The following is a 57,671-nucleotide window of genomic DNA, read 5'->3' on the forward strand; positions in this document are numbered from 1 at the left end:
CTGTCAAAATTCGTTGACGATATAAATTACTGTTCGTTATGATAAATATCAGACGGGTAGATTTATTATTATGTTCTCAAAAGAAGTAAGACAACTAACTTCTTTAAGAATCTGATTGTGTGAAGGGATACACACCTAACATTCTACTTTGTCGCAGGGGATTATTTTATAAGGGGGATTTTTTTGTGAAAAAATCAACAAAAACGTTGGCTGGTGCTGTGCTTGCATTAGGAGTTATTGCTCCGCAAATATGGCCTATACATGTACATGCAGAGGAAGAGGGAAGTACTGTAAAACTAAGAATATTAGAAACATCTGATATTCATGTGAACTTAATGAATTATGATTATTATCAAACAAAAACAGATAATAAAGTAGGATTAGTTCAAACAGCGACTCTTGTTAATCAAGCGAGGGAAGAGTCAAAAAACTCTGTTTTATTTGATGATGGAGACGCGCTGCAAGGAACACCGCTTGGCGATTATGTAGCAAAAGTAAAAGGATTAGAAGGAGATTATGTACATCCATTGTATCGTTTAATGAATATGATGAAATATGACGTCATTTCTCTTGGAAACCATGAATTTAACTACGGTTTAGATTATTTAAAACAAGCGACTAGCAAAACACAGTTTCCTGTAATTAACTCGAATGTATATGATGCAAAAAGTGGTGAAAATTATTTCAAACCGTACCATGTGTTTGAAAAAGAAGTAGAAGATGAAGCTGGTCAAAAACATAAAGTAAAGATTGGCGTAATGGGCTTTGTTCCACCACAAATTATGAGCTGGGATAAAGCGAATTTAGAAGGAAAAGTAATAGCGAAAGATATTGTAGAAACAGCGAAAGAAATGATTCCAAAAATGAAAGCAGAAGGTGCAGATGTTATTGTTGCGTTAGCACACTCTGGCATCGATAAGAATGGATACAATATTGGAATGGAGAATGCTTCTTATTATTTAACGGATATTCCTGGTGTTGATGCGGTATTAACAGGACATTCCCATGCGGTTGTAACCGATACATTTAATGGTGTTCCGGTTGTAATGCCTGGTGCTTTTGGGAGTAACTTAGGAATTATTGATATGGAATTGAAGCAAGTCAATGGAAAATGGGAAGTACAAAAAGATAAATCTGAACCTTCTGTTCGCCCAATTGCAGATAGTAAAGGAAATGCAAAAGTAGAATCAGATCCATCTTTAGTAGCAGCAATAAAGGATGATCATGAAGCGACAATTAAATATGTAAACACACCAGTTGGTGAAACAACAGCACCAATTAATAGTTATTTTGCGCTTGTACAAGATGATCCATCTGTTCAACTTGTAACAAATGCACAAAAGTGGTATACAGAGCAGAAGATGAAGGGCACAAAATTTGAAGGTTTGCCAATTTTATCAGCAGGTGCACCGTTTAAAGCGGGTGGACGTAACGGATCTACATATTATACAGATATTCCAGCTGGAACGCTTGCAATTAAAAACGTTGCGGACTTATACGTATATCCAAATACATTATATGCAGTGAAAATAAATGGCGCTCAGTTGAAAGATTGGTTAGAGATGTCTGCTGGTCAATTTAACCAAATTGATTCAAGTAAAACAGATGAGCAAAAATTAGTGAATATAAATTACCCAACATATAACTTCGATGTGTTAGATGGCGTTAAATATGAAATTGATGTAACACAGCCAGCTAAGTTTGACAAAGATGGAAAAGTTGTAAATGAAGCTGCAAATCGTATTGTGAACTTAATGTATGATGGAAAACCGGTAACTGACAATCAAGAGTTTGTTGTAGCAACGAATAATTACCGTGGTAGCAGTCAAACATTCCCAGGTGTAAGTAAAGGAGATGTGATTTTGCAATCTCCTGATGAAACGCGTCAAATTATTGTAGAATATATGAAACAAATGAAAACAATTAACCCGACAGCAGATAAAAACTGGACGTTTAAACCAATTGCTGGTGAGAAATTGAATATAACATTTGATTCTTCACAGAACGCCCAAAAATATATAGAAAAAGACGGGAATATTTCTTATGTTAGTCCATCAGAAAATGAATTTGCGAAATATGCGATTGATTTAACGAAAAAGAATGAATCAACTGGTGGAGATAACGAGACTAATCAACCAACGACGCCACCGGATAATAATAACGGTGAAGATCAACCGAAAACACCAGAAGATAATAATAACGGGGAAGAGACGCCGACAACTGCAGATTCAGTTCAAGATCAACCGCAAACAGATAATAGCTTGCCGAAAACAGGGGCGAATGTGTTTACGACATTAGCAGCAGGACTTGCATGTATTGGTGCAGGTGCGCTAGTGCTATTTAGAAGAAAGAAATTAAATAAATAATAAAGAAAAGTCCACTGCTATGCAGCGGACTTTTCTTTATGTTCTTTATCCCATGAAAGGCCAAAGCCTGTGAATCCCACGAGTAAAGTGATAATTGGGCAAAGTAAGCAGAAAACTGTGTATGGAAGGTAGCTCACCGTGGGTACGTTTAGGACACTTGTGAGAAACACACCACTAACTCCCCATGGTACAAGTGGATTAATAACTGTACCTGCATCTTCTAATACACGTGATAGATTGCGGCGTTTTAATCCCATCTCATCGTATTTTTCTGCAAATGCTTGACCTGGTAAGATGATTGATAAGTATTGTTCGCCAAGTAAAAAGTTAACACCGATTGCAGTAATTGCTGTAGAGAAGATTAAACGTCCGCTCGTTTTGACAAAGCTTGAAATTGCTGCCATAAGTTGCTTAATAATTCCCATTTCTTGTAGCAATCCTCCCATGCCAAGAGAAAGGAAAATAAGGGCAACAGACATTAACATACTTTGTAATCCGCCGCGTGTTAATAAACTATCAATATCTTTTACACCTGTATGCGATACATATCCGTTTTGCATAATATTAATTAAATTTGTAAGAGATGTATTTGGAGTAAAAATAAATAGAATGATAATACCTGAGATAATACCAGCAAGTAAAGTTGGAACTGCTGGAACTTTTTTATAGCTAATACAAATAGCACAAGAACTGGAAGTAAGGTAATTACGGAAATCGTTGCATGTTCTTGTAATGTTTCTGTGAAAGATCCAAACTGAAGTTTTCCAGAAGCGTCTTTCCCAAGAATGAAGAAAATAATGAGTGAAATAATAAATGCTGGTACAGTCGTCCAAAGCATATTTCGAATATGGTCAAACATGTCTACTTTTGAGACAGCTGGTGCTAAGTTTGTTGTATCAGAAAGAGGTGACATTTTGTCTCCAAAGAAGGATCCGGAAATAACAGCACCAGCAACTAAAGCAGCATCGTAACCAAGGGCACTTCCCATCCCCATGAAAGCAATTCCAACTGTTGCAGCTGTTGTAAAGGCACTGCCAATACTAGTGCCGATAATAGAACATACGATAAAGACCGTTGGTAAGAAAATTTTCGGTGAAACAATTTGAAAACCGTACACCATTAATGTTGGAATTGTCCCTGCAGCAATCCAAACGCTAATTAATACACCGACAAGTAAAAAGATAAAAATAGATGGCAGACCAGCTGAAATTCCATTTCTCATTCCTGTTTCCATAACAGACCATGGAATTTTTTTGCGAATCCAAACGCTAATAATATGACAATCCCAAATAAAATAGGAATATGAGGCATAACTTGTAATTGAATGACGCTAAAGCCGATACAGAAAAAGATAAGAGCTGTTAGTATAATAGATGCTCGTTTTGAAATCATGATAATAAATCCTCCCTAGATGTTATGTTTTACTATGATTTGAAAAAATACGCCAATATCGAATAATTCCCCCGGCCGTTGAAAATCGCATACTACTTCTCTCCTTTTTTAAAAATAAAAAACGCCCCTGCAATATATGCAGGGACGAAAATAATCGCGGTACCACCCTAGCTTGTGAAATGTACGTATGACAATTAAAGGTATACACCGATCGATCAAAATAAAAAACGCCCCTGCAGTATATGCAGGGACGAAAACATCGCGGTACCACCCTAAATTGTGAAACAAAAAACATTTCACCACTTTGCAGAAATAACGGTCTGTAACCGTCTTTCACTACTCCAACTGTTTCGTAAAAGAAGCTTAAGGGGTAATTCATACTCCGTTCTGTACTGATTCGCACCAACCATCAGCTCTCTGAAAGCATGAAACGAAATACTACTAAATCCTATCATTGCCGATTCATATCGTGTTAGTAAATTTTTATCATAAATAAGAGAAGCATGTCAATAGTTATTTTTGAATTCATACGATAGAAATAATATAAAGAAAATTAACGCAAGTCATATTATTGTTCGTTATAATGAATATGAAAGGAGGAGAAAACATGAAGATGAAAATTATAATTGTTTCTATGGTGTTCACAGTCGTCGGCGGTGCTGGAATTTATACAGCGTTTGCGGCATCTCCTAATTTAATAAAGACAAGTGCTGAAAAACCACAAGAAACGGTACAACAAAGTAAAGAAGAAAAGAACGTAGGTGAAGAAGAGAAAATACAGAAAACAGCCAATAAATTAGGAGTTTTTACAGAAGGGAAAACAAAAGAACAGATCCAAAAAGAAATAGATGTAGTGCGTTATGAAAAGCGACAAGAGCTTCTTCGAGAGCATGCAAAAGAGCTCGGAATTGAAATAGAAGGCAAAACAGATGAACAATTGATTCAGGAGATTGGTAAAATTCAGCACGGTAAATAGGACGACTTATCATAGGATAAGTCGTTCTTTTTTAAGAATAATATAGCATTGAAAAAGAATTGACAGTGTTTGTTCTATAATGTTAACCTTAAATAAAAATAAGTTAACATTAGAGGTGACAATCGTGACTGTAAGAAGTATTGATCAAACTTTTACATATGAGGAACTAGCTCAAAAAAATAAAGACTATGTGTGGCATCCATTTACCCAAATGAAAGATTTCTTGGAGGATGATCCAGTCATTATTGAAAGAGGAGAAGGAAGAAAATTATACGATGTGAATGGAAAAGGATATTGGGACGGTGTATCATCCATTTGGCTTAATGTTCACGGCCACCATGTACAAGAGCTGGATGATGCTATTCGTGAGCAACTAAATAAAATAGCGCACTCTACATTGCTAGGTATTGCGAATGTGCCAAGTATTTTGTTAGCCGAAAAAATTATTGAAATTGTACCAAATGGACTGAAGAAAGTTTTTATTCTGACTCTGGTGCCACATCGGTTGAGATTGCAATTAAAATGGCATTTCAATATTGGCAGCATAAAGGAAAACCTGAAAAGAAAAAGTTTATTACGATGAAAGAAGCGTATCATGGTGACACAATTGGAGCGGTATCTGTTGGAGCTATTGATATGTTTCACCAAGTGTATAGTACGCTTCTATTTGATACGTTAAAAGTACCATATCCGTATACATATCGTTCTCCTTATGGGGAAAATCACCAAGTTATTGTGAAAAAACATTTAGAAGAAATGGAAGAGATGTTGCGACAAAATCACGAAGAAGTAGCAGCTGTTATTGTAGAGCCTCTTGTACAAGGAGCGAGCGGCATTATTACAATGCCAGAGGGCTATTTAAAAGGATTGCGAGAACTTTGTACAGCTTATAATGTTCTTCTTATTACAGATGAAGTAGCCACAGGATTTGGCAGAACGGGTAAAATGTTTGCATGTGAACATGAGGGCGTTACTCCGGATATTTTAACGGCTGGAAAAGGGTTAACAGGAGGATATTTACCAGTTGCAATTACAGTAACAACCGATGAAATTTATAATGCTTTTTTAGGTGACTATGAGGAGCAAAAAACATTTTTCCATGGTCATAGTTATACAGGGAATCCATTAGGTTGTGCAGTAGCACTTGCGAATTTGAAATTATTTGAAACTACAAACCTTATAGAAGCTGTTGCTCATAAAGCGGAATATATTGCAAAACGGTTAGAAGTTTTTCATGAATTTAAACATGTGGGAGATATTCGTCAGCGTGGTTTTATGATTGGTCTTGAGCTCGTAGAAAACAAAGAAACGAAAGAAGGGTATTCTTGGCGGGAACAAATGGGTGTGAAGGTTTGTAGAAGAGCACGTGATTTAGGTATGATTCTTCGTCCATTAGGAAATGTTGTTGTATTTATGCCGCCGCTCGCTTCTACAATAGAAGAACTTGATGATATGATTACGATTTTACATCAAGCAATTCAAGAAGTAACGGAGGGATAATGATGAGAGGTTTCTTTGTGACAGCAACTGATACTGAAGTAGGCAAAACGGTTGTAACAGGTGCATTAGCAGGTGTACTTCGTCAGCGTGGTCATAATATCGGTGTGTATAAACCACTGCAAAGCGGTCATCTTTCCTCTCATCCAGAAGGTGATGCTGCCCGCTTGAAAGCAGCGGCAAGTGTGATGACATCATGCGAAGAGATTTGTCCTTATTCAGTTGAAGAACCGCTTGCACCGCGTTTAGCTATGAAACGGGCAGGAAGACAAGTACTATTATCAGATATTACAAAGCATTACAAAGAATTATCAAAACAATTTGATTCTTTGTTTGTAGAAGGTGCTGGTGGGCTTGTAGTTCCTTACACAGAAGATGCGCTCGTTGTCGATTTTGCGAAACAGTTACAATTACCGTTACTTATTGTAGCACGTCCAACACTTGGTACAGTGAATCATACTGTTTTAACTATTTCTTATGCAAAAGCACAAGGACTATCAGTCGCAGGTGTCATTTTTTCTGGGTGCCAACAATATGAAAAAGAGAGAGTGCTAGAAAATAAAAAAATGATTGAAGAGTTAAGTGACGTACCGGTTATTGGATTATTACCAGCGCTTCGTGAAGGATTTACACGAAATGAACTATTACAAGCAGCAGAAGAGAGCATTGCTATCTCAAAATTAGAGGAGTTTTTGCGTCATGAATCCAGTGTGGGAAGCACATTTTCAGTCTAAATTAACGAGTCTTACAGAAACATCACAGCACCGAACATTATTCGTGACGGAACATGCAGAAAAAACGTGGCTCGTTCGAAATGGAAAGAGGCTGCTAAATCTAGCCTCAAATAATTACTTAGGATTAGCTGGAGATGGACGGTTAAAAGAAGCTGCAATGGAAGCAACAAAAAGGTATGGGACAGGAGCAACAGCATCCCGTTTTGTTGTAGGTAACTATCCGTTATATGAAGAAATTGAACAACGTATATGCGCATGGAAAGAAACTGAAAAAGCACTAATTGTGAATAGCGGTTACACAGCAAATGTTGGAGCGATTTCTTCACTTGTAGGCCGGCATGACATTGTGTTTAGCGATAAGCTCAATCATGCAAGTATCGTAGATGGCATCGTATTAAGCGGTGCAGAGCATAAGCGCTATCGTCATAATGATATGGAACATTTAGAGAGATTGCTGAAATCTGCTCCAGCAGAAAAACGAAAGCTGATCGTCACAGATACTATTTTTAGCATGGATGGAGATAGGGCTCATCTAGAGGATCTAGTAATGCTGAAAGAAAAGTACGGAGCGCTTCTTATGGTTGATGAGGCGCATGCTGGCGGAGTTTACGGCAAGAATGGAGCAGGCCTTGCTCATAAGCATCCAGAATTGGCAAAGTGTGTAGATATTCATATGGGTACGTTTAGTAAAGCGCTAGGTTGTTATGGTGCTTACATTACCGGACGAGCTGTTTGTATTGATTATATGATCAATACTATGCGCAGTTTAATTTTTACAACTGCTTTACCTCCAGGAATGCTTGGAGCAATCGGGGAAGCAATTGAAATTGTAAGCAAAAATGAAGTGTATCGTCAAAGGTTAATAGAAAATGGCCAATATTTCCGCACCACTCTGCAAGAAGCTGGTTTTCAGATTGGAGAAAGCACCACGCATATTGTTCCTGTTATTGTGGGTTCTAATGAAGCAGTGCTTCGTTTTAGTATGAAATTGCAAGAGGCAGGAATAGCGGCAATTGCCATTCGTCCCCCTACTGTTCCACAGCATAGTTCACGCATTCGGTTTGCTGTAACAGCACAGCATGCGAATGATGATTTACAGTGGGCAGCCCAGCGGATTGTACAAATTGGAAAGGAGGAAGGGGTGATTTCATGAAGCAATTTAGCCTTGTGCTTATTCCTGGATGGGGCATGGAGGAACAAATTTGGGAGTCGTTTCTTCCATATGTACATGATGTTCCAGTACACGTTGTTCATTGGCGGAATGTTGAAGATCAACAGGATTTTGAACGACGAATCATAGAGGTAGCTAAAGATAAAGAAGTGATTTTAATTGGCTGGTCACTTGGTGCATTGGCAACCCTTCAAGTTTATAATTCATTGCAAACGAAAGGGATCGTTTTATTAGGAGGAACAGCGAAATTTACAATGGACTCTGATTATGTACATGGATGGAAAGGGTCTTTTGTCGAAAGACTGAAACGAAGTCTTCTCAAACAAAAAGATGCTACGTTGAAAAAATTTTATGTAAGCATGTTTTCAAAGACGGAGCAGGAAATGGGAGAGGAGCAGGCATTTCTAAAAATAGCTGAGGAGTTTCAAGGTGATTCGATTGACTCTTTGCAATGTGGACTTGATTACTTAATAAAAACAGATGCCAGAGAACAGCTGCAGCAAATAGATGTTCCGTTATTACTTCTTCATGGAAAAGCTGATGCCATTTGTCCTCCTTCTGCAGCGCAGTATATACGCGAAAAAACAAATGCATCGCTAACGATTATAGAGGAAGCTGGACATGCACTTTGTTTTACACATGCAGAACGATGTGCTAAAGAAATTCTACAGTTTGTAAAGGAGATACAACAAAATGATCAACAAGCCGTTGTTACAAAAACGATTTAATCAAGCTGCTGTATCTTATGATCAATATGCAAATGTACAAAAAAAGATGGCAGACCAGCTGCTTGTTTATATGAAAGAACATTACGATGCAGCGGCGCAAATCCGTATTTTAGAGCTTGGATGCGGCACAGGTTATGTAACAGAGAGACTAGCGACATCTTTTCCAAATGCGACGATTACAGCTGTGGATTTTGCAGAAAGTATGATTGCGAAAGCAAAAACGCAGCGCAATATGGAGTCTGTTACATTTCGATGTGAAGACATTGAACATATTAAACTTTATGAACAATATGATGTGATGATATCCAATGCAACGTTTCAATGGCTAAACGATTTATCGGCTACGTTAGCGAATTTATATAATCATTTACATGAAGATGGTGTGCTACTATTTTCGACGTTTGGAAATAAAACATTTCATGAGCTTCATACATCATTTCAGCGTGCAAAAACAACGTGTGCAATAGCTGATGCAACAACTGTTGGCCAAATTTTTTAACAGGACTACAGTTGCAAGAGTTATGTAAAAGAATAACGGGGGATATACATGTTGCTGAAACGTGTTACATAGAAACATTTGCTACAGTTCGTGAGTTTTTACAATCCATTCGTAAAGTTGGGGCTACGAACAGTAATGAAGAATCCTATTGCCAAAGTCCTTCTATCTTTCGTAATATGCTTCGCATATATGAACGAGATTTTATGGAAGATGGAAGAATTGCAGCAACATATCATGCTTTATTTTCTTATATGAAAAAAGAGGGAAGAGAATAAATGAAACATGTACAAACGAAAACAAATTGGAAGCAAATCGCATCTGAGGTAGTGCAAGGAAGAGCTGTAACGAAAGAAGAAGCGCTGAACATTCTGCAAGCAAATGATGAAGAAATTTTAGAAATTATGAATGCTGCGTATGTGATTCGTCATCATTATTTTGGAAAAAAGTAAAACTAAATATGATTATTAATACGAAATCTGGTCTATGCCCGGAGGATTGTGGGTATTGTTCCCAATCAATCGTATCAGAGGCTCCCATTGATAAGTATGCTTGGTTAACGCAAGAGAAGATTGTAGAAGGTGCACATGAAGCGATTCGACGCAAGGCAGGTACATATTGTATTGTTGCTTCCGGCCGCCGTCCAACTAATAAAGAAGTAGAACATGTCATTGGAGCGGTAAAAGAAATCCGTGATACGACTGATTTGAAGATTTGCTGTTGTTTAGGATTTTTAAATGAAGATCAAGCGCAGCGTCTTGCAGAAGCTGGTGTGCATCGTTACAATCATAATTTAAATACGCATGTAGATAATTATGAGAGTATTTGCTCAACTCATACGTACGACGATCGTGTTGATACAGTTGAAAAAGCGAAGCATGCGGGTATATCACCATGTTCGGGTGCTATTTTCGGAATGGGAGAAACGAAGGAGCAACGTGTAGAAATTGCATTTGAATTAAAACGCATAGATGCGGATTCTATCCCATGTAATTTCCTTGTTGCTGTAAATGGAACACCGTTAGAAGGGCAAAAGAATTAACACCAGTAGAGTGCTTAAAAGTATTAGCAATGATGCGCTTTGTGAATCCGTCAAAAGAAATTCGGATTTCTGGCGGACGTGAAATTAATTTACGCTCTGTTCAGCCACTTGGTTTATTTGCTGCAAACTCAATCTTTGTTGGTGATTATTTAACGACAGATGGCCAAGAGCCAACAGCAGACTGGGGAATGATTGAAGATTTAGGATTTGAAATTGAGGAATGTGCGTTGTAATAAAGTGAAACTTCCATCAGTAGGGGGTTTTTCATCCCCCACCTATCTTCCTTGTTTCTCTTTGAATCTTGAGGTGGGGTCTTACTGCCCGTTAATGCGGGATAAAGTTACATGGATTGTAGTTGCGAGAAATCAATAAAGATTAGGGAAGAAAGCTCTTGATATAGGAGCTTTCTTTTTTGTAAATAAAATGTAATAAAACGTATATAACCCCTGTGGTCATTCAACTTGTAAGGCGATGAACATGATATGCAGCCGAATTTCCCGCTCCGCAATTGTACATAGTAAGAGAGATATCAACAACGGTTTGGAGAGATTTGTATGCATAAATATATATTAGCAATTATGAGCTTTCTTATTTTGTTAAAAGCAATTAGTGCAGACCCAGTGAAAGCAATTGAAAATCCTGAACAGAAAGATATGCAAGCGAGAATTGAGCAGCATTTTCGGCATCAAGCTGAGTATTTTGGAATTGAAACAGAAGGAAAAGATTTAAAAGAAGTGGGCAGAGAGCTTCATATTGCACAAGAGGAACAGAGAAAAGAAAAAATGAGAAAGCAAAAAGAGGCCGAAGCCTCTTTTGGTTGTTTGCTCGAAACCTAACCAGCCATAAGAGCCCGATTGGTTCAACTAACCTCTTGTGAGGAAAAGCACCTCACAAAAGGAAGTTTCACTTTATCCCGCTCAAACGGCTGGTAAGGAGTAAGAGCAGGAAGAAAATCTAACCAGCCATAAGAGCCCGATTGGTTCAACTAACCTCTTGTGAGGAAAAGCACCTCACAAGAGGAAGTTTCACTTTATCCCGCTCAAACGGCTGGTAAGGAGTAAGAGCAGGAAGAAAATCTAACCAGCCATAAGAGCCCGATTGGTTCAACTAACCTCTTGTGAGGAAAAGCACCTCACAAGAGGAAGTTTCACTTTATGCCCATTGGCGGGATAGGTTTGCCATTTCAATGGCTGCGACAGCAGATTCCCAGCCTTTATTTCCAGCTTTTGTACCAGCACGTTCAATTGCCTGTTCAATTGTTTCTGTTGTTAATACGCCGAAGATAACAGGGATTTCTGTTTGTAATGAAAGAGAAGCCACACCTTTTGCAACTTCATTACAAACATAATCATAATGCGTTGTTGCACCGCGGATTACTGTTCCAAGTGTAATAACTGCATCGTATTTTCCGCTGTTTGCCATTTTCTTCGCGATTAATGGAATTTCAAATGCACCAGGAACCCAAGCGACATCAATGTTATTTTCTTCTACTCCGTGACGCTTTAAACCGTCTAATGCACCGCCTAATAGTTTGCTTGTAATAAATTCGTTAAAACGACCAACGACAATACCTACTTTTAATCCTGTACCAACTAAATGACCTTCGAATACCATAATGTATCTCTCCCTTAATTTATTATAAATTTAATAAGTGACCTAATTTTGTTGATTTCGTTTGTAAATATGCCTTATTTTCTTCTTTTGCCGGCATTTGCAACGGTACGCGTTCGACAACTTCTAGATCATAACCTTGTAAGCCTGCAATTTTACGTGGGTTATTTGTTAAGAGACGAAGTTGTTGTAATCCTAAATCTTTTAAAATTTGTGCACCAATACCATAATCGCGAAGGTCAGCTGCAAAGCCAAGCTTTTCATTTGCTTCTACAGTATCGTAACCTTCTTCTTGCAGCTTATATGCTCGTAATTTATTAAGCAGTCCAATGCCGCGTCCTTCTTGACGCATGTATAGAAGAATTCCTTTTCCTTCTCGTTCAATTTGAGTGAGAGCGGCATGAAGCTGTGGACCGCAGTCGCAGCGGCAAGACCCAAATACATCGCCAGTTAAACATTCAGAATGGACGCGTACAAGAGTTGGTTCACCTGTGGAAATATCACCTTTTATAAGAGCAATATGTTCTTTATCGTCAAGAGAATTGGAATAGCCAATTGCTTGGAATGTACCAAATTCCGTTGGTAAAGTAATTTCCACTTCGCGTTGTACTAACGTTTCATGATGACGGCGATATGCAATTAAGTCCTCAATTGTAATCATTTTGAGATTAAATTGCTTTGCGATTTCTAATAAATCAGGTACTCGTGCCATCGTGCCATCTTCATTTATAATTTCACAAATGACGCCTGCTGGTTCTGCACCGCATAATGTTGCTAAATCTACAGCAGCCTCTGTATGCCCGGCGCGGCGGAGAACACCACCTGCTTTTGCGATTAAAGGAAAAATATGTCCAGGACGCTTAAAATCACTTGCTTTCGCCTTTGGGTTTAATAATTCCCGTACGGTTGTCGCACGTTCATGAGCACTAATACCAGTTGTTGTTGAAATGTGATCAATGCTAACTGTAAAGGCAGTGCCGTGAGAGTCTGTATTATTTGAAACCATTGGCTTTAGTTCCAAACGATTGGCATATTCTTCTGTAATCGGAACACATACAAGACCGCGCCCGTGTGTAATCATGAAATTGATTGTTTCCGGTGTAATGTACTCACCTAAGGCAATAAAATCCCCTTCGTTTTCTCTATGTTCATCATCACATACGATGACAACTTTTCCTTGCTTTAAATCTTCTAGCGCTTCTTCAATACGATGAAACATTTCATTTCCTCCCTTATAGGAATCCGTTGTCTTGTAAAAAGCTTTCTGTAAGCGAGCTTTTTTAGGTGCTGCCTGCGTAATAAAACGTTCAATATATTTTCCAATCATATCGCACTCAATATTCACGATATCGCCGGCAGTTTTCTTCCCGATTACTGACTGACTTAATGTGTGTGGAATGAGGGAGATTGTGATGGAAGATTCATCAACACCAAAAATCGTAAGACTCGTACCATCAATGGCAACGGATCCTTTTTGTAAACAATAACGAAGTAGTTCATTGGGTAATTGTATTTTGTAATATACGGCATTATAGCTCCGTTTTTTATCAATAATTGTTCCAATACCGTCAATGTGCCCTGTAACGAAATGTCCACCAAAGCGACCATTTGCACCCATGGCTTGCTCTAAATTTACCTCTGAACCGCGGCTAAGAGTTTGCAGCGAAGTTGCTCGCATCGTCTCCGGCATAACATCAACGGTAAAAGAGTGTGTTGTAAAAGAAGTGACAGTTAAACATATCCCGTTTACAGCAATGCTGTCGCCTAAGTTTACATCCGACAAAATAGTTTGTGCGGAAATTGTAAGTTGCATTGCTTCGCCGGTTTGTTGCATGTTAGCAATTGTTCCAAGTTCCTCAACAATTCCTGTGAACATAAGGCACCTCTTTTCTTGGTGTGGCAACGACTTTTATGTCATCGCTGATTTGTTCCATCGATTGAATGTGCAAGGTAAGTGCATCTTGCAGTTTTGTGAAACCATTTCCGCCAAACCATGTTGGAGCATCTTTACCACCAATTAGTTTTGGACTAATATACGTAATCAGTTCCTGAAAGCATTTCGCTTCTAAGAAACTCGCATGAATAGTTTGTCCGCCTTCGACAAAGAGAGAAAGAATATTTTTTTCTCCAAGAAGATCAAGCATTTCACTTATTTCAATGTTACTTGTCTTCATTTGCAATACGGACACCATATCAGATTGAAATTTTGCAATTTTTTCTTTTGAAACGCTATTTCCAACAACAATCCATGTTGGCACCTCTCCATCTGTAATCACATGGGATGAAAGTGGAGTTCGTAAATGCGTATCAAGTACGATGCGAATCGGATTTTTTCCGCCATTTACAAGGCGCGTTGTTAAATGCGGATTATCAGCAATTATTGTATTTACACCAACAAGAATGGCATCGTGTGTATGACGATAACGATGTACATCAGCCCGCGATGCTTCACCTGTAATCCATTTACTTTCTCCTGTACGAGTAGCGATTTTTCCATCTAGACTCATTGCTGTTTTTAAGGTTACAAATGGACGCTTTGTTTTCATGTAGTGAAAAAAGTAACGATTTAATTCTTTTGCTTCCTTTTCGAGTACACCAATTGTTACGTCAATTCCAGCCTCTTGTAAACGCTTGACACCTTGACCTGAAACAAGCGGATTACTATCGAGCACTGCAATGACTACTCGGCTTACGTTCTTTTTTATAAGTAAATCACAGCAAGGTGGGGTTCTTCCATGATGACTGCATGGTTCTAACGTTACATATACTGTTGCACCATGGGCGTTTTCACCCGCCATGTGTAGAGCGTGAACTTCAGCGTGTTCAGTTCCAGCTCGTAAATGAGCTCCTACTCCAATGATATTTCCATCTTTTACAACAACAGCACCGACCATTGGATTAGGACTTGTTTGACCAGCTGTATTTTTTGCTAATTGCAAAGCAAGTGCCATATATTCTTGATCTGTCATAAACTCACCTCTCTTAAAAAATCAAAAAACCCCAAGGACATAATCCTTGGGGTGAGAGAGACGATGTTTCTAGAAATATAAGAAGGATACGAGAGTATGCTTAAGAAACCTAGCAATTATTGATATGTTTGCGTAGAAAAGAAGCCTAGCAAATATCGATTTTTTCACATGCTAGTGTTATCCCGTTATTTCAGCAGCGAACCAAATGGTATACGAAAGAAAACAAGTGTATGTTTAAAAATAAACAATACAAATGCACATGCTGAAATAAACGTTGTATCCTATTATACGTACTAGAAAACATATCCTTCTCCCATCCAGACTATACTGTCGGTTCTAGATTCTCACTAGATCCACCGTTTTCAACTTGAAAGCGGGTCACGGACTTAGAAGTGTGAACTTCATCACCGCCGGTTGGGAATTTCACCCGACCCCGAAGAATGCTGTTTGCTCACATTATAGCACAGAAAAGAAAAAAGGCCATAAAAAAATATTTAAATGTGAAGAATTGCATGAAAATAAAGGAGAAGCTAAAGCTGCATTAGCGGCAGGATTAATTTGCTATACTAGTGTAGCAAAGGTTTTATATCGTGTTTAAAACGAGGTGAGAGTATGAAAAAATATATTGCTGTAGGAATAGGCGGTATTATTGGAGCTTTGGCTCGCTATGGAGTAGGCCAATTGCTTGAACCAACATCTTCTGCTGGTTTTCCATTAGCAACATGGTTAATCAATATGAGTGGTAGCTTTTTATTAGCATTCTTAACGATGTCTGTTTTTCGGATGAAACAAGTTTCACCGCTTATGATAAGTGCTGTTGGTACAGGAATAATTGGTGCGTTTACAACATTTTCAACGTTTAGTGTGGAAACACTGAAGCTACTACAGCATGAAGCATTCACAATGGCATTTTTATATGTGGGCGCAAGTATGATAGGGGGATTACTTTTAGCTTTTAGTGGATTTTATGCTGGGAATATGCTGTATGAACGCAGGTTGAGGAAGAAGGAAACATATGAGTATTCTACTTGTCAGTATCGGGGGCTTCTTCGGTGCAATTACACGTTTTTTTATTAGTACTGTAGCGAAAGAAAAGTACGGAAATGCTTTTCCATATGGAACATTTTTTATAAATATAATCGGCTCATTTTTACTTGGTATGTTAAATGGTGCTGAAGTAGCTAAAATGTGGATATTGTTATGTGGTACAGGATTTATGGGAGCATTTACGACGTTTTCAACATATCAACTAGAAATGATACAACTTATACATACACGAGAAGGGAAAAAGGCATTACTATATTTTGTTATAAGTTATGGAATAGGTATTGGCAGTGCTTTTGTTGGATTTTATATTGGGAGCATGTAAAAATACGCGCACATTTTCTTGTGCGCGTGTTTTTTATTCTTTTGGTGCACGTACAACAGATTCAAATTTTCCTTTATGTGAACCATCGCAATACGGCATATTTTGGGATAATCCACAACGGCATAGAGAAAATGCCGGTTTAGCTGGAAATACATTCCCTTCAGCATCGATTAGTTCCACATCCCCTGTAATACGGAACGAACCATTATTATTTACTTTAATTTGTACTTTCTCCATTGTTACACCTCCTTACCAAACGCTTATGTCTATCATATACTTACTAGAATTACTTGACAATGTTTAGAAACAATGCTTTTTGTGAGAAAATAGAAATGATATAATAAGTTATATACTGAAAAGATATTAAGGTGAATATAAACATGAACAAACAATTACGTACATTACAAAACATTGCAAAAGAGCGAACGTGGGTATCGTTTTTAAACGATAATCATCCATACAGCTTACTTCATTGGTCGATTGCTGGTGTGCAGCAAGAAGTGAAGGATGTATGGTTATTACAAGATGAAGTCACATTTCAAACAACAGAGTTCCTATCACTTGATGAAGCGGTAAAATGGATTTCTGAAAATATGGATCAAGTTACAGACGTATTGGCGTAACATAAGCTTGCTATTAGTAGGTACTTGATATAATAAGACTTCTGTTGTTGGTTGAGATAGGAAAAAGGCTAATTCATTAAGGGATGAATTAGCCTTTTTGTATAATTTCACAGGTTTTATCCCGCTATTCGTGGGCAGTAATACCTTCACCTCAAGATTCAGAGAAGAGCGAAGAAGATAGGTGGGGGATAACTGCCCGTAAAAGCTCGATTGGTTCAACTAACCATCAGTGGGGGATGAAGCCCCTACTGATGGAAGTTTCACTGTATTTCATATGTATAAAAACGTACAATGTGTACATCATACAATCGATAGAAACAGCAAAAGAAGGTGGAAGTTGTTGCGGAAACGATTGAGTATAATAAGTATCATCATGTGTTTTTGTATTGCCGGATGTAATAGAGAGGAACAGGTTAATAAATCAAGTGTCAAAGGGGTTTTATCCGCCGATCAAATCGAATTTGATATTAAAAATATAAGCCGTGTAGCGCATTATGATGTGTGGACTGCGAAACAAAACCACACACTTCTTGTTATAAACTTTTCTTTAGAAAACAATAGAAACAAAAGTATTGTTGTTAAACCTGCTCAGTTTAATGTTATTTCAATGACTGGAAAAATATACGGGGCCGTTCAAACGAAAAGGAATCCAAGTACATTGCATGATAGAAGGCTAAAATCATACGATTCATTGCAAACGAGCATTATATTTGAAATGCCTAAAGAAGAGGTGGAATCTGAATTGTTGTTTGCTCCTGATTTTGCTAAAGATGAACCGATTGTTCTTTCGCTAAAATAAAATGGAACTTCCATCAGTGTGAGTTTTTTATTCTTCACTGATGGAAAGCTCTCACTGCCCAAAAGTAGCGAAACAAAAAACAGGCTTATGCAAGCCTGTTTTTTGTTTCGTTTACGTATGTTGTTAAAAATTGATCAATTGCTGTTTCATATGCTTCTTTATTTTCTGCATAAGAACAAGCGTGAGCGCCTTTTTCTGCAATAAAGAGTTCTTTTGCGCCTTCTTTTGCTTCATGCAATGCTTGTGTCATTTTACATAAAATGTATTCATCGTCTTTACTGTGGATGAACAATACAGGATTTTTAATGTTTTTCACACAATCAATAGGAGAAACTTCCTGAATTGTATAACCATCACGCACTTTTAAAAATGCATTAGCGAGTGGTAAAAGAGGCCATTTTGGTAGATGAAACTCAGCCTTTAAACGGTAATGAAGCTGTTCGTAAAAATCAGAGAATGGACAGTCGGCAATGTAAAAATCAGCACCGTCCTCGACCATACCTGCATATTGTAATAATGTTGCTGCTCCCATGGATTCACCATGAATACCAAGTGTAATATTTGAACCGAATCGTTGTTTGAGCCAATCCACTACCGTCTTTAGATCGTGTTTCTCGTAATAGCCGTAACTTGTTGTTTTGCCTCCTGTTTGGCCGTGGCGGCGATGATCATAAATAAACACGTTGAATCCTCTGTTTAAAAATAAATTCGCATATTTTACTGAGTTCATTTTGTTAACGGTTACGCCGTGGCAAAAAATCATGAACTTATTTGAATTGTTAACAGGAATATAGTAACCATGAATGTTATAACCAAATTGAGAAGAGAGGTATACTTCTTCTTTCTGTAGAGCTTCGAAATCCTCCAAGCGAAAATGCTGTTTTGTTTCACGTTCTAAAATTTCTTCTTCTGTTTTTTTCTTTAAATACATGACTGCATTCGTGAAGAAAATACCAATCCCAATAAGAGTACCCAATATCGTTAGTAATGCTGTCCAAAACGCTTTCATACTCCATCCTCCAAGCTACAATACATATGATACAATTATATTGTATCATAACAATCTGTAAAGGTGAGAGAAGTGAGTATGATGAGAGTTCAAAATATAACAGCAGAGATGCGAGAAGAAATTGGTCAATTTATGCAAGAAAATTGGGGCAGTACTGTAATGGGTTCAAGAGGACATATCCATCAATTAGATCGATTACCAGGGTTTCTTGCAGTGGAAAATAACGAAATAATAGGAATTATCACATATTATTTCGTTGATAAAAATTGTGAAATTGTATCACTTGATAGTTTCAAAGAAAAAAGAGGGATTGGTACACAGCTTGTAGAGTGTGTAATAGATGCGGCAAAGAAACAATTTTGTGAAAAAATTTGGCTTATCACGACAAATGATAATGTAAATGCGATGCGATTTTACCAGAAACGAGGATTTACTATGACAAATCTATACATAGATGCTGTACAAGAAGCTCGTAAGTTGAAACGAGAAATTCCGATTATTGGATATGAGGGAATTCCAATCTTACATGAAATTGCGTTTGAAAAAAAATATGTCAAATTAAAAGTTAGATAAGCTAAAATATATGCTCTTATTTTATAAATAGGAAGTTTTTTTATTATAGGAATTTATTAGGAGGAAATGAATGTGATAATTACATGAATGTGCTAATTTGATAATTTCACAGACTAGTATACATCATATATAATTATAATGATTCTAATGATTAGGATGAGAAAAGGAGAGATGAGATGATATTTTTCTTTCAATTAGCAGTAATTTTGCTAAGTACAAAGCTTGCGGGTGACTTAAGTGTCAGGCTAGGGCAACCGTCTGTACTTGGAAAACTTATTGTTGGTATTGTGATTGGTCCAGCAGTATTGGGATTAATTGATAATACAGATTTACTGAAGCAATTAAGTGAAGTCGGGGTTATTCTCCTCATGTTTATGGCGGGTTTAGAAACGGATTTAAAGGAACTAAATGAAAATCGCAATTCTTCTTTAGCAGTAGCAGTGGGTGGAATTATTATGCCGTTTCTAGGTGGCTATGTTGCCGGTCTGATTATGGGAATGGAGCAAGCAAATGCAGTCTTTTTGGGCTTACTTCTTTGTGCAACTAGCGTTAGTATCTCTGTGCAAACGCTTCGGGATTTAGGGAAAATGAAAACGCGCGAAAGTACAACAATGCTTGGCGCAGCTGTGTTTGATGATATCCTTGTTGTTATTTTGCTTGCTTTTGCCATGAGTTTCTTAGGTGCAGGTGATGTGAATCTAACAATGATTATTTTGAAAAAGGTTGTCTTCTTCGCAGCTATTATCCTAATCGGATGGAAAGGTGTTCCGATGATTATGCGCTGGCTTTCTCCGCTTCGTGTGTCAGAATCTATTATTAGCGCAGCCCTTATTATTTGTTTCTCCTTCGCTTATTTTGGAGAATTACTAGGAATAGCGGGAATTATCGGAGCGTTTGCGGCAGGGATTGCTATCTCCCAAACAGATTATAAACATGAAGTTGAGAAGAAAGTTGAACCAATTGCCTATGCAATGTTTGTTCCTATTTTCTTTGTAAGTATTGGGATGAATATTACGTTTGCAGGACTTGGAGATAAAGTTTGGTTTATTGTCATTTTAACAGTAATTGCTGTGTTAACGAAATTGATTGGTTGTGGTCTTGGAGCACGTATGACAGGTTTTGATTTACAGTCTTCTACAATCATTGGATCTGGAATGGTTTCACGTGGCGAAGTAGCCTTGATTATTGCAGGACAAGGTTTGGCTTCAGGATTATTAGCGCAAGATTACTTTACAGCGATTGTTATTGTTGTTATTTTGACAACGATGATTACACCGCCGATGTTAAAGAAAACATTTGCGATAAAAGACAAGCAATTGAAAGAGGAAAGAAGTGCAATGTAAGCACTTCTTTTTTTATGTAACAATTTTCAGAAATATATAACAATAACCTTGACGTAGGCTTTATTTTGTTTTACGGTGAGGTTGTAAACTATTTCCATGTTAAGGGGTGAAGATGTGGCAACGATACGCGATGTTGCAAAGTTGGCGGGAGTTTCAGTCGCAACAGTTTCACGAGTATTAAATGAAAAAGGGTATGTACATGAAGATACAGTAAAACAGGTGAAGAAAGCAATTGAGGAGTTGCAATATAGACCAAATGCGGTGGCCAAGGCGCTATTTAAAAAATCTTCTACGATGATTGCCCTGCTTGTACCTGACTTACAAGACCCGGCATCCTTACCATTACTTACAGTTATTGAAGAAGAAGCTTACAAAGAAGGATATCAAATTATTATATGCAATATGAAACATAAGCGTGGTTACATGGATGTATTGGAACAAAATAATATTGCAGGTGTTATTATGACACGTGATGTATATGGAAGCTTGCAAAAAGAAATAGTATCAGTTCCGTTTGTAATTGTAGATTCGGTCGAGGGGTTTTCTTTACATTATTATAATGCAGCGATACAAGCTGTTTCTGTTCTAGAAGAGAAAGGATGTCAGTTTCTTGCCTATATTCATGAAGATACAAATAATGAAGCGATGGAAGAACATTTCACTGGTTTTTTAGACGCGGCTTGGGAGAAGAAGATATCTTACCGAGTTATAGAAACGCATAGGGAAGAGACAGATTCAGAACAAATAGCTGTGGAGGTATTACGAAAATATCCATACATAGATGGTATCATTACTTGTAGCGATATTGTAGGGATTGGCTTTATTCGTGCTGCACAAAAGCTTTGTATCTCCATTCCGAAACATTTACAAGTTATTGGTTTAAATGGAATTGTACAAGGGGAGTGGTCTACGCCAGCTTTAACGACAATTGCCCAGCCGATAACAAGTGTAGGGGCACTTGCTATTCATAAGTTAATTGCAAAAATAAAAAAGGTGGAATATAACCGAGATATAGCTGACTTGGACTTCGTTCTAATAGAGAGAGAATCAACAAAGTAAAAGGTGCGTGAGAACACGCACCTTTTTTTCTATTTTGTTACTCGTAGGGCCGCAGGAGTCTGATTGATGAAATTTTCACTTAATCAAGGGTGCAGTAAGAAGTGTTCTTGTTTAATATCAAGTAACATTGCTGCAAAACGTGTATGCTCTTCAAAATTTGGAGAATGAGCTGAGTTCGGAAACCAAATCATTTTTTTTATAGGTGCGTTAAGAACATCGCAATATTGTTGTACAAGTGCATAAGGCGTTTGATAGTCATAGCGTCCAGAACAAAAATAGACAGGAAATGAAACGCTCGGCACTTGTGAAAAGAAATCAATCGCCAACATTTCTTTCCATAATTCCCCAGATTTTATATTTCCGCTAAAAAATTTAATCCAATCTATCCATGTGTATTCAGGGGATAGAAACCCTTTTTGAATGAAAGAAAAGAATGTCCCATTTTGAATAGCTCCACCAAAGATACCGAGCCATTTCCTTTGGATAAGTAGTCTCCTTTTATCTAGAAATGGAGGTTTTCCAAGCTTTTTTAAAGAAGCAAGTGCACGGGTATGTTCGCGCTGCTTTGCGGATCGAATTAAATGTTCAAAAAGCAGTTCCTCATTTTGCTTCATATGCACAATTTGGCCCACTCCGATATATGCTTCGATGTATTGAGGAGATTGCTGTGCAGCAAATAATCCAATGATGCTGCCCCAAGAGTGCCCAAGAAGAAATAATTTCCTTTTTTGAAACCTTTTTAGAAGATAATCGATTATTTTATGTGTATCTAAAACGTATTGCTCAATTGTTAGCGATTCTTTGAAATCTCGCCATGAAAAGGATTTTCCTGCTCCGCGCTGATCCCAGTTGACAACAATAAAATGTTTCTCAATTTCTGTTTGAAAATGGCGTGCAAAGCCAATTTGAGCCATTCCTGGTCCACCGTGTAAGCATAATAAAAGAGGTTGATTGAGATCTTGCCCACGAATGAGTAACGATTGTTTCCGATTATTTATAAGAACATTTTCAATTGTAGCAATACTATTTGAGATGTGTTTTTTATTTTTATCGTAAAAAGAGGGGGTGCTGCTGCGGATGAACATGAGGACGACCTCCTTTTGATTGCGATATATTGAACAGTGATGTTTTTTTCATCATATACTAAATATACTAATAAGAAATTATTGTATCATAACATAATAACTTTATCCCGCATTAACAAGCAGTAAGTTCCCGGTGATGAAAGTTTCACGTTATCCTATGTTTAATAGAGAGGAGGGAGGAGGTGGAAATTGGTGAAATTATTGATCGTTTAAATAATCATGAATCGATAGCAATTGTTGCGAAACGACTGGAAATGAGTCCATATACACTATCAAAAAAATTACGATTACTCGGATATGGATATGATAATGAGCAGAAAAAAAGGGTATTTATTGGAGAAGGGGAGGAGCCTCGTCATTTACAATTAAAAGAAGCTGTAAGTCTACAGCAGGAAAAAATAGATTATCAGCGCCTCATTTATGAGCAATTGCAACATATTTATGAGTTGTTGCAAAAACGCGAATATGGAATACGTATCACGTCTGTGGAGCAAGAAGAGAAAAAAACGTACATTTTCTCTTTCTAAACAAGTACTAGAACAATTAGATTGTCTTTCTGTTAGAAATGGTGTGCATAAGTCTAAACTTGTAGAAATTGCACTGAAAGAATATTTAGAAAGATATCGTGAAAGATAATAAAAGCGGGATTTCCCGCTTTTATCCTACTATTTGCAGGCAGTAAGATTTAAAAGAAGAACTGCCTGTAGAAGCTTGATTTCTTCCACTCATGAAAATTGTATGTTATAACGGCTAATTTATTTTTTGAACACGCCCTTCAATTTTTGCTTCGATCGGTGAATTTGCCTGCTTCACATAATCTACTAATGCATCTAAATCATTCGGTCCTGTTTCTGTATTTGTTCCATTTTTAAAGGAAACAAAACCGTCTCCACCAGAAGCTAAAAAGGCATTCGCTACGACAGTATATGTTTGCGAGTCAACAAGAGCTTCGCCGTTTGATAAACGTACATCAATTACTTTTTCACCATCTGCTTTGTTAGCGTCCCATTTGTACGTGATACCAGAGATTTGGAGCATACGTGTTTTATCTTTTTGCCATTGCTGATTTAAAATGTCCCGAATATCTTTTCCAGTCAATGTTGATTTTATTAATTGGTTGCCAAAAGGTTGAATGCCATATAGTTCTCCCCATGTAATATCTCCTGCATCTAAATCGTTGCGAATACCGCCAGGATTCATAAGAGCAATTTGTCCGTTCATCGCACTGCGCTGTGCATCTGCAATTAAGTTACCAAGTGTTGACTCTCCAGCAGGTGATTCTTTTCTGTCTAAAGCAGTTGCAGCTTTACCGACAACTTCATTTACAAGTGGAGCGACTTTTTCAGCATACTGCTCGACTTTTTCTTAATTTGTGGATCAGGTTGAATGCCATCGTGAAATGTTGTAACAATCTCAGCCTTTTTCTCTACAATATCTTTTGTTTTCTTATCAATTTTTAAGTCAACGTCTGCGAAAGCTGTACCGTACGAATAAGCTTGTATAAGAAGTTTTCCATTTACAGTTCCATTTACATATGCATGGTTATGGCCGCCAAAAATGACATCGACTTCTGAATCGGTATTTTGAGCTAAACGAACGAGATCACCATCTGTAATTCCTTTATCATCCGTTGTACCAGGATTGTGTGCTAATACAACAATTGCTTTTACACCTAATCGTTTTAATTGTTGTGCAGACTTGTTAATTGCCTCTACTTCATCTGTGAACTTTACGTTTTCAACCATTTTAGGCATAACGATGCTTGGTGTTTCTGTTGTGACGACACCAATAAAGCCGACTGGAACTCCTTGTACCATTTTTACTGTAAATGGCGGTAAAAATAAACGACCAGTTGTTTTGTTGTAAACATTGGCTGCAACGTAAGGGAACTGAGCACCTTTAAAGTTGCCAGTCTTTTCATGATAGCCACCATAAATAAGGCGACGCATTTCGTCTACACCTTCATCAAATTCATGGTTTCCAATTGTTCCAACATCAAAGCCAAGGTCATTGAAAATATCAATTGTTGGTTCATCTTGTAATAAAGCAGAAATTGGTGGACTTGCTCCAACTGCGTCTCCGGCATGAACAAGTAGCGTATTTTTGTTTTGTTTTTCGCGGTCTCGCAAGTATGCAGCTAAGTAATCGACCCCACCGGCTTCCTTATTGTTTATTTTTTTACTGTGTTTAATTGACCGTGGAAGTCATTAATGCCTAGCATTTGAACATCAATGTAACGATTTTCTTGTGTTGGTGTAGAAGTGGGCTGTGCTGCAAATACGCTTGAAAATGTGACTGTACTTAAAACAGCAACTGCCGGTATAATTTTTTTCCACATGTTTTTTGTTTCTCCCCTTTATATAAATCTGACATCATACGACATCATTTTAATAGATTATAAGAAAACAATCTATATAAAATTCTATATTTTAAGAAAATTTATAAAACAAAATCTCTTTATTTTTATATAGAAAATAAATCATTAATTATGGATGATTAACTGTTTTGCATTTTCATGTGGAATTGGAGCTGGGATTCGCGCAACTTAATAGAGATACAGATACAGCTCTTGTGGTTGCTGGTAAATTGCACTTTCTACTATAATAAAGAAAAAGTAAAAGGTGATTTAATTATGGCAAAGAAAAAGCAAAAGCAAGCACAGAAACAAACAGGGATGAAGATGGAAAAAGAAACAGTAACAATTGGAGATCAATTAAACGAAATATTAATGAAGCAGCTGAAGAGTAAACAAAAAGAGCTAAAAGAGCAAGAAGAGCAGAAAAAAGAAATAGAGTTAGAGAGAAAGCGTAAAGAACAGCGTGAGCGCGAAAAAATAAATCATTTGAAGAATTATTAAGTGAAAGTAGTTTGTCATGGAAAGATTTTAAATAAGAAACGAATATGAAGGAGAATAGATGAAGAAAAAATAACGTGCCACACATATATGGCACGTTATTTTTATAATTATTTTATGGAAGTAATAAAATTTTCCCTGTGCTTTTTCTACTTTCTAAATAATGATGTGCTTTTGCTCCTTCGTTTAAGGAAAATGTAGTTGGCTTGGATAACTTGATTTTTCCTTGTTGAATCCATGTGAATAGCTCTTCAGAACGAAGAACACGCTCTTGATGAGAAGTGAGTACATTCCATAGATCACCGCCGGTTAACGTCTTAGATGTATCCATAAGCATGCGCGGGTCTACAGGCGCTGGATCGCCTCCTGCCATTCCGTAAAAAACAACGGTTCCTCCAATACGTGTTGCTTCAAAGCTATCCATCAACGTAGAACCAACAGATTCATATACGACATCTACACCTTTTCCGTTAGTCGCATGCATGACTTTCTGTTTCCAGTCATCCTCATACAAAAAGGTCCAGTCTGCGCCAACTTCTTCGGCAGCTTTTGCTTTTTGCATAGAAGAGGTAAGGGCAATCACTTTACCGCCTAGTAATTTGATAATTTGTACAAGAAGTTGTCCTACACCACCGGCAGCAGCGTGTACGAGTACAATGTCTCCTTCTTTTACTGCATAGCTATCGCGAGTTAAGTAGTGAGCTGTTAAACCTTGCAGTAAAATAGAAGCAGCTGTTTCATATGAAATATGATTAGGAAGTGGAATTGCCTTCTCTATTGGAACTGCTACAAGCTCTGCATTTGCATATGGAACATCTGCAAATGCAATAGAATCTCCTTGCTTTATGGTCGTAATATTATTTCCTACCATTTCTACAATTCCAGCGCCTTCGTAACCTAAAATGTATGGTGGTTGACCAGCAAGGTGATAATTTCCTTTTCTTCTATAAACATCGGCAAAATTTAAACCAATTGCTTTCATTTTTACAAGAATATCATTAGGTCCGATAACAGGATTAGGGATTTCTTTATATTGTAATACTTCTGGTTCTCCAAATGTGTTAAATACAAGAGCTTTCATCTTTTTCCCTCTACTTTGTGTATTTTGTTTTACGCTTACACTGTAAGATAAAAGGATGAAGAAAGCAAGAAATTACTCTTTGAAAAAAGCGAGAAAAGGTTGTTCATATAAAATGAAACAACAATATATAAATCCATTTTAATTTTTTAACATATAAGCCGCTGCTATGTAGAAGAAAACATGACCTGCACTTGCTTTCTCCCTTTGTTTTCACTCTTACATGTGGCAGGAAAAGGCTCTGACCGCTTTTATGCATGGCCAGATGCTCTTACCCACCTAAAAAGAAATAGTTATTTTAAGTCGGTTTTTCAATTTGTACTTATATACTTTCTTCTAGTTTCTTAACATAACAAGATTATGTAAACAAATCGCTTTTTTTGACTTTTTATTTTTTTCTTGTTGAAATGGAGTAAAGGAGGAGTTTTTTATGCATATTCCAACAACAACACTTCATAACGGTGTGAAAATGCCAATGCTAGGCTTAGGAGTATATAAAGCAAAAGAAGGGGAGGAAGTAAAGCGAGCGGTACAGACTGCGCTAGAAATCGGATACCGTGCGATTGATACGGCTACTATTTATGAAAATGAAAGCGGTGTCGGAGAAGCGATTCGTGAATTTGGAGTTGCTCGTGAAGAGCTTTTTATTACAACGAAAGTATGGAACGATGAACAAGGATATGAAACGACGCTTAAAGCATTCGAAACAAGTTTAAAGAAGTTACAGATGGATTACGTGGATTTATATTTAATCCATTGGCCGATACGTGGAAAGTATGTGGATACATATCGCGCTCTTGAAAAATTGTATGAAGAAGGAAAAGTACGTGCGATTGGTGTGTCAAATTTCCATATTCATCATTTAAAACATTTATTAGCGAATTGTCATGTTAAACCAATGGTGAATCAAGTCGAGCTTCATCCAATGTTAGCACAATTTGAACTTCGCAATTTTTGTCAGCAAGAACAAATTCAAATGGAGGCATGGAGTCCGCTTATGCGAGGCGGAGAGGTATTTGAACATCCGGTTATTCAAGAGATTGCTAAAAAATATGGGAAAACACCTGCTCAAGTTATTTTGCGCTGGGATATTCAAAGTGGAATTGTAACAATTCCAAAATCTGTTACACCATCTCGCATTGCAGAGAATTTTCATATTTTCGATTTTTCATTAACGGAAGAAGAAGTGCAGCAAATTGATAAACTAGATTGTAATAAGCGTTCAGGAACAAATCCAGAGAAATACGATACGATGTAAAAAAGCTACCGATTTTTCGGTAGCTTTTTTCATCGATGAGATCCATATGTATCTAATTTCGCAATTGCTTGAATGTGTGTGTATTGTTCGGCTGTCAATGAATTTGTAGTGCCGGCTTTTATGTTCTCGCGTAATTGGTCAATTGAGCTTGCACCTGGAATGAGAGCTGCAATTGTCGGAGTATGTAGGCAATATTGAAGCGCGGTTTCTGTTAGAGAGCGCTCATTTGTTATTTCTTTCACACGAGATACGATGTGTTTTACTTCATCGTAACTGTAAGAGAGATAGTCTTTTTCTATCACTTTAGCTAATTTCTGTGCATTGTTACTAGTTAATAAGCCTTTTGCGAGTGGACCGCGGGCAATGACGCTAATATTGTGTTCTTGCAAGAATGGGAACCATTCTTCTGGGCGGCGATTTAATATGTTATATTCCATTAAAACACTTACGATATTAGAACGCTCTGCATATTGGCGAATAACATTAGGACGGATGGAAGAAATCCCGTAATGACGAATGATTCCTTCTTGTTTTAGTTCTTCAAATGTTTCAATGACTTCGTCAATATTATCTTCAATTGTTCCGCCATGTAGCTGATATAAATCGATATAATCCGTTTTTAATCGGCGCAGGCTTTCTTTACTTCCTCTTTTATATATGCCTTAGAAGGGTCCCAAGTCCAACCGTTTTTTCTTCTGTCCAGCGGTTCCCAACTTTTGTAGCAAGTACAACTTGCTCTCGTTTTCCTTGTAACGCTTTTCCGATAAATTCTTCATTTAATCCATAATTGTATAAATCGGCTGTATCTAAAAAATTAATACCTAAATCTAACGCTTCATGAATGATTTGAATGGCTTCTGTTTCATTTGTTCCAAGTGACATACATCCAAGTCCAATTTCACTTACATATAAATCTGAATTTCCTAATTTACGTGTTTTCATCATTACCCTCCTTACTTTTATTGTACGAAAGCGTAAGGAGTTTCACAAACACTTTACCTTTGTGTATTTGTAATCCAGTCATGAACAGTTTTATAACGTTGTTCATATTGTTTTAGCATATGACGAATTTCCCAGGCTTTTCCGACTAACGTTACTCGATTTGGTAAAATATACACTTTCATTTTCGTTTCGCTCCTTTCAATGTGATAGAATGTATGAAGAAAGACTAGGAAATAGAACAGGGAGATGAAGTCTTATGAGTAATCTTGAAGAAAGAACGATTGCGACTGAGCCTATTTTTGATGGAAGAGTAATTAAAGTTCGTGTTGATGAAGTAGTATTGCCAAATGGTGAGACGAGTAAACGTGAAATTGTGAAGCATCCTGGTGCGGTAGCGATTATCGCAATTACAGATGACGAGAAAATTGTGTTAGTTGAACAGTATCGCAAAGCGATGGAAAAAGCGCTTGTAGAAATTCCTGCTGGAAAGTTAGAGCAGGGAGAACAACCTGAAGCAACAGCAATTCGTGAATTAGAGGAAGAAACAGGGTACATATGTGATAACATGAAGCTCATCACGTCATTCTACACATCACCAGGGTTTGCAGATGAAATTGTATATGTATATGAAGCGACTGGTTTGAAGAAGAAGGAAGACAAAGCAGATCTTGATGAGGATGAGTTTGTTGAGTTAATGGAAGTATCATTAGAAGAAGCGCTGCAATTAATAAAAGAGCAACGTATTCATGATGCAAAGACAATGTTTGCAATTCAATATTTACAATTGAAAAAATAAACACTCGCTTTATGCGAGTGTTTATTTTTGTGAAATTTGAAGATGACTAGCTGTAGCGCCTCTTTTTTATCCCGCTATTCGCGGGCAGTAAGACCCCCACCTCAAGATTCAGAGAGAAGCAAAGAAGATAGGTGGGGGATAACTGCTGGCATGCGCCCGATTGGTTCAACTAACCTTTTGTGAGGAAAAACGTCTCACAAAAGGAAGTTTCACTTTATTGTATTTTTGCATATACACATGTATCACGTAAACTACCATCGGGAGCAAGGAAGTCATTTTCTAGCGTACCTTCTAGAATAAACTCTAGGCGTTCTGCTACTAATCGTGCATTTGTATTATTGGCATCACAGCGAATTTCAAGTCGCTTCGCTCTGAGTTTATCGAACGCGAATTGAATGGCTCCTTTTAATGCTTCTGTCATATACCCTTGTTTTGTGTAAGAGCTATGAAGCCAGAAGCTAATAGAAAACTTTGGAATATCCCAGTTTTCTGGGTGAAGTGTGAGTGCGCCGATGAATGTACCTGTTGTTTTATCATATAGATGAAACGGTAATGTTTCTCGAAGTAAAAATTTCCCATGGGCGGCTCTAACTGCTGCTTCTGCCGTTTCTTCAGTTTCATGTGTAATAGACATCCATGGCTGTAGATCCTCTAAAGAAGTTTGAATTGCTTCATAAACTTCTGCACCATCGCCAGGGAACGGTTTACGTACCTGCAGGCGCTCGGTCTGAAATAATGTTGGAAAATCTAATAATAGTTGTTTCAAAAGAAATCCCTCCTATTCTCTACCTTTAAGTTTAGCAAAGTGGCGTGGAATTTCAATGCTAATTCGTCATACTTTTTTCTTTCTATCATACATTCTAGTAAGAGGAAGAACGGGGGGACGTAATATGCTAAGGAAATCGTCTTGGCAAGATCGTGTAACATATCATGTACAGGAACACGCCTCATTATATGTATTTGTAGCTGTCCTTTTATTAATGGGGGTTATTTTTGGGGCAATCCTTGTGAATAGTTTACAAATAAGTCAAAAACAAGATTTGTATTTTTATTTAAGTCGTTTTTTTGGACAAGTTTCCAAAGGGCAATTTGCAAATGCAGGTGAGATGTTTCGCGAAAGCTACTTATCGCAACTGAAATATATTGGTTTTATTTGGATTTTAGGTATTTCCATTATTGGTTTGCCTCTTATTTTTATTTTATTATTTTTAAAAGGAGTGGTTGTTGGATTTACAGTAGGTTTCTTAGTAAGTCAACTTGGTTGGAACGGCTTATTATTAGCATTTGTGGCTGTACTTCCACAAAATTTAATTATTATCCCAACATTTCTTATTATGACGACGATCGCCGCTAGCTTTTCCTTGCGCATGATTCGTCATCAATTTATTCGAAAAGTAAATGAGCCTCTATTACCACTTTTTATCCGCTATACTTGCTTTTTTCTTATTATCGGTGCAGCGCTAGCGATTGCTTCAGGGATTGAAGCTTATGCATCGCCAAATTTTATGAAACAAGTCATGGAGACTATTAACAAAAAATAATTATACTTTGATAATTATTATCAAGTAATTTTGATTATTTTTCTTTTGACAGTTTCCTTCTTCTGATATAATGGGGTAAGAGTGGCGAGGGAGGGAGTAGTACCGAATGGAAGAAAGAATTGATCGAATTAAAAAGCAATTGCATGCAGCGAGTTATAAGTTAACACCGCAACGTGAAGCTACGGTTCGCGTACTGCTAGAAAATGAAGAAGACCATTTAAGCGCGGAAGATGTTTACCTCCTTGTAAAAGAAAAGTCGCCAGAGATCGGACTTGCAACCGTCTATCGGACTTTGGAATTATTATCCGAGTTAAAGATTGTCGACAAGATTAATTTCGGTGACGGTGTTTCGCGCTATGACCTAAGACAAGAAGGTGCATCACGTTTTCATCATCATTTAATTTGTACAGAATGTGGTGCAGTAGAAGAAATTCAAGAAGATTTACTTTGTGAAGTAGAAAAAAGAGTAGAAAATGAGTGGCGCTTTAAAGTCAAAGACCATCGTTTAACGTTCCATGGTATTTGTGAGAAGTGTCAAGAAAAATTAACAGAAGAAAGTTAACCTTTTCCTATTTAGTTAGGAAAAGGTTTTTTTTTGCAAATGGGTAAGACTCCCCGCCTTAAGATTTTAGAGAGAGAAGTGCGGGAGTTTTCATAATTAGGTATAAATGATGAAAAGCTTGGCATATGTTGTAATAACATAAATTTTGGAGGAATTCACAATGCGCCGAGCAATTAAAGTTCTTTTTGATGGTATGAAAGTATTTTTATTGTTTATTAGTTGTACCATTTTGTTTTATTTCGCTATACTATGGATAAATGAAGAATATGAAAGTTATCATCGTTATGAAAAGCCTAAAGAAGAAACGGTAGAAAAAGTATCTGGAACAGAGGAGCCTGCGAAAGATGCTTTCGTCAACAGAATGATTTTTTTCTATGAAAATGGGGAGTAGAGAAGATTGGAAGATCAATTACAAGACTTTATTCATTATATGGTTGTTGAAAAAGGATTAGCTCAAAATACAGTTGTATCATATGAGCGTGATCTAAAAAGTTATACGAAGTATTTACAAAAAGTAGAACAAATTACATCTTTTCATGATGTAGCGCGCATGCATATTGTGAACTTTTTACATCATCTAAAAGATAATGGGAAATCTTCGAAAACGATGGCACGTCACATTGCATCTGTACGGTCGTTTCATCAATTTTTATTGCGTGAACGTGTTGTGGAACATGACCCGTCTGTACATATTGAAACACCTCAAGGTGAGCGGAAATTACCGAAAGTGTTATCGATTAATGAGGTAGAAGCACTATTGCAAATACCGAAAAGAACGAGTGCATTTGGGATTCGTGATAAGGCTATGTTAGAGTTATTATATGCAACAGGGTTACGTGTTTCTGAATTAATTGAATTAAACTTACCAGATGTACATTTAACAATGGGCTTTGTTCGTTGCGTCGGAAAGGGAAATAAAGAGAGAATTATCCCTCTCGGTAGTTTAGCGACAGAAGCGATTCAGTATTATATTGAAAAAGGAAGACCGGAACTCTTAGGAAAGAAAATGGCCGAAGCACTCTTTTTAAATCATCATGGAAACCGTTTATCTCGCCAAGGGTTTTGGAAGATTTTAAAAAGGCTTGCACAAGAAGCAAATATTCAAAAAGAACTTACACCGCATACATTGCGTCATTCCTTTGCAACGCACTTATTAGAGAATGGAGCAGATTTAAGGGCGGTACAAGAAATGCTTGGCCATGCCGATATTTCGACAACACAAATTTATACACATGTTTCAAAAGCTAGATTAAAAGATGTATATAAACAGTTTCATCCAAGGGCATGAGTGTTCATGCCCTTTTACTTATTATAAAGTGAAACTTCCATCAGTGGGGGCACCCCCACTGATAGTTAGTTGAACCAATAGGGCACATGCCAGCAGTTATTCCCCACCTATCTTCCTCGCTTCTCTTTTAATTTTGAAGTGGGGGTTTTACTGCTCCAAAATAGCGGGATAAAATGAAAGCACTTCACAAAAACTTCACAAACATTTCGTACATTGTTTTCAGCAGAAGGCTAGAATATGAACGTATATTTCCTCTATACTAAGATAGGAAGAAGGAGGAAGTTATGATGAAAAAACTTGTAATTACATTATTTATCACAATGCTAGCGTTAGCTGGTTGTAATACGAAATCAGACGAGACAACGAAAAAGAATAAGTCGCTTGAAGAAGTAAAGGTAGAAATAAAAACGAACCCTGAAACATTAAAGCCGAATGAAAAAGCAGAAGTACAAGCAACTGTTACACAAGGGAAAGAAAAAGTAACAGATGCAGATGTAAAGTTTGAAATTTGGAAAGATGGCGAAGAGAAAAAGAGATGCTAGACGCGAAGAATAAAGGTAACGGTGTTTATGCAATCGATAAAACATTCCCATCTGATGGTGTTTATCATATTATCGCACATACAAATGCACGTGATATGCATGTGATGCCAGAAGTGAAAGTGGCTGTTGGAAATGCAAAAGTTGAGGATACAAAAAAAGAAACAGATGGTCATCATGACGATCATGCTCATGGTGATACAATGATTCATCTGATGGCAGATGGTGTGAAAGCAAATACAGAATCTACAATGAACGTACATGTAAAACAAAAGAAGAAGCATTAACTGGTGCGGAAGTTCAACTTGAAATTTGGAAAGACGGTGCAGAAAAGCATGAGTTTATTCCAGCAAAAGAAGGTAACAAAGGCGAGTATACAAGTACTTATACATTTAAAGAAGCAGGAACATATAAAGTGAAGGTTCATGTGCGAAAAGGTGATCTTCATGATCATAAAGAAGAAACAGTTGAAGTGAAATAAAGTGAAACTTCCATCAGTGGTGGTCTTACTGCCCGCGAATAGCGGGATAAAAACAGCTCTTTTAAAGAGCTGTTTTTTTTATTTGTATGTTGAGAAACATATATCGGTTTCATTAGCGCTTCTAGGTAGAATGTATTACAATGAAAATGTGAAAAAAAACGAAATGTGATAAAAATTTCTTAAAAAGAAAGCGTGAACATGTTATGATAGCAGCATGAGATGTCTGACATCTGACTTAGGAGAAAAGGGAAGTTTTTACATCGATTTGAACATACTACATAAGTAGCATATATAGGAGGTACAGCTGTGAATAAATATAAACGTATTTTTCTTATCGTAATGGACTCCGTAGGAATTGGAGAAGCACCAGATGCTGAGAAATATGGCGATAAAGGTTCTGATACACTTGGCCATATTGCAGAGCATATGAACGGATTACAAATGCCACACATGATGAAATTAGGTCTTGGTAACATCCGTGAAATGAAAGGGATTGCAAAAGCAGAGAAGCCACTTGCATATTATACAAAAATGCAAGAAAAATCTATGGGAAAAGATACAATGACAGGTCATTGGGAAATTATGGGTTTGTACATTGATACACCGTTTCAAGTATTCCCAGAAGGGTTCCCGAAAGAATTACTTGATGAGTTAGAAGCGAAAACAGGACGTAAAATTATTGGGAATAAACCAGCTTCTGGAACGGGAATTTTGGATGAACTTGGACAGGAACATATGGAAACCGGTGCATTAATTGTGTACACGTCTGCTGATAGCGTATTGCAAATTGCTGCTCATGAAGAAGTTGTACCGCTTGAAGAACTATATAACATTTGTAAAATTGCACGTGAGTTAACACTTGATGAAAAATATATGGTAGGTCGTGTGATTGCTCGTCCATTCGTTGGAGAGCCAGGAAACTTCACACGTACGCCAAACCGTCATGATTACGCACTAAAACCATTTGGTCGTACGGTAATGAATGAATTAAAAGATAGTGACTATGATGTTATCGCAATTGGTAAAATCTCTGATATTTATGATGGAGAAGGTGTAACGCAATCTCTTCGTACAAAATCTAACATGGATGGTATGGATAAGCTTGCAGATACAGCGAGTATGGACTTTACAGGTTTAAGCTTTGTAAATCTTGTTGACTTTGATGCACTATTCGGTCATCGTCGTGATCCTCAGGGTTATGGAGATGCACTGCAAGAATATGATGCACGTCTTCCTGAAGTACTTGAGAAGTTAAAAGAAGACGACTTGTTAATTATTACAGCTGACCATGGTAATGATCCAATTCACCACGGTACAGACCATACGCGTGAATATGTACCATTATTAGCATATAGTCCAAGCATGAAAGATGGCGGAAAAGAATTACCGCTTCGTCAAACATTTTCTGATATCGGTGCCACAGTTGCAGAAAACTTCGGTGTAACAATGCCGAAATACGGAAAAAGCTTTTTGAACGAGTTAGATAAATAAGGAGGAACATCAAATGAATCGCGAGTTAATTTCAAAATCTGCTTCATATTTAAAAGGAAAGTTTCAAGAAACACCAACAGTAGGGTTAATCCTGGGTTCAGGTCTAGGTGTATTAGCTGATGAAATCGAAAATGCAGTAGCTGTACCGTACAGTGAAATTCCTGAGTTTCCTGTATCTACTGTAGAAGGTCATGCTGGTCAACTTGTATTTGGTACACTTCAAGGTGTTACAGTTGTAGCAATGCAAGGTCGTTTCCATTATTATGAAGGATACGATATGCAAAAAGTAACATTCCCAGTTCGTGTTATGAAAGAATTAGGGGTAGAAGCAGTTATCGTTACAAACGCAGCTGGTGGTGTAAATACATCATTTGAGCCAGGCGATTTAATGTTAATTTCAGATCACATTAACTTTATGGGACATAATCCATTAATCGGACCAAATGATTCTGAGATGGGTGTACGTTTCCCTGATATGTCTGAAGCATACAGTAAAGACCTTCGTAAAATGGCAAAACAAGTTGCTGTTGATTTAAATATTAAAGTACAAGAAGGCGTATATGTCGCGATGACAGGTCCTGTATATGAGACACCTGCAGAAATTCGTATGATTCGTACAATTGGCGGTGATGCAGTCGGAATGTCAACTGTTCCAGAAGTTATTGTCGCTGGTCATGCCGGTATGAAAGTACTTGGTATTTCTTGTATTTCAAATATGGCAGCTGGAATTTTAGATCAGCCGCTTCATCATGATGAAGTAATTGAAACAACAGAGCGTGTAAAAGCAAACTTCTTAGCACTTGTAAAAGCAATTGTAAAACAAATGAAGGGGTGAAGTTCACAATGAGAATGGTGGACCTAATTGCAAAAAAACGTGATGGTAAAGCATTAACGACAGAAGAAATTAATTTTATCATTGAAGGTTACACAAATGGTGATATTCCAGATTACCAAATGAGTTCACTTGCAATGGCAATTTTCTTTCAAGATATGAATGAGCAGGAACGTGCTGATTTAACGATGGCAATGGTAAATAGCGGCGATACAATTGATTTATCAGCGATCGAAGGAGTAAAAGTAGATAAACATTCAACAGGCGGTGTTGGTGATACAACTACACTTGTATTAGGTCCATTAGTCGCAGCTCTTGGTGTACCAGTTGCAAAAATGTCTGGTCGTGGTCTTGGGCATACAGGTGGTACAATTGATAAATTAGAAGCAGTTCCAGGATTTCATGTGGAAATTGAAAACGAGGAATTTATTCGTCTTGTAAATGAAAATAAAATTGCTGTTATTGGTCAAAGCGGAAACTTAACACCCGCTGACAAAAAGTTATATGCACTTCGTGATGTAACGGCAACAGTAAATTCTATTCCGTTAATTGCAAGCTCTATTATGAGTAAAAAAATTGCAGCTGGTGCGGATGCAATCGTACTTGATGTTAAAACAGGTGCAGGTGCATTTATGAAAACGGATGAGGATGCGAAGCAATTAGCTGAAGCAATGGTTCGCATCGGTAATAATGTTGGACGTAAAACGATGGCTGTTATTTCTGATATGAGTCAGCCTCTTGGTGAGGCAATCGGTAACGCTTTAGAAGTGAAGGAAGCGATTGATACATTGCAAGGAAAAGGGCCAAAAGACTTAGAAGAGTTATGTTTAACGCTTGGAAGTCAAATGGTGTACCTAGCTGGACATGCTTCTTCTTTAGAAAATGCGCGTGAAAAGCTAATCGAAGTCATGAACAACGGAAAAGCACTAGAAGCATTTAAAACGTTCTTAGCAGCACAAGGCGGCGACGCTTCAGTTGTAGATGATCCTTCTAAAATGCCACAAGCACAATATAAGATTGAAGTAGAGGCAAAAGAAGATGGATATGTATCTGAAATCGTTGCAGATGAAATTGGAACAGCAGCAATGCTTTTAGGGGCAGGTCGTGCAACGAAAGAATCTGAAATCGATTTAGCAGTTGGACTTATGCTTCGTAAAAAAGTGGGCGATAGCGTGAAGAAAGGTGAAGCGCTTGTAACAATTTACGCGAACCGTGAAAATGTAGAAGACGTAAAACAAAAAATTTACGATAACATGAAGGTATCTGCAGAGCATGTAGATGCACCGAAGTTAGTACACGGTATCGTAGAAAAATAAAGTGACAATTTGTTCACGAATTGTGAGATAAAAAAGGCTAAGGAGTTTGCTCCTTGGCTTTTTTTGCATATAATAATAATGGGTGAAAATATGATAAGAATTTGTGCAGTAACAAAAGAAAATGAAGTATTATATGATTTGTCATTAGAAGAAACAAAGCGAGAAGATATTGTGTGGTTTTGGCTAGATTTATGTAAACCGACGAAAGAAGAGTATACATATATTTTACAAGACTATTTCAAATTCCATCCCCTTGCGATTGAAGATTGTTTAGAATATGTACAGAGGCCAAAGGTTGACTTTTATGAGGGGTATCACTTTTTAGTTCTTCATGCTTTTAGTGAAGATGGATTAGAGCCGCATGAAATTGATTTGTTCGTTAGTGATCATTTTGTTGTATCCTTTCACTTTTCGCATAATAAGGCGATTGAACGAGCGTGGAATAAACTTGGGGAAAGACAACGTATAAAGAGAAGCACGCTTCATGTGACGCATACAATTATTGACCAAATTGTCGATGATTATTTTGCTCCGGTATATTATATTGAAGATCATTTAAATGCAATTGATGACAATTTAACAGGAGATACAACAAGTACTGTATTAGAAGAGGTATTTGATATTCGTAATGATTTATCAAAATTACGAAGAACAATTGTACCAATGCGCGATTTATTGTATCGTATTTTAAATTCAACGCGTTTTCATGGTGTGAATGATCATGAAATTTATTTTAAAGATATTTATGATCACCTGTTAAAATTGTCTGAGATGATTGAAACAAGCCGAGAGCTGACAGCTGATATTCGCGATAGCTACTTTTCGCTAAACTCTCATCATATGAATAACATTATGAAAACGTTAACAGTTTTTTCAACCATTTTCATGCCATTAACATTTATTGTTGGTGTATATGGAATGAATTTTGACAACATGCCAGAGTTAAAGTGGGAGTATGGTTATTATATTTGCTTAGCCATAATGGCTCTTATTGGTGGTGGCATGATGGTATGGTTTTATAAGAAGGGCTGGTTTAAATAAAGTGAAACTTTCATCAGTAGGGGCTTTCTCCCCTCACTGATGGTTAGTTGAACCAATCGGGCACAGTCCGCCACCTATCCTCTTCGTTTCTCTCTACATCTTGAGGTGGTGATCTTATTGCCTGCGAATAGCGGGATAATAAAAAACCCCGGGAATTTCCCGGGGTTTTTATTTAGCCGATGGCGTGTAACACAAACATGAGTAAGAAAAGACATGTGATAGTATAAAGAGGTTTTGCAACTTCTTTATGTTTACCAAGTGCTACTTTTAAGATTGGGTATGCAATGAATCCAAAAGCAATACCATCAGCAATGCTATATGTGAGCGGAATCATAACGATAATTAAAAACGCTGGAAATCCTTCTGAAAAATCGTTCAGAGGAATTTGTTGAATGTTTGTAATCATTAAACCGCCAATAATAATTAAGATTGGAGCGATTGCACTATCTGGAATTAACTTTACAAACGGTAAAGCAAACAATGAGACAAAGAATAATCCGCCAGTGACGATAGACGTCAGACCTGTCTTACCGCCCGCTGTAATACCAGCAGCACTCTCTACTGTAGAAACAGTTGGACTTGTGCCAAATAGACCGCATGTCATCGCTGAAATTGCATTTGCTTGATAAGCACGAGGGAATTTACGCTTATCTTCTAATAAACCGTGTAAAAGTCCCATGTTTTCAAAAATGAGTACCATACTCAATGAGAACGTTGCAATTAAAAATGGTAAAGAGGTCAGTTTCCCAAACGACATTGCACCAAAAATATCACCATAGTTAGCAAATGAAAATGAACTATTGCCAACTTGACTTGTATCAACAATACCAAACAACCAGGAGATTCCGGTTCCAATTGCAATAGTCCATAAAAAGTTTCCACGTACATTACGAATAAATAAAACTAATGCAACAATAAGCGTAAGCAGAGTTGCTAGAACAACTGGACTACTTAATTTTCCTAATGCAACAGCAGTATTCGAATTCGCAACGACAAGACCACCTTTTTGCAAGCCGATAAATGCTAAAAATAGCCCGATACCGACAGTGATTGCTTCTTTTAACGACTTTGGAATTGAAGTAGAAAGTGTGCGAGCAATTGGTGTAAACGCGGTAATTGCGAAAATAATACCAGCGATAAAGACAGCTGCTAATGCTTCTTGCCAAGTTAAACCAAGTGTATGCACAGCTGTGTACGTGAAAAATGCATTTACTCCCATACCTGGTACAAGAATCATTGGTGCATTTGCCCAAAATGCCATCAATAGACAGCCGATAAATGAGCTAAATACAGTTGCTAGAATTCCTGCTTCAAGGGGAATACCAGCATCTGATAAAATAGATGCATTCACAATCATAATATAAACAATCGTGAAAAATGATGTTACACCAGCAAGTACTTCTTGTTTTGGTGATGTGTGATGTAGGTCTAATTTAAATGTTTTTTCAAGGATTCCTTTCATGTTAAACCTTCTTTTTCATATCCCTCTCCCGCCCGTGATATCCCTATATAGGACTCACCGTCTATTATTATAACAAAACAAAGAGTTTTTACAATAAAAAAATGAGAACGTTTTCTTTTTTACTAGATGTACAATTAAATATAGGTGAAAATAGCACGGACAGTCGAAATGATTTCCAATTCTCCTGATTGAATAGGAGGAGCACCGCTATGGACAGCGGAATAAGCAACAAATTCCCGCGGCATATGAGAGGACTCTTCAACGACAGAAATGGGAATGGGATTTACATTTAGATTATATGTACTAGCAATCGTCCTTGCTTTTTCTTGGGCATTTTGCACAGCGAGTACTAATGCTTGTTTGTAATAAGCATTAGGCTCTGAAACGCGAAATACAAGTCCTTTGGCGACATTTGCCCCGTTTGCTACAGCTGCTTCATATACTTCCCCTGCTTTTTGTACATTTAACACAATAATTTCATATAAATGCTCAACTTGATAACCGCGTAACATAGCCTTTTCGTTCACGTATTCATATTGCGGTGTAATGGTGTAAGAAAGCGTTTTGATATTTTGCTCTGTAATTCCAAGTTGTTTCAAAGAATCAAGTAATTTAGCAGAAAGAGCAGCATTTTCTTCTTGTGCTTGCTTTACATTTGTACCTTCAGTACGAACACCAATTGTTAACACGACAACATCAGGTTTTGCTTTTACGACACCTTCACCTTGTACAGTAACAGTTGCTTCTTTGCCATTACGTAATTCATGTGAATATAGGGGCATTCCAATTTGCATAACTGTTCACCTTCCTTTCTCTATTTATATGAAAGAAGGGAGTCCATTTTTTCCTTAAATTTAGAAATATAGTGGAAAATCTAAGTTGAAAGAAAATATATACAATTAAGGTATTCATGCATTATAATATGTGTAAATATTATAAAAAAGGGTCGAGAACAGTGAACGAAAAACGAGAAGCACTTATTTTAGACTTATCTATCTCCTTTCGGAAAATGATTCGTTTATTACAAAATGATATTAATGAACTCTTTTCTGAGCATATGCCATGGAATGAGTTTTCTGTACTGCGTGCATTATATTGGAAAAGCCCGCAAATGGCATCGCAAATTGCAAGTGAAGTGAATGTTACATCGAGTCATATTACAGCGGTTACAGATCGCCTTGTTCGTAAGGGGCTTGTAACGAGAAAGCGCTCTGATTCAGACAGGCGCATTGTTTATTTAGAAATTACGGATACCGGGAAAGATGTTGCCGAAAAGCTTGAAAATGTTCGAAAAGAATATTATAGAGAGAAGTTCCAGGACTGGAGCGATCAAGAAATTGAAATGGTATTAGAGCTCTTTGGCAGAGTTCTATGAAGAATAGAAAAGCAGAGATTGCTTTTCTATTTTTTTATGGCTTCATCATACTATAGAACGGATGCGCTGCATAAAAACAGACCTACATTCCTATACTTTACCTATATGGAATAGGGGGCAGACTATGAAACGTATTGTTTCTTTTGGAATTATTGGTATATGTGTACTATGTTACAGTATAGAGATAAGTGCAGCGTCTCCAAATCAAATTGTACAAAAAGAACTAGAATATCTTTCAAATCATAAGCCTGTTTTATACTCACAATTATGGATGCGCTCGATGCAAACTTCTGTTTTGTTTCATCATAGTGATAACATTCATCATCAAGATACTTTACATAATATAAAACATTCCTCCCTCGTAAAGGTAAAAGAAATTTCACTGGCCAAAGCCTCTGTTTATATTCCGCGAGTTTCTCAGTATGTGTCAAAATTCGGAAAAGAAAATGTACAAGTGTACTATTTAGCTGTGCAGTATGATGTAAAAAAAGAAAATCCATACCAACTAAATGGAATAAATTACTTTTTACAAGTATTTGTACAAGAGTATGGGGACTGGAAAATTGCTGAAAGTGTTGTCGCACCGACAGACCAAATCGTGACAAACGATGATGGATTTGGGACAGACGAAGAGAAGACATATAGCGAAAGACGAAAGAATGCAAAATAGCCTCCTGACTAGGAGGCTATTTTCACGTTGTTTATCTCGCATTAACGGGCAGTAAGACCCCCACCTCAAGATTGAGAGAGCAGCGAGGAAGATAAGTGGGGGATAACTGCCCGTAAGTCGATTGGTTCAACTAACCATCAGTGGGGGATGAAAAAACCCCCACTGATGGAAGTTTCACTTTATCTGATAAAATAGTTACTCTTCACTGTTTTAACCGAAGACACAACCGCGTTCTCTTTAATGGAATATACTCCTTCAGCTGTTAAGCGTACAGCCGGTAGATGGGTCGATGTTAAAAAGAACATTGTATATAATGGATCGATATGCTGATGTCCTCTTTCCTTTAGAAGTTGCACAAGCCCTGTCGTTTTTAAAATCAGTTCATGCATGGGCAACTTGCTCATTTTCCCTCCAAGCGGCAATTCCAAATTGAATAAGGTTTCCTTCCCTTCCATTAATATGGTACCGCCCCCTTGATCGAGCAGTTGGTTTACAGCTTTCACCATAATATCTTTGTTTTGCCCTATAACAACGATATCTTGAGATGCTGTGTAGGTTGTCGCTACAGCATCTAGGTGATCGGCAAATCCTTTTAATATGCCGTTAGTAACCCATTTCCCCTTTTGATCAATAAGACTGACATAACAATATCCTTTTCTAGCCTCCAACTCAATAATGCCTTGCTTTAGCGGTAATGCTTCTAGACTGGATTTCGTAATGACCGCATTAAGCATTTCTATTACAGGGACTTCCGGGTTTTCAGCGGTCATATCCAGCCATTCCGGTTGAACACGCCATTCTATGTGCATAGGTTCAAACTGCAATTGTTGCCAATCACATACAGGAAACGGCTTCAAGAGCTGTCCGTTTGTCACAACCAGCTGTCCGTTTGCTATAACCTTGACCGGGGAAGGCTTGCTTATATCCTCGAGAAATAGAATATCTGCGACTCGTCCCGGAGCGATTCCACCGATTTCTTGATCCAATCCATAATATGTTGCGGGATTTAAAGTGGCCATCCGATAAGCGGCATGGAAAGGAACACCATTATCGAGAGAAATCTTAATAAGATAGTCCATCAATCCATGTTGAAGAAACGGAGGCATGGAGCCATCTGTTGTTAACATAAGCCTTGAAGCGGAAGAGAAATCAAAGTTGAGCTCTTGTAAATCTTTGATTAGGCCCGGCAAATCAGGACGTATAGAGGAGTGACGCAAAGTTGCATACATACCTAAACGAAGCCTTCTGATTACTTCCTCTCCAGTGATAGCTTCATGACAAGCCGTAACACCGAGTGCTGCCAAAGCATTTAAGGTTTCACTGGAAGCTCCTGGGTTATGCCCCTCAATTCTTTTGCCAAGCCTCCGTGCTTCTGCTATTCCTTCAAGTATTGTTTCATCGCCAGTCAAGGCAGCAGGCCAAGCAGTTAATTCGCCAGCTTGTATAACCTGCTTATGACTAAGTAAACTGACCAAGCGCTCAGTCGTGAATTTCGCTAACATATCCGGGTGGTTGCTTTGTGGATCCATCCTTGCCCACCAATAATTTTTGACAGGTAAATGACTGCTGTAGTCCATTAAATATTCAAAATCCTTCTGATTTGTATTTAAATAAAATATTAGATTATCATTCACTAAAGTCGTTGTACCTAAGCTTAAAGCGAATTCTCCAAATGAGGTAAGATTATAATACTGATATGGATGTGCATGAGGTTCGATGTATCCTGGAACTAATGTAAAACTGGATGCATCTATAATTTGCGTTTTCTCATCAATCTGCGGTTCCCGTATTCCTACATAAGCAATACGATCTTCATATAAAACAATATCTTTTCTTTCCAGCTCTCCTGTGTATACATTAAACACAATTCCTCCTGTAATCCAAATTGTTGCTGGATGCTTACCCTTTGATACTTCTATAAGTTTCCACAATGTATCCTTTTCAATGGCTCTCATGTAAGTCTCCCCCTTATCTGCTTTTTCCACGCTCAGAATTATTTCAGTTCACGTTAAGATGTCTAAAAATTCAGTTTTATACCTTTTTATATTTTACTATAAAGGGGGATTACAATGTAGACTATCTTTCCTTCTTCTGTTTTTTTGTAGGTTAAATCTATGCTAGAACCGCGCAGCAAACGAAGTGTGACTCACTTTTTCAGGTTCTGTTCTACATAGTACATATGAAAACTCCTCTTTCAATTGTAAAGAGGAGGGGGGAAAGGCAAGTGTATGGTGACAAGTTTGGTTTTCAATATATTGAAAATAGCCTCCTGACTAGGAGGCTATTTTGCGTATAAAGAAAGTTTATGTTTTAACATTCGTTGTAAAATGACGTATGTCAAAATGCTAAACCCTATAAAATACATATAGTGAAGCGGAATAGATTTACTGCCATCAGTGAAAATTTCGCTGCCAAGAAGTCCGAAACAAATGGAAGTACATATTGAGAAATAGACATGAAGTCTTTGATATAGCAGTATTTTTCCATTGTGCTCATTTGGTGAGCGTGCATATAAGTAGGTTCCTAATGGAAGACAAATAATCATATAAATTGCAGGACTTAGTAGTGTCCAAGCAGACGGAATATGGTGATAAGTAGGTCCTGCATGTATAGTTCCGTCTTCATTTTTTATAGCTTCTCTATGTGGATCATAGTCGTAGCTAATAGTGAAATGAGCAAGGGGAGCTATAATACTTGTGTTTTCTGTATACAGTGAACTTTTATTATAAGCATTATTATATTTTTGTTGTGATAAATCAACATGCAATGCAAAGAAAGGAAACACAAGCTGAAAAATATAAATGGGAAAAACCATTATAATATAACTTAGCGCACTTTGTGAAATAATGTTTCCTGTAATGGTTCCGATAAAGAGAGTTAATGTGTACACTGCAATCAATGTAATAATCGTATACACGAAGTATAGATGAAACAACGTAAATGATTGATACTGAGCATGTATCGTAGTTTTGTAGACGATATACATAAGAAACCAACTTACGCTAAGTGCACTTACGATATGAACCGTACCGAATAACCATTTTGATAAAAACAGGTGGGAGCGTTTAAATGGCATAGACCAAAGAAAATCAATCGATTGATTATGACGTTCCCAACCTATTAATATGGTAGCCAATCCAATTAATAGTAGAGCAGGAAAAAATGTAGGACTGTCTCCGCTCAAATGATATAAATAATAAGTATCCGTAGTGTCGTGCAAGTACTTAGCTTTGTACTGTGCATTCGTATAATATTCATATGGTAAGAGATACAACGTACTTAGCCAAAATAGCACAATGACATACTTCCCTTGTTTCCAGTTTTGCATCCACAATGCTTTCTGAAACATGTAATTCACCTCAATTTATACGTATATTCTTTTTGATTAAAATAGTATCGTTACTTTCCACCGATAGAAAAATTCCATTTAAGTAGATGTGTAAAAACGAAGTAGCTGACAATGCTGGCTATGAAAAAACCGACGTAATAAGAAAGGAATGCATCTCTTCCTCCGAGTAATCTGCCCCCAAATAAAGCAAAACAAAGAACAGTACAACCAACAAACCATTTCTGTAACTGTGGAAACAATAGTATTTTTCCGTTTTGTTCGTTTGGAGCACGTGTGTAAAGAAAAGTTGCGATTGGTAAAAAGATAATGATATAAGCAAATGGCGTCAGTAATTTCCACGCAGATGGAACAGATGTCGTTTCCTTTGGATCGTCTTGCGGCAATGTGGAAATTTCATTTCCGTGCTCATCGAACTTCGCGATAGGATGGTAATTAAAATGAATGTTGAAAGACTCTAACGGTGCAACGATACTTACATGTTGTAAGTATTCATGAGTTTTACGCTCTATTTCTCCTAATGCTTCTACTGAATCTCTCGTATGAGTATATACAAATCCGGATATTAACAATACTAAACCGTATGGTAGAAATAATAGAATTGCAGTTAAGCTACTTTGTGAGAAAATATTTCCGGTAATGGTACCGATAAATAAAGTGAATGTATAGGTTGCAATGAGTACAATCGTAGCGTATAAAAAGTAAGTGTGGAATGGAGTAAATATTTGATACTGATCGTGAAACGATACGTTCTTTATTCCATACATACTTATCCAACAAATGATATTTACTGTAATAATGTTCAACACGCCAAATAACCATTTTGTTAAAAAGATATCTTTTCGTTTAAAAGGCATAGAGAAAAGAAAATCAGTTGATTGATTATTTCGTTCCCATCCAATCAAGACGCAGGCAAGTGCAATGAGAATGATACCTTGTAAGAAGACGGTGTCAAATGTATTAAAATAATAGGAATAATAATAAACATAATCATCAAATTTCATTTTAGATTGGCTAAGCTCTGATTGAGCAGCACTATAATATTCATAAGGTAACAAATATAAACTACTTAACCAAAACAATAGAACAATATATTTCCCTTGTTTATACGTTCGCATCCATAACGCCTTATGAAACATGTGACCCCTCCTCAAACGCTGTAACAAATACATCCTCAAGCGACATTGACAATTCTTCTAATAAGATCGGCTGCTCTTTATGAAATTTCTCTAACGTAGCTGCTACGTTGCCTTCGATTAAGACGGTATATACTTTTCCTGTTTGGTTTAATACTTTCACATTACATAAATTCACTAGCTTTTGTGGTAGTGAGCGTTCGTAAGCTACTTGGATTTTTGCATAGCGTGATTTTGTATCTTCTAAAGCTGTGATAGATGCAATTGTATGATCTTTTAAAATGATGACTGTGTCTGCGATTTTTTCGACTTCATCTAGGTGATGTGTAGAAATGAGAATGGTAATTTCTCGCTCTGCCACTTCTTCGATTAAAAACTGAAGAATCTGTCTTTTTGCAATAGGATCAAGTCCATTTGTCGGCTCATCTAAAATTATATATTCTACTCCAGTAGAAAAAGCTAAAATCATTGCTAGCAAAGCTTTCATTCCACGAGAGTAACTGCGAATACGTTTCTCTGGTAAGTTAAAGCGTTCTAGTAGTTTATAAAAATAGTCTTCATTGAAATTATGATAGACTGCCTTATAAAATTTTACGATTTCTTTTACTGTATATCCGCTTAATACGTTTGTAGAGTCTGGGACATATACAACCGTTTGTTTCACTTCAGGATGTTTGTGCACGTCTATTTCGTTATATGTAACAGTTCCTTCATCTGGATTTAATATTCCAACAAGTGTTCGCAATAGTGTTGTTTTTCCAGCTCCGTTTCTTCCAAGTAATCCGACGATGCTTCCTTTTTTAAAGTAAATGAAATATCTTCTAATATTATTTGGTTATCAATTGTTTTCTTTACGTTTGTCACCTTCAGCATGAGTATTTCCTCCTAATTCTTTGTAGTATGAATCAATCCAATCATGAATTTTTTCTTTTGAAATACCGAGATATGAAGCTTCTAGTAATAATTGATGAAATTGTTTTTCCACCATAGCAATTTTCCTTTCATCTTGTGTTGGAGTAATCGATTGGCATACAAATGTTCCTTTGCCGCGCAGCGTTTCAATAATTCCTTGTCGTTCTAACTCTTTATACGCTTTACTCACTGTATTTGGATTTATCACGAGTGAAGAGGCAAGTTCCCGAACAGAAGGGAGTTTATCATTTGGTGCGAGCATTGCTTTTAAAACTAGTTCCTTTACGTTGTGAACAATTTGTTCCCATATCGGAGTGTTGCTTCTTGGATCAAGTTGAATGTGCAAGAGCAATGCCTCCTTCCTGATGAATTTTTAAGTGTACTATTAAACGTAATACACTTAATACAATATATAGCATACTTTTGTTTGTCAATGCTATTTTTAGAAAAAGATGGTATAAAAACCCTTCATCTGGAAAAGATAGGTGTGATATAGAATGGAGGGTTAGTCATGAAGCGATTGATTGGAATACTTGTTTGTTTCATGTTATTGCTTTCCGCTGTTCCAATTGGTTTTGCGCAGTCTGAGAAAAAAGAAGCAGAAACAAAACCAAAGCTAGCGGAACAAGCATCGTCAGCGATTGTTATTGAACAGGATACGGGAAAAGTTTTATTTGAAAAAATCCAAATGAAAAGTTGCCACCTGCTAGTATGACAAAAATTATGACCATGCTACTCATTATGGAGCAAATTGAAAAAGGAAAGCTAACACTGAAAGATAAAGTGAGAACGAGTGAACATGCAGCTTCTATGGGCGGATCACAAATTTTCCTGGAGCCTGGTGAAGAAATGACAGTCAATGAAATGTTAAAAGGTATTGCAATTGCATCTGGAAATGATGCATCAGTTGCAGTTGCTGAACACATTGCTGGGTCAGAAGAAGGATTTGTAGACATGATGAATAGAAAAGCAAAAGATTTAGGACTTAAAAATACTCATTTTCAAAATCCAACAGGCCTTCCAGCCAAGAACCATTATTCAACAGCATATGATATGGCAGTTATGGCAAAGGAATTAATGAAATATCCGTTAATTCGTAAATATACAGGTAAATATGAAGATTATTTACGAGAAGATACGGATAAGAAATTTTGGCTTGTAAATACAAATAAGCTTGTTCGTTTCTATCCAGGTGTTGATGGCGTGAAAACAGGCTTTACAACAGAGGCAAAATATTGTTTAACAGCATCTGCAGAACGAAATGGCATGCGCGTTATTTCTGTTGTCATGGGGTCTCCAACATCAAAAGAACGGAATGCGGAAGTAACGAAGCTTCTTGATTATGCATTTAGTCAATATATGACGAAAAAAATGTATACAAGAGGCGAAAAAATTCAGACGATAAAAGTAGGAAAAGGGAAAAAGAAGCGGTCGACTTAGTTGCGTCTGACAATGTTTCTCTACTAATGAAAAAGGGAGAAACGATGAAAAATATCAAAAAAGAAGTAGTGGCTGAGGAAAAAGTGAAAGCTCCAATTAAAAAAGGAGATGCTTTAGGTACACTTGTCATAAAAAAAGATAATCAAGTATTACTCAAACAGACAATTGTTGCGAAAGAGGATGTCGCAGCAGCAAGCTGGTGGGAGTTATTTAAACGAAGTTTTGGGATGTTTTCGACATCGAAATAGCGGCAATTTTGTTGCCGCTTTCTTTTGTTGAGTTTGTTGTTATTTCAATGGTAAGAGATGTTGCTAGAAGGTTCATTTTATGACGAAATAGTACTTCTTTTGTCAGGTGGAAGGATTCTACATTTATTTTAGAGAAAAACTTCTTATATGTTTTGCGTGTATACGCGAATTTTGAATGTAAGGAGGAAATAGGGTGAGTCTTTCCATTCATTTAGAAGTAAAGCGTGACGTCTTATGTGTTCGTTTAGCAGGCGAACTGGATCATCATGCTGCCGAAGAGTTGCGAGCGAAAGTCACTGATATGATTGAGACGCATCATGTTCATCATATTATTTTAAACTTAGAGCAATTAGCATTTATGGATAGCTCTGGTCTTGGTGTTGTGTTAGGAAGATATAAACATGTCAAAAGCTTAGGCGGCGAAATGGTTGTATGTGCAATTTCTCCTGCTGTAAAGCGCTTGTTTGAGATGTCAGGGCTATTTAAAATTATTCGTTTAGAAGAAAATGAAGCGCATGCGCTCGCGACATTGGGGGTGGCGTAGATGAGAAATGAAATGAACCTTCAATTTTCAGCATTAAGTCAAAATGAATCGTTTGCTCGGGTTACGGTTGCGGCTTTTATTGCACAGCTCGATCCAACGATGGAAGAGTTAACTGAAGTGAAAACAGTTGTGTCTGAGGCGGTAACAAATGCTATTATTCATGGGTATGAAGGGCATGCAGATGGCATTGTGTATATTACGGTTATTTTGGAAGATGACATGGTAAAGTTAACGATTCGTGATGAAGGGATTGGAATTCTAGATTTAGATGAAGCAAGGCAACCCCTTTTACAACAAAACCCGAATTAGAGCGTTCCGGAATGGGATTTACCATTATGGAAAATTTTATGGACGAAGTAGAGGTTATTTCTAATGAATCTTTCGGGACAACGATCCATTTGACGAAGTATCTATCAAAAAGTAACGCTCTATGCAATTAAGGAGAATTGCCTATGGACATAGAGGTCAGAAGTGAAAAAGGAAAAGGAAAAGGAAAAGGGCAGTTAAAGGATCACGAGTTAAAAGAATTAATTCAAAGAAGTCAAGATGGTGATCAAGGAGCGAGAGATTTAATTATACAAAATAATATGAGACTTGTTTGGTCGGTTGTACAACGTTTTTTAAATCGTGGTTATGAGCCGGAAGACTTGTTTCAAATTGGTTGTATTGGTTTGCTAAAATCTGTCGACAAATTTGATTTATCTTTTGATGTAAAGTTCTCAACATATGCGGTCCCAATGATTATTGGAGAAATTCAACGTTTCTTACGTGATGATGGGACAGTGAAAGTAAGTCGTTCTTTAAAGGAAACTGGAAATAAAATTCGCAAAATGAAAGATGAATTATCAAAAGAGTATGGCCGTGCACCGACAGTTACTGAAATAGCAGAGGCGCTAGAGTTAACGCCAGAAGAAGTTGTAATGGCGCAAGAAGCAAGCCGTACGCCATCATCCATACATGAAACGGTGTATGAAAATGATGGTGATCCTATTACCATTTTAGATCAAATTGCGGATCGTTCTGAAACGAAGTGGTTTGATAAGATTGCTTTAAAAGAAGCGATTCGTGAATTAGATGAACGTGAACGACTGATTGTGTATTTACGGTATTATAAAGATCAAACGCAATCGGAAGTAGCGGAGCGCTTAGGAATTTCTCAAGTACAAGTGTCACGGCTAGAAAAGAAAATATTAAAGCAAATGAAGGACCGAATAGGCGAATAGTCTATTCGTTTTTTTATTTCAAAAAAAGTTGTATTAGAAAATTTTCCAATATCCATACTACAACTACGAGGAATAGTTAAGAGGTGATTGGAGTGGAGCAAACGATATATGTAAAGATGAGAAGTCGCCTGCAAGTGTCGCCTGCTTATGAGATTAAAGTTGGTGATGTTGCACAAGTAGTTGGAGATTCAGACATTGTAGACGAAATAAAACGACAGGCTGTATACAAAATTACAAAGAAAGATAAAACGCATGTGGTAATTGATGTGATGAAAGTCATTCAGCGCATTCAACAGTATTCTAGCAGCTTACAAATTAATTTGCTTGGTTCAGCACAAACTATTGTTGAAATCGTATATGAGAAAAAACGAGTAAATCCATTTTTTTGGAATGGTTTGGCTATTACTATTTGTGGGAGCTGCCCTTGCAATTATTTATTTTCATGAAGACGTTAGTATGCAGCAAGTACATCAACGCTTGTATTACATGATTACAGGAGAAAACAATAAAAAGCCACTTTTATTTCAAATTCCATATTCGTTAGGACTTGGACTTGGAATGATTCTTTTTTTAATCATGTTTTTCAAAAACGCATTAATGAGGAGCCGAGCCCATTAGAAGTTGAAATGTTCCAATACCAGCAATCTCTCGATCAATATGTGATGATGAATGAAAATAAAGAAATGATAAAGAAAATCCCAAATGATTGAATATATCGGGGTAATCTTTATTGGATTTGCTGGTGGAATTGCTGTTGGAGGAGGATACGTTGCATTTTTAACTGTATTAGGTGTGATTCCAAGGCTTGCTCAGTTAACAAAAAGTGGTCATCGTGTTCAATATTATGAATGGGCTGTTGTGAGCGGTGCATTAAGCGGCGCATGGTGCAGTTTACGCGATATCACATTGGTGGCTTCACCGTATTGGCTTTTGCTCCTTGGATTGTTATGTGGCACATTTATTGGAATGCTTGCCGCTGCCTTAACAGAAGTGCTGAATGTACTTCCGATATTGGCAAAACGTGTTGGGGTTGATGGGAAAATTGTTATTCTTCTTATCGCACTTGTTCTTGGTAAGGTGGTAGGTTCTTTATTTCATTGGATTTATTTTGTGAAATAGGAGGTATGTAAATGACACCGCGAAAATTGAAAGATGATTATACAAATAACGTAAAAAAGTATCAATCAAAACCTAACTATGTTATGAATTGCGTCAAGGCTTTTGTTGTGGGAGGGCTTATTTGTATATTAGGTGAAGCTTTGATGAAGATGTATATACACTATTTTGATTTTACGGAGAAAAATGCGGGGAATCCAGCAATCACAACATTAATATTATTGTCGGCCATTTTAACAGGGATTGGTGTATATGATAAACTTGGACAATTTGCAGGGGCAGGGTCAGCAATCCCGGTTACTGGATTTGCAAATTCAATGGTGAGTGCAGCAATGGAACACCGCAGTGAAGGGATTGTTCTTGGGATTGCCACTAATATGTTCAAGATTGCTGGAAGTGTAATTGTATTTGGTGTTGTTGGAGCGTATGTTGTAGGTCTCATTCGGTATACATGGAAGCTGTTTATCTCGCCCTAATGGCAGTAATCTCTCACCTTAAGATTCAGAGAAAACGAAGAGGATAGGTGAGGTGGGAAATCACTAAGGGAAGTTTCACTTTTTGTAAGTAAAGGAGAAGACAGATGAGATTAACTGGGAAACAAACGTGGGTATTTCAAAACGATGTATATGTGAATGCGACAGGAACGGCTGTTGGGCCGGAAGAAGCGGAGGGGCCGCTTGGAGATAGTTTTGATATTACATATGATGATTTGCATTGTGGAGAAGAGAATTGGGAGCTAGCAGAAAGACGATTAATGAGAGATTCAATTCAACAAGTATTGCAAAAAGAAAAGCTGCAAGCATCTGATATCGATTTTTTTTAGCTGGAGATTTATTAAATCAAACGGTTACAGCAAATTATGTTGCTAGAGAACTTTCGATTCCATTTCTAGGAATGTTTGGAGCATGTTCAACTTCTATGGAGACTCTCGCTGTTGGCGCTGCATTTATTGATGGTGGATTTGCAAATCGCGTATTAGCAACAGTTAGTAGTCATAATGCCACTGCTGAAAGGCAATTTCGTTATCCAACAGAGTACGGAGGGCAAAAACCAACTACAGCGACGTTTACTGTTACAGGAGCTGGTACAGCTTTAATTAGTCGTGAAAGAAGTTCAATTAAAGTAACATCAGCAACCATTGGAAAAGTTCAAGATTTAGGCATAACAGATCCGTTTGATATGGGATCTGCTATGGCGCCTGCTGCAGCCCATACAATTCAACAGCATTTTGAAGATTTAAAAAGAAGTGCTGCAGATTATGACTTAATTGTGACGGGTGATTTATCTGCAGTCGGGACACCAATTACGCGGCAACTTTTATTAGATGAAGGCTATGACATAGGTAATGTCTATAATGATTGCGGTTTAATGATTTATAGAGACGACCAGCAAGTATTTGCAGGGGGAAGTGGTTGTGCCTGCTCTGCCGTGGTGACATATGGACATTTAATGAAAGAAATGAGAAAGGGGAATTTACAACGGATTTTTGTTGTAGCAACAGGTGCCTTGTTAAATCCGATTATGATTCAACAAAAAGAAACGATTCCAACGATTGCACACGGTATCGTATTTGAAAGAATAAAAGGGGTGTAATATGTGGAATTTATATATGCGTTTGTAGTTGGGGGTGCAATCTGTGTTATTGGACAACTACTGTTAGATTTTACAAAATTAACACCTGCACATGTTATGGCAATCTTCGTAGTAGCTGGCGCTATTTTAGATGGATTTGGAATTTATGATAAATTAATTCAGTTTGCTGGAGCAGGAGCAACTGTTCCTATTACAAGTTTTGGTCATTCTTTATTACATGGTGCGATGGAAGCTGCAGAAAAGCATGGTTATCTTGGGATTGGAATGGGTATGTTTAAGTTAACATCTGTTGGAATTTCAGCAGCAATTTTATTTGCATTTTTAGCAGCACTTATTTTTAAACCGAAAGGATAAACAAGATGAGAAGAAGGGTTATTTTGGTGACAGACGGAGATGAATATGCACAGCGAACAATCGAGTTACTGACAAAGGAGTTTGGGGGACGATGTATTTCGGCATCACAAAGTAATCCAACGAAATTAACAGGGAGAAAGATTGTTGAGCTTATCATGCAAACACCACATGACCCAGTTTTTGTTATGTTTGATGATAGTGGATATATTGGAGAAGGTTCAGGAGAAAAAGCACTAAAATATGTAGCAACGAATAAACAGATTGACGTGCTTGGCGTGTTAGCTGTCGCTTCTAATACGCATCATTGGGAATGGGCCCGCGTTGATGTAAGTATCGATCGAGAAGGACGGTTAACTGAATATGGTGTTGATAAGTTTGGGTTAGCGGATGTTGAAATAGGAAGGATTAACGGTGATACCGTTTACTGTTTAGATGAACTACATGTCCCCATTATTGTTGGAATTGGAGATATTGGAAAAATGTACGGAAATGATGACTGGAAGCGTGGATCACCTATTACAAAAAAAGCAATTCAAGTAATTTTAGAAAGGAGTGGGTTTTATGACCAACAAACAAAAGACTAGTATACCAATTTCTTCATTTTTAAGCGATAATGAAAATTATTTAAAACAAACAGTTGGACTTGGTGTTACGTTTGATGTGGGAATTCGTAAACTTCAAATTTTAGATAAAGAAATTGGTGTTTTTTTTGTGAACGGTTTAAGTGATTCGAACTTCATTATACACATTTTGGATGAAGTTGTTGATACGAATGAAATACAAAGGTATGAAGACAATACTGTAAAGTTGTTAGAAAATCGTCTTATTCATCAGCAAGTAAGTAAAATAAAGACGATGGAAGATGCTATATTTCAAGTTTTGTCAGGTTTAATCGTTATTTTTGTTGAGGGAGAAACAGAAGCATTTGTAATAGATGTTCGTAGTTATCCGGGACGAACTCCGACAGAGCCGGATACAGAGAAAGTTGTTAGAGGGGCCCGCGATGGATTTGTTGAAAATATTATTGTGAATACAGGTCTTATTCGGCGGCGTATTCGTGATCCTCGCTTGCGGTATGAGATGATACGGGTAGGTGACCGATCAAAAACTGATACTTGTATCGCATATATACAAGATATTGCGAATCCAGACTTAGTGAAAATAATAAAGCAAGAGTTAGAAAGTATTGAAATCGATGGTGTGACGATGGCTGATAAAACCATTGAGGAGTTTCTTGTTAAACAAGGATATAATCCTTTTCCACTTATTCGATATACAGAAAGACCAGACGTCGCTGCCAATCATTTGCTAGAAGGACATGTTTTACTATTGACAGATACTTCCCTAGCGCAATTATTACACCAACAACATATTTTCATCATGTACAGCATGCTGAGGAGTTTCGGCAAAATCCAGCTGTCGGAACGTTTTTACGTTGGACTCGATTTATTGGAATATTATTTTCACTGTTTTTATTACCACTTTGGCTTACGTTTGTACTTGATCCTACTTTATTGCCAGAAAAACTTGCGTTTATTGGACCGAATAAAACAACAAATTTGCCAATTTTCTTGCAAATCATTTTAGCGGAAGTAGGATTAGAATTTTTGCGACTGGCATCTATCCATACACCAACACCACTGTCATCAGCAGCCGGGTTAATTTCAGCTATATTAATTGGTCAAATAGCAATTGATGTCGGTCTATTTGTACCAGAAGTTATTTTATATACTGCCATTTCTATGATTGGATTATTTGCAACGCCAAGTTATGAATTAGGATTAGGGAATAAAATCGGTAAATTATTCCTTATTGTATGTACAGCTTTATTTCGAGATATAGGATTTGTTATTGGAATGACAGTGTTAATTTTATTTTTAGCATCGACTAAAAGTTTGCAGACACCGTATCTTTGGCCGTTTCTTCCATTTGATTGGGGAGCATTCGTGAAAATTTTGATTCGACCGTCTATTCCTAGTTTGAAAGTGCGTCCAAGTATAGTTCATCCACAAGATAAAAGACGACAAAAATGAGTAGAAGGAAACTTCTGCTCATTTTTATTATAAATTTATATGTTTTTAACAAAAACATAACATTTCTTTTGTACACTAGAAGTACATATGTTGTATGGAAGGGGAGATTACATGATTAAGTTATTTGTGAGTGATTTAGATGATACACTCGTTTATAATGTGAACCGGATTCATCGAGAGGATGAAAAAGCATTATGTTGGCTAGCAGAGAAAGGAACGGATATTTGTTTTGCTTCTGGCCGTTTTACTCATCGTATTCACGATGCTGTGAAGCAATTCGCTTTCCCTTATTATACAACAGGGTTAAATGGTGCGGTCTTATTAACGAAAGAAGGGGAAATGCTCCACGAATCGACTTTTAATCGTGAGATTGCCCGGGAAATATATAAATATATACATGAAAAAGAGATGGCGGATATTGTATGTGCGAAGGAGCATCGATATACGAAAAAGAAAAATGAGCATCATCGTATGTTTGAAGAATATATTCAAGTGAAAATCGCAGAAGTGGAGACATTAGATGAAGAGTTTGGACAAACTATTCATCCCGCAAAATTATTTGTATATGGAGAAGAAGCAAAAATTACAATGTTAGATGAAGAGCTGCGAAACAAGTTTCAAGGCAAAGCAGAAGTAGTGATTTCGGGAAAGAGATATGTGGATATTATGCCAGTTGGAATTAGTAAAGGAAGTGCACTGCAACTTTTAATGGAACACTTACAAGTAGAAGCGCATGAAGTAGCGTGTATCGGAGATTCCTTTAATGATGTTTCAATGTTTTCTGTGACGCCGCATTCTTTTACACTGCATCATGCTCATCCATATGTGAAAGAAAAAGCGAGTCATGTTGTTCGTTCTGTAGAAGAAGCAATTATGCAACTCCCGTTATTAGCATAAAAAAAGCTCGTCATTGACGAGCTTTTTTTAATTAAATAGTGATTTAATAAAGTCAATAAAGCTAGAGAATACACCTTTTAGACTATCTAAAAAGCCCTGACCTTCATCGGAACTTAGAAACGATGAAACATGGTCTTTCGCTTTATTTAATTGGTTACTAACTTGATCCCAATCGATATTTAGGTTTTTCATTTTGTCAAAGAGTGCTACTAAATTATTGAGTTGTTCATCAGTTAATGTAATTCCAAGTTGATCTGCAACCTTTTTAATGAGTGAACGTAAATCTTCTGTTGTTTTTGGTTGCTCTTTTGCTATTTCTTCTTTAACGTTTGCAACAAGTTGTACAGCTTTATCATTCCCGATTTCGTCACCAAGTTTTGCGGTTTGAACCATTTCTTCGTTTGCAACTTTTTTTACTTCTTCTGGAATTTCTTTTTTCGATGTTGTTTCGTAGGCCTTCA

General features: G+C 37.2%; 54 protein-coding genes, 14 pseudogenes, 1 riboswitch and 1 other annotated feature (1 of these 70 running past the window's edge). Of the genes and pseudogenes, 45 read left to right on the forward strand and 23 right to left on the reverse strand.

The features are described from left to right. Positions 1-185: 185 nt before the first annotated feature. A complete protein-coding gene (locus ACEWFJ_RS07975) occupies positions 186-2,366 on the forward strand; it encodes a bifunctional 2',3'-cyclic-nucleotide 2'-phosphodiesterase/3'-nucleotidase (protein WP_473691445.1) in 2,181 nt (726 codons plus the stop codon). 17 nt (positions 2,367-2,383) lie between these two features. On the opposite strand, the gene ACEWFJ_RS07980 is transcribed toward ACEWFJ_RS07975, so the two are convergent. The 3 genes from ACEWFJ_RS07980 to ACEWFJ_RS07990 are packed head-to-tail and all read right to left on the reverse strand — an operon-like array spanning position 2,384 to position 3,758. Next, the gene (locus tag ACEWFJ_RS07980; protein ID WP_473691447.1) at positions 2,384-2,926 is read right to left on the reverse strand and encodes a Na+/H+ antiporter NhaC family protein; all 543 of its coding nucleotides are present in this window, start codon (positions 2,924-2,926) and stop codon (positions 2,384-2,386) included. An 8-nt stretch (positions 2,927-2,934) separates the two neighbouring features. Beyond that, a complete protein-coding gene (locus tag ACEWFJ_RS07985) occupies positions 2,935-3,588 on the reverse strand; it encodes a Na+/H+ antiporter NhaC family protein (RefSeq protein WP_473691449.1) in 654 nt (217 codons plus the stop codon). Beyond that, a complete protein-coding gene (locus ACEWFJ_RS07990) occupies positions 3,585-3,758 on the reverse strand; it encodes a hypothetical protein (RefSeq protein WP_473691451.1) in 174 nt (57 codons plus the stop codon). The genes ACEWFJ_RS07985 and ACEWFJ_RS07990 overlap by 4 nt, the downstream gene beginning before the upstream one ends. A gap of 243 nt (positions 3,759-4,001) precedes the next feature. Continuing rightward, positions 4,002-4,222 (reverse strand) — a binding site (T-box leader). Positions 4,223-4,341: 119 nt separating this feature from the next. Here ACEWFJ_RS07990 and ACEWFJ_RS07995 point away from each other — a divergent pair. The 8 genes and pseudogenes from ACEWFJ_RS07995 to ACEWFJ_RS08030 all read left to right on the forward strand — a co-directional run bounded on the left by ACEWFJ_RS07995 (position 4,342) and on the right by ACEWFJ_RS08030 (position 11,238). Next, positions 4,342-4,734, forward strand: a complete 393-nt coding sequence (locus tag ACEWFJ_RS07995) for a hypothetical protein (RefSeq protein ID WP_473692392.1) — start codon at positions 4,342-4,344, stop codon at positions 4,732-4,734. 79 nt (positions 4,735-4,813) lie between these two features. Then, positions 4,814-6,234: pseudogene (gene bioA / locus ACEWFJ_RS08000) on the forward strand (adenosylmethionine--8-amino-7-oxononanoate transaminase). 2 nt (positions 6,235-6,236) lie between these two features. Beyond that, the gene (gene bioD / locus ACEWFJ_RS08005; protein WP_098310641.1) at positions 6,237-6,965 is read left to right on the forward strand and encodes a dethiobiotin synthase; all 729 of its coding nucleotides are present in this window, start codon (positions 6,237-6,239) and stop codon (positions 6,963-6,965) included. Then, entirely contained in the window at positions 6,931-8,118 is a 1,188-nt protein-coding gene (gene bioF, locus ACEWFJ_RS08010; protein ID WP_473691453.1) for an 8-amino-7-oxononanoate synthase, read from the forward strand. Before bioD ends, bioF begins: the two co-directional genes overlap by 35 nt. Then, positions 8,115-8,864: an alpha/beta fold hydrolase gene (locus ACEWFJ_RS08015; RefSeq protein WP_473691455.1), complete on the forward strand. Its 750-nt coding sequence runs from the start codon at positions 8,115-8,117 to the stop codon at positions 8,862-8,864. The genes bioF and ACEWFJ_RS08015 overlap by 4 nt, the downstream gene beginning before the upstream one ends. Further along, a pseudogene (gene bioC, locus ACEWFJ_RS08020) lies at positions 8,830-9,638 on the forward strand (malonyl-ACP O-methyltransferase BioC). Before ACEWFJ_RS08015 ends, bioC begins: the two are co-directional and overlap by 35 nt. Then, a pseudogene (gene bioB, locus ACEWFJ_RS08025) lies at positions 9,639-10,635 on the forward strand (biotin synthase BioB). Between the two features lie 321 nt (positions 10,636-10,956). Then, positions 10,957-11,238: a hypothetical protein gene (locus tag ACEWFJ_RS08030; RefSeq protein WP_429708786.1), complete on the forward strand. Its 282-nt coding sequence runs from the start codon at positions 10,957-10,959 to the stop codon at positions 11,236-11,238. Positions 11,239-11,554: 316 nt separating this feature from the next. Here ACEWFJ_RS08030 and ribH read toward each other — a convergent pair whose 3' ends face one another. From ribH to ribD, 4 genes and pseudogenes are all read right to left on the reverse strand, one after another. After that, a complete protein-coding gene (ribH, locus tag ACEWFJ_RS08035) occupies positions 11,555-12,016 on the reverse strand; it encodes a 6,7-dimethyl-8-ribityllumazine synthase (RefSeq protein ID WP_020059455.1) in 462 nt (153 codons plus the stop codon). A gap of 22 nt (positions 12,017-12,038) precedes the next feature. Beyond that, a complete protein-coding gene (locus tag ACEWFJ_RS08040; protein ID WP_473692394.1) occupies positions 12,039-13,232 on the reverse strand; it encodes a bifunctional 3,4-dihydroxy-2-butanone-4-phosphate synthase/GTP cyclohydrolase II in 1,194 nt (397 codons plus the stop codon). 126 nt (positions 13,233-13,358) lie between these two features. Then, a pseudogene (ribE, locus tag ACEWFJ_RS08045) lies at positions 13,359-13,889 on the reverse strand (riboflavin synthase); the annotation flags it as partial. Next, on the reverse strand, positions 13,870-14,982 hold the full coding sequence (gene ribD / locus ACEWFJ_RS08050; RefSeq protein ID WP_473691457.1) for a bifunctional diaminohydroxyphosphoribosylaminopyrimidine deaminase/5-amino-6-(5-phosphoribosylamino)uracil reductase RibD: 1,113 nt from the start codon (positions 14,980-14,982) through the stop codon (positions 13,870-13,872). The pseudogene ribE and the gene ribD, both read right to left, overlap by 20 nt. Positions 14,983-15,283: 301 nt before the next feature. Next, a riboswitch (FMN riboswitch) is annotated at positions 15,284-15,427 on the reverse strand. Between the two features lie 167 nt (positions 15,428-15,594). Here ribD and crcB (ACEWFJ_RS08055) point away from each other — a divergent pair. Continuing rightward, positions 15,595-16,059 (forward strand): fluoride efflux transporter CrcB, encoded by a 465-nt coding sequence (crcB, locus tag ACEWFJ_RS08055; RefSeq protein ID WP_473691459.1) that lies wholly within the window; start codon positions 15,595-15,597, stop codon positions 16,057-16,059. Next, positions 15,998-16,351: a fluoride efflux transporter CrcB gene (crcB, locus tag ACEWFJ_RS08060; RefSeq protein WP_473691462.1), complete on the forward strand. Its 354-nt coding sequence runs from the start codon at positions 15,998-16,000 to the stop codon at positions 16,349-16,351. The genes crcB (ACEWFJ_RS08055) and crcB (ACEWFJ_RS08060) overlap by 62 nt, the downstream gene beginning before the upstream one ends. Positions 16,352-16,384: 33 nt before the next feature. Here the strand turns inward: crcB (ACEWFJ_RS08060) and ACEWFJ_RS08065 are convergent, their stop codons facing one another. Then, positions 16,385-16,588 (reverse strand): CDGSH iron-sulfur domain-containing protein, encoded by a 204-nt coding sequence (locus ACEWFJ_RS08065; RefSeq protein ID WP_098310653.1) that lies wholly within the window; start codon positions 16,586-16,588, stop codon positions 16,385-16,387. Positions 16,589-16,731: 143 nt separating this feature from the next. On the opposite strand from ACEWFJ_RS08065, the gene ACEWFJ_RS08070 reads away from it, so the two are divergent. Beyond that, the gene (locus ACEWFJ_RS08070; protein ID WP_377883702.1) at positions 16,732-16,974 is read left to right on the forward strand and encodes a DUF2552 family protein; all 243 of its coding nucleotides are present in this window, start codon (positions 16,732-16,734) and stop codon (positions 16,972-16,974) included. A 340-nt stretch (positions 16,975-17,314) separates the two neighbouring features. After that, positions 17,315-17,773 carry a DUF4352 domain-containing protein gene (locus ACEWFJ_RS08075; protein WP_473691465.1) on the forward strand — a complete coding sequence of 153 codons (459 nt, stop codon included), beginning with the start codon at positions 17,315-17,317 and terminating at the stop codon, positions 17,771-17,773. An 85-nt stretch (positions 17,774-17,858) separates the two neighbouring features. Here ACEWFJ_RS08075 and ACEWFJ_RS08080 read toward each other — a convergent pair whose 3' ends face one another. Next, positions 17,859-18,782, reverse strand: coding sequence for an alpha/beta hydrolase (locus ACEWFJ_RS08080; RefSeq protein ID WP_473691467.1), 924 nt, complete (start codon positions 18,780-18,782; stop codon positions 17,859-17,861). Positions 18,783-18,860: 78 nt separating this feature from the next. Between ACEWFJ_RS08080 and ACEWFJ_RS08085 the strand changes: the two genes are divergently transcribed. From ACEWFJ_RS08085 to ACEWFJ_RS08095, 3 genes are all read left to right on the forward strand, one after another. Continuing rightward, positions 18,861-19,355, forward strand: coding sequence for a GNAT family N-acetyltransferase (locus ACEWFJ_RS08085; protein ID WP_473691469.1), 495 nt, complete (start codon positions 18,861-18,863; stop codon positions 19,353-19,355). Between the two features lie 176 nt (positions 19,356-19,531). Further along, a complete protein-coding gene (locus ACEWFJ_RS08090) occupies positions 19,532-20,698 on the forward strand; it encodes a cation:proton antiporter (RefSeq protein WP_473691471.1) in 1,167 nt (388 codons plus the stop codon). A gap of 114 nt (positions 20,699-20,812) precedes the next feature. Then, positions 20,813-21,757, forward strand: coding sequence for a LacI family DNA-binding transcriptional regulator (locus ACEWFJ_RS08095; RefSeq protein WP_473691474.1), 945 nt, complete (start codon positions 20,813-20,815; stop codon positions 21,755-21,757). Positions 21,758-21,840: 83 nt separating this feature from the next. Here ACEWFJ_RS08095 and ACEWFJ_RS08100 read toward each other — a convergent pair whose 3' ends face one another. Then, positions 21,841-22,842: an alpha/beta fold hydrolase gene (locus ACEWFJ_RS08100; protein ID WP_473691476.1), complete on the reverse strand. Its 1,002-nt coding sequence runs from the start codon at positions 22,840-22,842 to the stop codon at positions 21,841-21,843. Positions 22,843-23,024: 182 nt separating this feature from the next. Here ACEWFJ_RS08100 and ACEWFJ_RS08105 point away from each other — a divergent pair. Continuing rightward, positions 23,025-23,478: pseudogene (locus ACEWFJ_RS08105) on the forward strand (ribbon-helix-helix domain-containing protein). A 114-nt stretch (positions 23,479-23,592) separates the two neighbouring features. Here the strand turns inward: ACEWFJ_RS08105 and ACEWFJ_RS08110 are convergent. Beyond that, a pseudogene (locus ACEWFJ_RS08110) lies at positions 23,593-25,180 on the reverse strand (bifunctional metallophosphatase/5'-nucleotidase). A gap of 294 nt (positions 25,181-25,474) precedes the next feature. Here ACEWFJ_RS08110 and ACEWFJ_RS08115 point away from each other — a divergent pair. Then, positions 25,475-25,734: pseudogene (locus ACEWFJ_RS08115) on the forward strand (DUF3886 domain-containing protein). Positions 25,735-25,811: 77 nt separating this feature from the next. Here ACEWFJ_RS08115 and ACEWFJ_RS08120 read toward each other — a convergent pair. Further along, the gene (locus tag ACEWFJ_RS08120) at positions 25,812-26,777 is read right to left on the reverse strand and encodes a quinone oxidoreductase family protein (protein ID WP_473691478.1); all 966 of its coding nucleotides are present in this window, start codon (positions 26,775-26,777) and stop codon (positions 25,812-25,814) included. A 427-nt stretch (positions 26,778-27,204) separates the two neighbouring features. On the opposite strand from ACEWFJ_RS08120, the gene ACEWFJ_RS08125 reads away from it, so the two are divergent. After that, positions 27,205-28,032 carry an aldo/keto reductase gene (locus tag ACEWFJ_RS08125; protein ID WP_473691480.1) on the forward strand — a complete coding sequence of 276 codons (828 nt, stop codon included), beginning with the start codon at positions 27,205-27,207 and terminating at the stop codon, positions 28,030-28,032. A 29-nt stretch (positions 28,033-28,061) separates the two neighbouring features. Here ACEWFJ_RS08125 and ACEWFJ_RS08130 read toward each other — a convergent pair. Continuing rightward, positions 28,062-28,974, reverse strand: a pseudogene (locus ACEWFJ_RS08130) (aldo/keto reductase). Between the two features lie 53 nt (positions 28,975-29,027). After that, positions 29,028-29,156 (reverse strand): Z-ring formation inhibitor MciZ, encoded by a 129-nt coding sequence (gene mciZ, locus ACEWFJ_RS08135; protein ID WP_230573253.1) that lies wholly within the window; start codon positions 29,154-29,156, stop codon positions 29,028-29,030. A 74-nt stretch (positions 29,157-29,230) separates the two neighbouring features. Here mciZ and ACEWFJ_RS08140 point away from each other — a divergent pair, with 74 nt between their 5' ends. Beyond that, a complete protein-coding gene (locus ACEWFJ_RS08140; protein WP_098310670.1) occupies positions 29,231-29,770 on the forward strand; it encodes an NUDIX hydrolase in 540 nt (179 codons plus the stop codon). A 214-nt stretch (positions 29,771-29,984) separates the two neighbouring features. On the opposite strand, the gene ACEWFJ_RS08145 is transcribed toward ACEWFJ_RS08140, so the two are convergent. Continuing rightward, a complete protein-coding gene (locus tag ACEWFJ_RS08145; protein ID WP_429719297.1) occupies positions 29,985-30,536 on the reverse strand; it encodes a GNAT family N-acetyltransferase in 552 nt (183 codons plus the stop codon). Positions 30,537-30,660: 124 nt separating this feature from the next. Between ACEWFJ_RS08145 and spoIIM the strand changes: the two genes are divergently transcribed. The 9 genes and pseudogenes from spoIIM to corA all read left to right on the forward strand — a co-directional run bounded on the left by spoIIM (position 30,661) and on the right by corA (position 38,861). After that, positions 30,661-31,311 carry a stage II sporulation protein M gene (gene spoIIM, locus ACEWFJ_RS08150; RefSeq protein ID WP_098310672.1) on the forward strand — a complete coding sequence of 217 codons (651 nt, stop codon included), beginning with the start codon at positions 30,661-30,663 and terminating at the stop codon, positions 31,309-31,311. 106 nt (positions 31,312-31,417) lie between these two features. After that, entirely contained in the window at positions 31,418-31,873 is a 456-nt protein-coding gene (gene fur / locus ACEWFJ_RS08155) for a ferric iron uptake transcriptional regulator (RefSeq protein ID WP_098310673.1), read from the forward strand. Between the two features lie 160 nt (positions 31,874-32,033). Next, positions 32,034-32,264 (forward strand): YqzK family protein, encoded by a 231-nt coding sequence (locus tag ACEWFJ_RS08160; RefSeq protein WP_098310674.1) that lies wholly within the window; start codon positions 32,034-32,036, stop codon positions 32,262-32,264. A gap of 6 nt (positions 32,265-32,270) precedes the next feature. Beyond that, positions 32,271-33,161, forward strand: coding sequence for a site-specific tyrosine recombinase XerD (gene xerD / locus ACEWFJ_RS08165; RefSeq protein ID WP_429719296.1), 891 nt, complete (start codon positions 32,271-32,273; stop codon positions 33,159-33,161). Between the two features lie 284 nt (positions 33,162-33,445). Continuing rightward, a pseudogene (locus tag ACEWFJ_RS08170) lies at positions 33,446-34,181 on the forward strand (FixH family protein). A 306-nt stretch (positions 34,182-34,487) separates the two neighbouring features. Further along, complete coding sequence (gene deoB, locus ACEWFJ_RS08175) at positions 34,488-35,672, forward strand: phosphopentomutase (RefSeq protein WP_473691484.1); 1,185 nt, start codon at positions 34,488-34,490, stop codon at positions 35,670-35,672. Positions 35,673-35,685: 13 nt separating this feature from the next. Continuing rightward, positions 35,686-36,507 carry a purine-nucleoside phosphorylase gene (locus tag ACEWFJ_RS08180; RefSeq protein WP_473691485.1) on the forward strand — a complete coding sequence of 274 codons (822 nt, stop codon included), beginning with the start codon at positions 35,686-35,688 and terminating at the stop codon, positions 36,505-36,507. Positions 36,508-36,515: 8 nt separating this feature from the next. Then, positions 36,516-37,820, forward strand: a complete 1,305-nt coding sequence (locus ACEWFJ_RS08185) for a pyrimidine-nucleoside phosphorylase (RefSeq protein ID WP_473691487.1) — start codon at positions 36,516-36,518, stop codon at positions 37,818-37,820. 78 nt (positions 37,821-37,898) lie between these two features. Further along, complete coding sequence (gene corA, locus ACEWFJ_RS08190) at positions 37,899-38,861, forward strand: magnesium/cobalt transporter CorA (protein WP_141525086.1); 963 nt, start codon at positions 37,899-37,901, stop codon at positions 38,859-38,861. 172 nt (positions 38,862-39,033) lie between these two features. On the opposite strand, the gene ACEWFJ_RS08195 is transcribed toward corA, so the two are convergent. Both ACEWFJ_RS08195 and ACEWFJ_RS08200 read right to left on the reverse strand, forming a co-directional pair. Next, on the reverse strand, positions 39,034-40,323 hold the full coding sequence (locus tag ACEWFJ_RS08195) for an NCS2 family permease (RefSeq protein ID WP_473691489.1): 1,290 nt from the start codon (positions 40,321-40,323) through the stop codon (positions 39,034-39,036). 134 nt (positions 40,324-40,457) lie between these two features. After that, positions 40,458-41,117: an SIMPL domain-containing protein gene (locus tag ACEWFJ_RS08200; RefSeq protein ID WP_429708832.1), complete on the reverse strand. Its 660-nt coding sequence runs from the start codon at positions 41,115-41,117 to the stop codon at positions 40,458-40,460. Positions 41,118-41,278: 161 nt separating this feature from the next. Here ACEWFJ_RS08200 and ACEWFJ_RS08205 point away from each other — a divergent pair, with 161 nt between their 5' ends. Together ACEWFJ_RS08205 and ACEWFJ_RS08210 are read left to right on the forward strand one after the other, a co-directional pair. Further along, positions 41,279-41,698, forward strand: coding sequence for a MarR family winged helix-turn-helix transcriptional regulator (locus tag ACEWFJ_RS08205; protein ID WP_141525087.1), 420 nt, complete (start codon positions 41,279-41,281; stop codon positions 41,696-41,698). 124 nt (positions 41,699-41,822) lie between these two features. Then, the gene (locus ACEWFJ_RS08210; RefSeq protein ID WP_473691491.1) at positions 41,823-42,368 is read left to right on the forward strand and encodes a hypothetical protein; all 546 of its coding nucleotides are present in this window, start codon (positions 41,823-41,825) and stop codon (positions 42,366-42,368) included. Between the two features lie 179 nt (positions 42,369-42,547). On the opposite strand, the gene ACEWFJ_RS08215 is transcribed toward ACEWFJ_RS08210, so the two are convergent. The 5 genes and pseudogenes from ACEWFJ_RS08215 to ACEWFJ_RS08235 all read right to left on the reverse strand — a co-directional run bounded on the left by ACEWFJ_RS08215 (position 42,548) and on the right by ACEWFJ_RS08235 (position 48,108). Then, on the reverse strand, positions 42,548-44,323 hold the full coding sequence (locus ACEWFJ_RS08215) for an adenine deaminase C-terminal domain-containing protein (protein ID WP_473691493.1): 1,776 nt from the start codon (positions 44,321-44,323) through the stop codon (positions 42,548-42,550). Positions 44,324-44,649: 326 nt separating this feature from the next. Further along, a complete protein-coding gene (locus ACEWFJ_RS08220) occupies positions 44,650-45,717 on the reverse strand; it encodes an ABC transporter permease (protein WP_473691495.1) in 1,068 nt (355 codons plus the stop codon). Between the two features lie 50 nt (positions 45,718-45,767). Continuing rightward, a complete protein-coding gene (locus ACEWFJ_RS08225) occupies positions 45,768-46,853 on the reverse strand; it encodes an ABC transporter permease subunit (protein WP_473691497.1) in 1,086 nt (361 codons plus the stop codon). Next, positions 46,843-47,723 (reverse strand): annotated as a pseudogene (locus tag ACEWFJ_RS08230) (ABC transporter ATP-binding protein). Before ACEWFJ_RS08230 ends, ACEWFJ_RS08225 begins: the two are co-directional and overlap by 11 nt. After that, positions 47,689-48,108 carry a GntR family transcriptional regulator gene (locus ACEWFJ_RS08235; protein WP_473691499.1) on the reverse strand — a complete coding sequence of 140 codons (420 nt, stop codon included), beginning with the start codon at positions 48,106-48,108 and terminating at the stop codon, positions 47,689-47,691. The pseudogene ACEWFJ_RS08230 and the gene ACEWFJ_RS08235 overlap by 35 nt, the downstream one beginning before the upstream one ends. Before the next feature lie 165 nt (positions 48,109-48,273). Between ACEWFJ_RS08235 and ACEWFJ_RS08240 the strand changes: the two genes are divergently transcribed. The 14 genes and pseudogenes from ACEWFJ_RS08240 (at position 48,274) to ACEWFJ_RS08305 (ending at position 57,210) form a co-directional block, all read left to right on the forward strand. Then, positions 48,274-48,477, forward strand: a complete 204-nt coding sequence (locus tag ACEWFJ_RS08240; protein ID WP_473691501.1) for a hypothetical protein — start codon at positions 48,274-48,276, stop codon at positions 48,475-48,477. After that, positions 48,474-49,202: a D-alanyl-D-alanine carboxypeptidase family protein gene (locus tag ACEWFJ_RS08245; RefSeq protein ID WP_473691503.1), complete on the forward strand. Its 729-nt coding sequence runs from the start codon at positions 48,474-48,476 to the stop codon at positions 49,200-49,202. Before ACEWFJ_RS08240 ends, ACEWFJ_RS08245 begins: the two co-directional genes overlap by 4 nt. Beyond that, entirely contained in the window at positions 49,118-49,450 is a 333-nt protein-coding gene (locus tag ACEWFJ_RS08250; RefSeq protein ID WP_473692396.1) for a hypothetical protein, read from the forward strand. Before ACEWFJ_RS08245 ends, ACEWFJ_RS08250 begins: the two co-directional genes overlap by 85 nt. A gap of 193 nt (positions 49,451-49,643) precedes the next feature. Then, entirely contained in the window at positions 49,644-49,994 is a 351-nt protein-coding gene (gene spoIIAA / locus ACEWFJ_RS08255) for an anti-sigma F factor antagonist (protein ID WP_098310690.1), read from the forward strand. Continuing rightward, a pseudogene (gene spoIIAB / locus ACEWFJ_RS08260) lies at positions 49,995-50,434 on the forward strand (anti-sigma F factor). Positions 50,435-50,446: 12 nt separating this feature from the next. Continuing rightward, the gene (gene sigF, locus ACEWFJ_RS08265; protein ID WP_473691506.1) at positions 50,447-51,217 is read left to right on the forward strand and encodes an RNA polymerase sporulation sigma factor SigF; all 771 of its coding nucleotides are present in this window, start codon (positions 50,447-50,449) and stop codon (positions 51,215-51,217) included. A 92-nt stretch (positions 51,218-51,309) separates the two neighbouring features. Continuing rightward, a pseudogene (locus tag ACEWFJ_RS08270) lies at positions 51,310-51,927 on the forward strand (stage V sporulation protein AA). Next, the gene (locus ACEWFJ_RS08275; RefSeq protein WP_098310694.1) at positions 51,920-52,336 is read left to right on the forward strand and encodes a stage V sporulation protein AB; all 417 of its coding nucleotides are present in this window, start codon (positions 51,920-51,922) and stop codon (positions 52,334-52,336) included. The pseudogene ACEWFJ_RS08270 and the gene ACEWFJ_RS08275 overlap by 8 nt, the downstream one beginning before the upstream one ends. An 11-nt stretch (positions 52,337-52,347) precedes the next feature. After that, a complete protein-coding gene (gene spoVAC / locus ACEWFJ_RS08280; protein ID WP_253630331.1) occupies positions 52,348-52,809 on the forward strand; it encodes a stage V sporulation protein AC in 462 nt (153 codons plus the stop codon). Between the two features lie 104 nt (positions 52,810-52,913). Next, positions 52,914-53,926, forward strand: a pseudogene (spoVAD, locus tag ACEWFJ_RS08285) (stage V sporulation protein AD). 3 nt (positions 53,927-53,929) lie between these two features. After that, on the forward strand, positions 53,930-54,280 hold the full coding sequence (gene spoVAE / locus ACEWFJ_RS08290) for a stage V sporulation protein AE (RefSeq protein ID WP_098310697.1): 351 nt from the start codon (positions 53,930-53,932) through the stop codon (positions 54,278-54,280). Between the two features lie 5 nt (positions 54,281-54,285). Beyond that, positions 54,286-54,864, forward strand: coding sequence for a stage V sporulation protein SpoVABEA (gene spoVAEA, locus ACEWFJ_RS08295; RefSeq protein ID WP_098310698.1), 579 nt, complete (start codon positions 54,286-54,288; stop codon positions 54,862-54,864). After that, a pseudogene (locus tag ACEWFJ_RS08300) lies at positions 54,842-56,313 on the forward strand (spore germination protein). Before spoVAEA ends, ACEWFJ_RS08300 begins: the two are co-directional and overlap by 23 nt. Before the next feature lie 111 nt (positions 56,314-56,424). After that, complete coding sequence (locus tag ACEWFJ_RS08305; RefSeq protein ID WP_473691510.1) at positions 56,425-57,210, forward strand: HAD family hydrolase; 786 nt, start codon at positions 56,425-56,427, stop codon at positions 57,208-57,210. 27 nt (positions 57,211-57,237) lie between these two features. On the opposite strand, the gene ACEWFJ_RS08310 is transcribed toward ACEWFJ_RS08305, so the two are convergent. Next, positions 57,238-57,671 carry the 3' portion of a DUF1002 domain-containing protein gene (locus ACEWFJ_RS08310; RefSeq protein WP_473691512.1) on the reverse strand. Its footprint extends 433 nt past the window's final position, so 434 of the gene's 867 nt are visible here — the last part of the coding sequence; its start codon lies off the right edge, out of view; its stop codon occupies positions 57,238-57,240.

The organism is Bacillus sp. EA-CB0995 (assembly GCF_055814245.1).

Excerpts from the sequence above, each read along its gene's own strand:
- ACEWFJ_RS07980 (WP_473691447.1), bottom strand. The coding sequence starts at position 2,926 with ATGCAAAACGGATATGTATCGCATACAGGTGTAAAAGATATTGATAGT.
- ACEWFJ_RS07985 (WP_473691449.1), bottom strand. The coding sequence starts at position 3,588 with ATGAGAAATGGAATTTCAGCTGGTCTGCCATCTATTTTTATCTTTTTA.
- ACEWFJ_RS07990 (WP_473691451.1), bottom strand. The coding sequence starts at position 3,758 with ATGATTTCAAAACGAGCATCTATTATACTAACAGCTCTTATCTTTTTC.
- ACEWFJ_RS07995 (WP_473692392.1), top strand. The coding sequence starts at position 4,342 with ATGAATATGAAAGGAGGAGAAAACATGAAGATGAAAATTATAATTGTT.
- bioD (WP_098310641.1), top strand. The coding sequence starts at position 6,237 with ATGAGAGGTTTCTTTGTGACAGCAACTGATACTGAAGTAGGCAAAACG.
- bioF (WP_473691453.1), top strand. The coding sequence starts at position 6,931 with ATGAATCCAGTGTGGGAAGCACATTTTCAGTCTAAATTAACGAGTCTT.
- ACEWFJ_RS08015 (WP_473691455.1), top strand. The coding sequence starts at position 8,115 with ATGAAGCAATTTAGCCTTGTGCTTATTCCTGGATGGGGCATGGAGGAA.
- ACEWFJ_RS08030 (WP_429708786.1), top strand. The coding sequence starts at position 10,957 with ATGCATAAATATATATTAGCAATTATGAGCTTTCTTATTTTGTTAAAA.
- ribH (WP_020059455.1), bottom strand. The coding sequence starts at position 12,016 with ATGGTATTCGAAGGTCATTTAGTTGGTACAGGATTAAAAGTAGGTATT.
- ACEWFJ_RS08040 (WP_473692394.1), bottom strand. The coding sequence starts at position 13,232 with ATGTTTCATCGTATTGAAGAAGCGCTAGAAGATTTAAAGCAAGGAAAA.
- ribD (WP_473691457.1), bottom strand. The coding sequence starts at position 14,982 with ATGACAGATCAAGAATATATGGCACTTGCTTTGCAATTAGCAAAAAAT.
- crcB (WP_473691459.1), top strand. The coding sequence starts at position 15,595 with ATGAAAAAATATATTGCTGTAGGAATAGGCGGTATTATTGGAGCTTTG.
- crcB (WP_473691462.1), top strand. The coding sequence starts at position 15,998 with ATGAGTATTCTACTTGTCAGTATCGGGGGCTTCTTCGGTGCAATTACA.
- ACEWFJ_RS08065 (WP_098310653.1), bottom strand. The coding sequence starts at position 16,588 with ATGGAGAAAGTACAAATTAAAGTAAATAATAATGGTTCGTTCCGTATT.
- ACEWFJ_RS08070 (WP_377883702.1), top strand. The coding sequence starts at position 16,732 with ATGAACAAACAATTACGTACATTACAAAACATTGCAAAAGAGCGAACG.
- ACEWFJ_RS08080 (WP_473691467.1), bottom strand. The coding sequence starts at position 18,782 with ATGAAAGCGTTTTGGACAGCATTACTAACGATATTGGGTACTCTTATT.
- ACEWFJ_RS08085 (WP_473691469.1), top strand. The coding sequence starts at position 18,861 with ATGATGAGAGTTCAAAATATAACAGCAGAGATGCGAGAAGAAATTGGT.
- ACEWFJ_RS08090 (WP_473691471.1), top strand. The coding sequence starts at position 19,532 with ATGATATTTTTCTTTCAATTAGCAGTAATTTTGCTAAGTACAAAGCTT.
- ACEWFJ_RS08100 (WP_473691476.1), bottom strand. The coding sequence starts at position 22,842 with ATGTTCATCCGCAGCAGCACCCCCTCTTTTTACGATAAAAATAAAAAA.
- ACEWFJ_RS08120 (WP_473691478.1), bottom strand. The coding sequence starts at position 26,777 with ATGAAAGCTCTTGTATTTAACACATTTGGAGAACCAGAAGTATTACAA.
- ACEWFJ_RS08125 (WP_473691480.1), top strand. The coding sequence starts at position 27,205 with ATGCATATTCCAACAACAACACTTCATAACGGTGTGAAAATGCCAATG.
- mciZ (WP_230573253.1), bottom strand. The coding sequence starts at position 29,156 with ATGAAAGTGTATATTTTACCAAATCGAGTAACGTTAGTCGGAAAAGCC.
- ACEWFJ_RS08140 (WP_098310670.1), top strand. The coding sequence starts at position 29,231 with ATGAGTAATCTTGAAGAAAGAACGATTGCGACTGAGCCTATTTTTGAT.
- spoIIM (WP_098310672.1), top strand. The coding sequence starts at position 30,661 with ATGCTAAGGAAATCGTCTTGGCAAGATCGTGTAACATATCATGTACAG.
- fur (WP_098310673.1), top strand. The coding sequence starts at position 31,418 with ATGGAAGAAAGAATTGATCGAATTAAAAAGCAATTGCATGCAGCGAGT.
- ACEWFJ_RS08160 (WP_098310674.1), top strand. The coding sequence starts at position 32,034 with ATGCGCCGAGCAATTAAAGTTCTTTTTGATGGTATGAAAGTATTTTTA.
- ACEWFJ_RS08180 (WP_473691485.1), top strand. The coding sequence starts at position 35,686 with ATGAATCGCGAGTTAATTTCAAAATCTGCTTCATATTTAAAAGGAAAG.
- ACEWFJ_RS08185 (WP_473691487.1), top strand. The coding sequence starts at position 36,516 with ATGAGAATGGTGGACCTAATTGCAAAAAAACGTGATGGTAAAGCATTA.
- corA (WP_141525086.1), top strand. The coding sequence starts at position 37,899 with ATGGGTGAAAATATGATAAGAATTTGTGCAGTAACAAAAGAAAATGAA.
- ACEWFJ_RS08195 (WP_473691489.1), bottom strand. The coding sequence starts at position 40,323 with ATGAAAGGAATCCTTGAAAAAACATTTAAATTAGACCTACATCACACA.
- ACEWFJ_RS08200 (WP_429708832.1), bottom strand. The coding sequence starts at position 41,117 with ATGCAAATTGGAATGCCCCTATATTCACATGAATTACGTAATGGCAAA.
- ACEWFJ_RS08210 (WP_473691491.1), top strand. The coding sequence starts at position 41,823 with ATGAAACGTATTGTTTCTTTTGGAATTATTGGTATATGTGTACTATGT.
- ACEWFJ_RS08215 (WP_473691493.1), bottom strand. The coding sequence starts at position 44,323 with ATGAGAGCCATTGAAAAGGATACATTGTGGAAACTTATAGAAGTATCA.
- ACEWFJ_RS08220 (WP_473691495.1), bottom strand. The coding sequence starts at position 45,717 with ATGTTTCAGAAAGCATTGTGGATGCAAAACTGGAAACAAGGGAAGTAT.
- ACEWFJ_RS08225 (WP_473691497.1), bottom strand. The coding sequence starts at position 46,853 with ATGTTTCATAAGGCGTTATGGATGCGAACGTATAAACAAGGGAAATAT.
- ACEWFJ_RS08240 (WP_473691501.1), top strand. The coding sequence starts at position 48,274 with ATGAAGCGATTGATTGGAATACTTGTTTGTTTCATGTTATTGCTTTCC.
- ACEWFJ_RS08245 (WP_473691503.1), top strand. The coding sequence starts at position 48,474 with ATGACAAAAATTATGACCATGCTACTCATTATGGAGCAAATTGAAAAA.
- sigF (WP_473691506.1), top strand. The coding sequence starts at position 50,447 with ATGGACATAGAGGTCAGAAGTGAAAAAGGAAAAGGAAAAGGAAAAGGG.
- ACEWFJ_RS08275 (WP_098310694.1), top strand. The coding sequence starts at position 51,920 with ATGATTGAATATATCGGGGTAATCTTTATTGGATTTGCTGGTGGAATT.
- spoVAC (WP_253630331.1), top strand. The coding sequence starts at position 52,348 with ATGACACCGCGAAAATTGAAAGATGATTATACAAATAACGTAAAAAAG.
- spoVAEA (WP_098310698.1), top strand. The coding sequence starts at position 54,286 with ATGAGAAGAAGGGTTATTTTGGTGACAGACGGAGATGAATATGCACAG.
- ACEWFJ_RS08305 (WP_473691510.1), top strand. The coding sequence starts at position 56,425 with ATGATTAAGTTATTTGTGAGTGATTTAGATGATACACTCGTTTATAAT.